Source organism: Rhodococcus sp. JG-3, assembly GCF_000482405.1.
Taxonomy (GTDB): Bacteria; Actinomycetota; Actinomycetes; order Mycobacteriales; family Mycobacteriaceae; genus Rhodococcoides; species Rhodococcoides fascians.
In genome coordinates this window covers 4,333,089-4,389,234 of sequence record NZ_KI519398.1, presented here as the reverse complement: position 1 = coordinate 4,389,234, position 56,146 = coordinate 4,333,089, and the positions used below count along the sequence as shown (strand labels likewise).

54 protein-coding genes and 4 pseudogenes (1 of these 58 running past the window's edge) are annotated in these 56,146 nt (G+C 64.3%); 40 read left to right on the top strand and 18 right to left on the bottom strand.

The genetic code is table 11. From position 1 onward, the window contains the following. Positions 1–81: 81 nt before the first annotated feature. On the top strand, positions 82–684 hold the full coding sequence (locus K414_RS27710) for a DUF6188 family protein (protein WP_051365240.1): 603 nt from the start codon (positions 82–84) through the stop codon (positions 682–684). On the opposite strand, the gene K414_RS0121990 is transcribed toward K414_RS27710, so the two are convergent. After that, the gene (locus K414_RS0121990) at positions 663–1,412 is read right to left on the bottom strand and encodes a DUF2071 domain-containing protein (RefSeq protein ID WP_230074967.1); all 750 of its coding nucleotides are present in this window, start codon (positions 1,410–1,412) and stop codon (positions 663–665) included. The two genes, K414_RS27710 and K414_RS0121990, sit on opposite strands and share 22 nt — an antisense overlap. A gap of 24 nt (positions 1,413–1,436) precedes the next feature. Further along, positions 1,437–2,105 carry an SIMPL domain-containing protein gene (locus K414_RS0121985; RefSeq protein WP_027497891.1) on the bottom strand — a complete coding sequence of 223 codons (669 nt, stop codon included), beginning with the start codon at positions 2,103–2,105 and terminating at the stop codon, positions 1,437–1,439. An 86-nt stretch (positions 2,106–2,191) separates the two neighbouring features. Between K414_RS0121985 and K414_RS0121980 the strand changes: the two genes are divergently transcribed. Next, positions 2,192–3,184 (top strand): 2-oxoglutarate and iron-dependent oxygenase domain-containing protein, encoded by a 993-nt coding sequence (locus K414_RS0121980; RefSeq protein ID WP_027497890.1) that lies wholly within the window; start codon positions 2,192–2,194, stop codon positions 3,182–3,184. Here the strand turns inward: K414_RS0121980 and K414_RS0121975 are convergent. Next, positions 3,178–3,606 (bottom strand): DoxX family membrane protein, encoded by a 429-nt coding sequence (locus tag K414_RS0121975; protein WP_228139261.1) that lies wholly within the window; start codon positions 3,604–3,606, stop codon positions 3,178–3,180. The genes K414_RS0121980 and K414_RS0121975 overlap by 7 nt on opposite strands. 34 nt (positions 3,607–3,640) lie before the next feature. On the opposite strand from K414_RS0121975, the gene K414_RS0121970 reads away from it, so the two are divergent. Next, positions 3,641–4,732, top strand: a complete 1,092-nt coding sequence (locus K414_RS0121970) for a DNA polymerase IV (protein WP_037220458.1) — start codon at positions 3,641–3,643, stop codon at positions 4,730–4,732. A gap of 1 nt (position 4,733) precedes the next feature. On the opposite strand, the gene K414_RS0121965 is transcribed toward K414_RS0121970, so the two are convergent. After that, positions 4,734–5,426: a Tellurium resistance gene (locus tag K414_RS0121965; protein ID WP_027497887.1), complete on the bottom strand. Its 693-nt coding sequence runs from the start codon at positions 5,424–5,426 to the stop codon at positions 4,734–4,736. Positions 5,427–5,566: 140 nt separating this feature from the next. Between K414_RS0121965 and K414_RS0121960 the strand changes: the two genes are divergently transcribed. Next, the gene (locus K414_RS0121960; RefSeq protein WP_027497886.1) at positions 5,567–7,045 is read left to right on the top strand and encodes a carboxylesterase/lipase family protein; all 1,479 of its coding nucleotides are present in this window, start codon (positions 5,567–5,569) and stop codon (positions 7,043–7,045) included. Between the two features lie 47 nt (positions 7,046–7,092). On the opposite strand, the gene K414_RS0121955 is transcribed toward K414_RS0121960, so the two are convergent. Further along, positions 7,093–8,844, bottom strand: coding sequence for a pyruvate dehydrogenase (locus K414_RS0121955; RefSeq protein WP_027497885.1), 1,752 nt, complete (start codon positions 8,842–8,844; stop codon positions 7,093–7,095). A gap of 283 nt (positions 8,845–9,127) precedes the next feature. Between K414_RS0121955 and K414_RS0121950 the strand changes: the two genes are divergently transcribed. The 4 genes from K414_RS0121950 to K414_RS0121935 are packed head-to-tail and all read left to right on the top strand — an operon-like array spanning position 9,128 to position 13,332. Further along, positions 9,128–9,865 (top strand): GntR family transcriptional regulator, encoded by a 738-nt coding sequence (locus K414_RS0121950; RefSeq protein ID WP_051365410.1) that lies wholly within the window; start codon positions 9,128–9,130, stop codon positions 9,863–9,865. A 33-nt stretch (positions 9,866–9,898) separates the two neighbouring features. Next, a complete protein-coding gene (locus K414_RS0121945) occupies positions 9,899–10,900 on the top strand; it encodes an ADP-ribosylglycohydrolase family protein (protein ID WP_027497883.1) in 1,002 nt (333 codons plus the stop codon). A gap of 30 nt (positions 10,901–10,930) precedes the next feature. Next, entirely contained in the window at positions 10,931–12,397 is a 1,467-nt protein-coding gene (locus K414_RS0121940) for a cytosine permease (protein WP_027497882.1), read from the top strand. After that, positions 12,394–13,332, top strand: a complete 939-nt coding sequence (locus K414_RS0121935) for a PfkB family carbohydrate kinase (protein WP_027497881.1) — start codon at positions 12,394–12,396, stop codon at positions 13,330–13,332. The genes K414_RS0121940 and K414_RS0121935 overlap by 4 nt, the downstream gene beginning before the upstream one ends. Here K414_RS0121935 and K414_RS27705 read toward each other — a convergent pair. Then, positions 13,288–14,358: a substrate-binding domain-containing protein gene (locus tag K414_RS27705; protein WP_051365239.1), complete on the bottom strand. Its 1,071-nt coding sequence runs from the start codon at positions 14,356–14,358 to the stop codon at positions 13,288–13,290. The two genes, K414_RS0121935 and K414_RS27705, sit on opposite strands and share 45 nt — an antisense overlap. 111 nt (positions 14,359–14,469) lie before the next feature. Between K414_RS27705 and K414_RS0121925 the strand changes: the two genes are divergently transcribed. The 11 genes from K414_RS0121925 to K414_RS27690 all read left to right on the top strand — a co-directional run bounded on the left by K414_RS0121925 (position 14,470) and on the right by K414_RS27690 (position 26,427). Further along, entirely contained in the window at positions 14,470–15,504 is a 1,035-nt protein-coding gene (locus tag K414_RS0121925; RefSeq protein WP_027497880.1) for a formamidase, read from the top strand. 159 nt (positions 15,505–15,663) lie between these two features. Then, complete coding sequence (locus K414_RS27700) at positions 15,664–16,296, top strand: flavin reductase family protein (RefSeq protein WP_081701649.1); 633 nt, start codon at positions 15,664–15,666, stop codon at positions 16,294–16,296. After that, the gene (locus tag K414_RS28355) at positions 16,293–17,186 is read left to right on the top strand and encodes a carbon-nitrogen hydrolase family protein (RefSeq protein WP_051365238.1); all 894 of its coding nucleotides are present in this window, start codon (positions 16,293–16,295) and stop codon (positions 17,184–17,186) included. Before K414_RS27700 ends, K414_RS28355 begins: the two co-directional genes overlap by 4 nt. Beyond that, positions 17,164–18,195 carry a hypothetical protein gene (locus K414_RS0121910; RefSeq protein ID WP_027497879.1) on the top strand — a complete coding sequence of 344 codons (1,032 nt, stop codon included), beginning with the start codon at positions 17,164–17,166 and terminating at the stop codon, positions 18,193–18,195. The genes K414_RS28355 and K414_RS0121910 overlap by 23 nt, the downstream gene beginning before the upstream one ends. Position 18,196: 1 nt before the next feature. Continuing rightward, positions 18,197–19,456 carry an FAD-dependent monooxygenase gene (locus K414_RS0121905; protein WP_027497878.1) on the top strand — a complete coding sequence of 420 codons (1,260 nt, stop codon included), beginning with the start codon at positions 18,197–18,199 and terminating at the stop codon, positions 19,454–19,456. Further along, positions 19,453–20,883, top strand: coding sequence for an MFS transporter (locus K414_RS0121900; protein WP_230591857.1), 1,431 nt, complete (start codon positions 19,453–19,455; stop codon positions 20,881–20,883). Before K414_RS0121905 ends, K414_RS0121900 begins: the two co-directional genes overlap by 4 nt. Continuing rightward, positions 20,883–21,734, top strand: coding sequence for an FAD binding domain-containing protein (locus tag K414_RS0121895; protein WP_027497876.1), 852 nt, complete (start codon positions 20,883–20,885; stop codon positions 21,732–21,734). Before K414_RS0121900 ends, K414_RS0121895 begins: the two co-directional genes overlap by 1 nt. Continuing rightward, positions 21,731–24,097, top strand: a complete 2,367-nt coding sequence (locus K414_RS0121890; protein ID WP_027497875.1) for a xanthine dehydrogenase family protein molybdopterin-binding subunit — start codon at positions 21,731–21,733, stop codon at positions 24,095–24,097. Before K414_RS0121895 ends, K414_RS0121890 begins: the two co-directional genes overlap by 4 nt. Further along, a complete protein-coding gene (locus K414_RS0121885) occupies positions 24,094–24,597 on the top strand; it encodes a (2Fe-2S)-binding protein (RefSeq protein ID WP_027497874.1) in 504 nt (167 codons plus the stop codon). Before K414_RS0121890 ends, K414_RS0121885 begins: the two co-directional genes overlap by 4 nt. Further along, the gene (locus K414_RS0121880; protein ID WP_027497873.1) at positions 24,594–25,220 is read left to right on the top strand and encodes an SRPBCC family protein; all 627 of its coding nucleotides are present in this window, start codon (positions 24,594–24,596) and stop codon (positions 25,218–25,220) included. Before K414_RS0121885 ends, K414_RS0121880 begins: the two co-directional genes overlap by 4 nt. 7 nt (positions 25,221–25,227) lie before the next feature. Beyond that, complete coding sequence (locus K414_RS27690) at positions 25,228–26,427, top strand: XdhC/CoxI family protein (RefSeq protein WP_081701647.1); 1,200 nt, start codon at positions 25,228–25,230, stop codon at positions 26,425–26,427. Here K414_RS27690 and K414_RS27685 read toward each other — a convergent pair. Continuing rightward, positions 26,337–27,362 (bottom strand): annotated as a pseudogene (locus K414_RS27685) (YbfB/YjiJ family MFS transporter). The gene K414_RS27690 and the pseudogene K414_RS27685 sit on opposite strands and share 91 nt — an antisense overlap. Positions 27,363–27,585: 223 nt before the next feature. Between K414_RS27685 and K414_RS0121865 the strand changes: the two are divergent. The 5 genes from K414_RS0121865 (at position 27,586) to K414_RS29210 (ending at position 31,291) form a co-directional block, all read left to right on the top strand. Continuing rightward, positions 27,586–28,449 carry a hypothetical protein gene (locus K414_RS0121865; protein ID WP_027497872.1) on the top strand — a complete coding sequence of 288 codons (864 nt, stop codon included), beginning with the start codon at positions 27,586–27,588 and terminating at the stop codon, positions 28,447–28,449. 91 nt (positions 28,450–28,540) lie between these two features. Then, positions 28,541–28,840 carry a hypothetical protein gene (locus K414_RS28350; RefSeq protein ID WP_051365237.1) on the top strand — a complete coding sequence of 100 codons (300 nt, stop codon included), beginning with the start codon at positions 28,541–28,543 and terminating at the stop codon, positions 28,838–28,840. Further along, the gene (locus K414_RS0121855) at positions 28,837–29,820 is read left to right on the top strand and encodes a hypothetical protein (RefSeq protein ID WP_027497871.1); all 984 of its coding nucleotides are present in this window, start codon (positions 28,837–28,839) and stop codon (positions 29,818–29,820) included. The genes K414_RS28350 and K414_RS0121855 overlap by 4 nt, the downstream gene beginning before the upstream one ends. Next, positions 29,817–30,764 (top strand): hypothetical protein, encoded by a 948-nt coding sequence (locus K414_RS29215; RefSeq protein WP_027497870.1) that lies wholly within the window; start codon positions 29,817–29,819, stop codon positions 30,762–30,764. Before K414_RS0121855 ends, K414_RS29215 begins: the two co-directional genes overlap by 4 nt. Positions 30,765–30,781: 17 nt before the next feature. After that, positions 30,782–31,291 (top strand): LpqN/LpqT family lipoprotein, encoded by a 510-nt coding sequence (locus tag K414_RS29210; RefSeq protein ID WP_161631821.1) that lies wholly within the window; start codon positions 30,782–30,784, stop codon positions 31,289–31,291. Here K414_RS29210 and K414_RS27670 read toward each other — a convergent pair. After that, on the bottom strand, positions 31,288–32,655 hold the full coding sequence (locus K414_RS27670; protein WP_051365235.1) for an MmgE/PrpD family protein: 1,368 nt from the start codon (positions 32,653–32,655) through the stop codon (positions 31,288–31,290). The genes K414_RS29210 and K414_RS27670 overlap by 4 nt on opposite strands. 177 nt (positions 32,656–32,832) lie before the next feature. Here K414_RS27670 and K414_RS0121835 point away from each other — a divergent pair, with 177 nt between their 5' ends. Together K414_RS0121835 and K414_RS0121830 are read left to right on the top strand one after the other, a co-directional pair. Continuing rightward, positions 32,833–33,645: a cyclase family protein gene (locus tag K414_RS0121835; protein ID WP_027497869.1), complete on the top strand. Its 813-nt coding sequence runs from the start codon at positions 32,833–32,835 to the stop codon at positions 33,643–33,645. After that, positions 33,642–35,060 (top strand): MmgE/PrpD family protein, encoded by a 1,419-nt coding sequence (locus tag K414_RS0121830; protein WP_027497868.1) that lies wholly within the window; start codon positions 33,642–33,644, stop codon positions 35,058–35,060. Before K414_RS0121835 ends, K414_RS0121830 begins: the two co-directional genes overlap by 4 nt. Before the next feature lie 50 nt (positions 35,061–35,110). Here the strand turns inward: K414_RS0121830 and K414_RS0121825 are convergent, their stop codons facing one another. Further along, positions 35,111–35,938, bottom strand: a complete 828-nt coding sequence (locus K414_RS0121825; RefSeq protein ID WP_037219486.1) for a CoA ester lyase — start codon at positions 35,936–35,938, stop codon at positions 35,111–35,113. Beyond that, positions 35,935–36,723, bottom strand: coding sequence for an IclR family transcriptional regulator (locus tag K414_RS27665; RefSeq protein WP_032384779.1), 789 nt, complete (start codon positions 36,721–36,723; stop codon positions 35,935–35,937). Before K414_RS27665 ends, K414_RS0121825 begins: the two co-directional genes overlap by 4 nt. A 211-nt stretch (positions 36,724–36,934) precedes the next feature. On the opposite strand from K414_RS27665, the gene K414_RS0121815 reads away from it, so the two are divergent. From K414_RS0121815 to K414_RS0121775, 9 genes are read left to right on the top strand one after another with little or no spacing between them, the layout of a single operon-like run. Next, complete coding sequence (locus K414_RS0121815) at positions 36,935–38,155, top strand: ABC transporter substrate-binding protein (RefSeq protein WP_027497866.1); 1,221 nt, start codon at positions 36,935–36,937, stop codon at positions 38,153–38,155. After that, complete coding sequence (locus K414_RS0121810; RefSeq protein ID WP_027497865.1) at positions 38,152–39,141, top strand: branched-chain amino acid ABC transporter permease; 990 nt, start codon at positions 38,152–38,154, stop codon at positions 39,139–39,141. Before K414_RS0121815 ends, K414_RS0121810 begins: the two co-directional genes overlap by 4 nt. Next, positions 39,138–40,181, top strand: coding sequence for a branched-chain amino acid ABC transporter permease (locus tag K414_RS0121805; protein ID WP_051365234.1), 1,044 nt, complete (start codon positions 39,138–39,140; stop codon positions 40,179–40,181). Before K414_RS0121810 ends, K414_RS0121805 begins: the two co-directional genes overlap by 4 nt. After that, on the top strand, positions 40,178–40,900 hold the full coding sequence (locus K414_RS0121800; protein ID WP_027497863.1) for an ABC transporter ATP-binding protein: 723 nt from the start codon (positions 40,178–40,180) through the stop codon (positions 40,898–40,900). The genes K414_RS0121805 and K414_RS0121800 overlap by 4 nt, the downstream gene beginning before the upstream one ends. After that, the gene (locus K414_RS0121795) at positions 40,897–41,601 is read left to right on the top strand and encodes an ABC transporter ATP-binding protein (protein WP_027497862.1); all 705 of its coding nucleotides are present in this window, start codon (positions 40,897–40,899) and stop codon (positions 41,599–41,601) included. The genes K414_RS0121800 and K414_RS0121795 overlap by 4 nt, the downstream gene beginning before the upstream one ends. Positions 41,602–41,614: 13 nt before the next feature. Next, positions 41,615–42,247, top strand: coding sequence for a hypothetical protein (locus K414_RS0121790; RefSeq protein WP_027497861.1), 633 nt, complete (start codon positions 41,615–41,617; stop codon positions 42,245–42,247). After that, positions 42,244–43,608, top strand: coding sequence for an FAD-binding protein (locus tag K414_RS0121785; RefSeq protein WP_027497860.1), 1,365 nt, complete (start codon positions 42,244–42,246; stop codon positions 43,606–43,608). Before K414_RS0121790 ends, K414_RS0121785 begins: the two co-directional genes overlap by 4 nt. Before the next feature lie 27 nt (positions 43,609–43,635). Continuing rightward, complete coding sequence (locus K414_RS0121780; protein ID WP_027497859.1) at positions 43,636–45,102, top strand: dihydroorotase family protein; 1,467 nt, start codon at positions 43,636–43,638, stop codon at positions 45,100–45,102. Beyond that, on the top strand, positions 45,099–46,289 hold the full coding sequence (locus tag K414_RS0121775; RefSeq protein WP_027497858.1) for a CoA transferase: 1,191 nt from the start codon (positions 45,099–45,101) through the stop codon (positions 46,287–46,289). Before K414_RS0121780 ends, K414_RS0121775 begins: the two co-directional genes overlap by 4 nt. A gap of 40 nt (positions 46,290–46,329) precedes the next feature. Here K414_RS0121775 and K414_RS0121770 read toward each other — a convergent pair whose 3' ends face one another. Together K414_RS0121770 and K414_RS0121765 are read right to left on the bottom strand one after the other, a co-directional pair. Beyond that, positions 46,330–47,256 carry an ABC transporter substrate-binding protein gene (locus K414_RS0121770; protein WP_051365408.1) on the bottom strand — a complete coding sequence of 309 codons (927 nt, stop codon included), beginning with the start codon at positions 47,254–47,256 and terminating at the stop codon, positions 46,330–46,332. A 76-nt stretch (positions 47,257–47,332) separates the two neighbouring features. After that, positions 47,333–49,630, bottom strand: a complete 2,298-nt coding sequence (locus K414_RS0121765; protein ID WP_051365233.1) for an excinuclease ABC subunit UvrA — start codon at positions 49,628–49,630, stop codon at positions 47,333–47,335. A gap of 396 nt (positions 49,631–50,026) precedes the next feature. Here K414_RS0121765 and K414_RS0121760 point away from each other — a divergent pair, with 396 nt between their 5' ends. Beyond that, positions 50,027–50,230, top strand: a complete 204-nt coding sequence (locus K414_RS0121760) for a PASTA domain-containing protein (protein WP_027497855.1) — start codon at positions 50,027–50,029, stop codon at positions 50,228–50,230. A gap of 7 nt (positions 50,231–50,237) precedes the next feature. Here the strand turns inward: K414_RS0121760 and K414_RS0121755 are convergent, their stop codons facing one another. Beyond that, the gene (locus tag K414_RS0121755) at positions 50,238–50,777 is read right to left on the bottom strand and encodes a DUF2231 domain-containing protein (protein ID WP_027497854.1); all 540 of its coding nucleotides are present in this window, start codon (positions 50,775–50,777) and stop codon (positions 50,238–50,240) included. 87 nt (positions 50,778–50,864) lie between these two features. Between K414_RS0121755 and K414_RS0121750 the strand changes: the two genes are divergently transcribed. After that, positions 50,865–52,361: an acyl-CoA synthetase gene (locus tag K414_RS0121750; protein ID WP_027497853.1), complete on the top strand. Its 1,497-nt coding sequence runs from the start codon at positions 50,865–50,867 to the stop codon at positions 52,359–52,361. 5 nt (positions 52,362–52,366) lie between these two features. On the opposite strand, the gene K414_RS29670 is transcribed toward K414_RS0121750, so the two are convergent. The 4 genes and pseudogenes from K414_RS29670 to K414_RS29660 all read right to left on the bottom strand — a co-directional run. Then, complete coding sequence (locus K414_RS29670; RefSeq protein WP_237606560.1) at positions 52,367–52,606, bottom strand: HNH endonuclease signature motif containing protein; 240 nt, start codon at positions 52,604–52,606, stop codon at positions 52,367–52,369. A gap of 449 nt (positions 52,607–53,055) precedes the next feature. After that, positions 53,056–53,994, bottom strand: a pseudogene (locus K414_RS28670) (DUF222 domain-containing protein); the annotation flags it as partial. Positions 53,995–54,049: 55 nt separating this feature from the next. Beyond that, a complete protein-coding gene (locus K414_RS29665; RefSeq protein WP_228139420.1) occupies positions 54,050–54,301 on the bottom strand; it encodes a DUF3253 domain-containing protein in 252 nt (83 codons plus the stop codon). 15 nt (positions 54,302–54,316) lie between these two features. Beyond that, positions 54,317–54,445 (bottom strand): annotated as a pseudogene (locus tag K414_RS29660) (DUF2256 domain-containing protein); the annotation flags it as partial. A 63-nt stretch (positions 54,446–54,508) separates the two neighbouring features. On the opposite strand from K414_RS29660, the pseudogene K414_RS27660 reads away from it, so the two are divergent. After that, positions 54,509–55,076 (top strand): annotated as a pseudogene (locus tag K414_RS27660) (peptide deformylase). Between the two features lie 24 nt (positions 55,077–55,100). Here the strand turns inward: K414_RS27660 and K414_RS0121730 are convergent. Beyond that, entirely contained in the window at positions 55,101–55,433 is a 333-nt protein-coding gene (locus tag K414_RS0121730; protein WP_027497850.1) for a hypothetical protein, read from the bottom strand. Positions 55,434–55,539: 106 nt separating this feature from the next. Between K414_RS0121730 and K414_RS0121725 the strand changes: the two genes are divergently transcribed. Beyond that, positions 55,540–55,953: a hypothetical protein gene (locus K414_RS0121725; RefSeq protein WP_027497849.1), complete on the top strand. Its 414-nt coding sequence runs from the start codon at positions 55,540–55,542 to the stop codon at positions 55,951–55,953. 142 nt (positions 55,954–56,095) lie between these two features. Beyond that, positions 56,096–56,146, top strand: partial view of a DUF4185 domain-containing protein gene (locus K414_RS0121720; protein ID WP_032388551.1) — the 5' end (the start) only. The gene runs 1,218 nt beyond the window's last position; 51 of the gene's 1,269 nt are visible here — the first part of the coding sequence; it begins with the start codon at positions 56,096–56,098; its stop codon lies off the right edge, out of view.

Genomic DNA, 56,146 nt, shown 5'->3' with positions numbered 1-56,146 from the left:
AACCACTACCCACACAGCACGATCGAAAGAACGCGTGCGCACTGTGTACCGCGCTGGATTCGTGTGGCACAGTCGTGTTCGATGAAACTTCCCGTCGACGGCCAGCGCGTCCACAAGGTTCTGCTCGATTTCGATCTGACCATCGAATTCGACAGCGGTGCCACTGTCGCGTTCAGTGAAGTCGTCGTAGATGATCTTGTCGTCGACGAAGACAATCAATTCGAGGGACTCAGGGCGTTCGCCGTGTTGCTCGGTCTCGTCTGCGATGATGCCGAGTTCGACGAATCCGGTGTTCTCCGTCTGACATTCGACGGACGGACGCGAGTTGTGGCCCATCCACGACCCGAGGTCGAGTCGTGGGAATTCTGTGCGGCCGACGGGTCGACCGTGCTGTGTGGTGCCGAGGGCACCGTCGAATCGTGGCCGGCACCGCCGCACCGAAGCGACGAAGTATCCACTCGGGAGGGTCTGCCCTCGATCGGTGCGACCGTCGTTCGGATATCTACCGGCGACGATGCTTCAGTAGAATTCTCCGACGGAACTTGCCTGAATTTCGATCTACCGCTCGACGCGGGTTACTTGGTGCTTCGGGAGAGCGTTACTGTCAGTTCCGACGCGGGCGGGGACTGGGTCGTCGAGTTGTCGTCCGGGCACGTCATCTTCTACCGACCACGCACCACATAGGGCTTGCCGAACTGAGTTGCGACCCCGTCCGAGTACAGCACCGAGTCGGGTGTTCGAGTACAGACCCCCGGTAGACCCGCAGCCTCAACCAACTGATCCGAGCAGTGGGTCAGTTCCGCGTCCACCAGGGCCCAATGTCGATGCACGTTCGGCACGTACAGCAGGCGTCCGCCCAGCGCGGTGTGCAGTCCCCAGCGTGCGGTGAGGAAGACCGCCAGCGGGTCGTCGGACATGTCGCGTGTGCCCCGGACGATGCCGAAGTCCGTCGTCGCACCGCGTTTCGGCGGTGCCAGCCGCCGGCTTCGGTAGGAAATTGCTCGCTTGTCGTCGTCGATATCGATCGATGCCCACCGGTAGGGGATACGTGCGGCATTGGTGCCCACGACGACTGCGAGTCGGGTCGCCTCGAGGGAGCGAAAGACGACACCGCGTCGGCCTTCTGCGTCGATCGAGTACAGCCGTACATTGATCTCGCCGAAGGTCCCGAAGTACGGCACCGGGTGCCGATATCCGAGACCAGCACCGACCATGTGGAACCCGATGAGACCGACCCACGACGAACCGTCGAACTCGTCCGGTACGCACCCGTCCGGTAACAGCGGCGCTACAACCGAACTCGGTACTCGCCAGTGTAGGAAGACGAGTCGTTCCCACCGCTGGTCCATCAGAATCGGACGAGGCAACAGCGGTGGCCGGGGCCAGAGGCGTCGGGCATCGTCGCGGTTCATGTATTCGAGGGTAGGCGCGCCACGTCAGGAGGCGGTGAATCTGGCGTGCACGCTGGCGGAGATCGTGATGTTCTCGGGCTTCAGGGCGAACGCGGCGGGCCCGGATTGTGCGGCAAGCATGCGGTGGGTCGGCTCGGTGACGCCGCGTTCGGCAGACCCCGTCAGCAGTCCGGGATCGGCAACGGCCACGGCCGTCACATTCACCCTTCCCAGGCTCGACGCATAGGCCTCTGCCTTGGACACAGCATCCTGCACTGCACGTTCGCGGACCTCATGGGTGTGGGCTTTCCTGCTCGGTTCGGTGAGGTCCCAGTCGAAGTGGTCGATCGAGACCCCGTCGAGAGCGGATGCCGCGTACACGAAGGCATCCACCAGGTCGAGTTGGCTGAACTTCACTTCGACGGACGCTTCGGCCTGATAGACGTACGGAAGTTGTTCGCCGTCCTGATTGAACGGGCGGTGACGGGAACGCCGAACCTGATCGATGGTCCATCGATCGATCGGCCCGTGTTCACTGTTGTAGAGGGGTTCGATGAGGCGAGTGAGCTCACGTACGAGTTGCCCCGCCGGCTCCGACGCGGACTCGGCGCTGCGGCCGTCGGTACGCACCGTCAGGGACAACGTGCATTGTTCGGGTGGGTAGGTCACCTCGCCGTGACCGACGACGGTGATGTCGAGTGCTTCCGGGCTCATGGCGTCCAGTCTGGCATCCGGGCACGGAGATTCATCGAATCTCAACACTGCTGGCCGACGCGTCAGGTGCGGAGGACAATCGGGTCATGCTCCCTGTTCTCGATCTCGAGTCGTCCGAACACGACCCACAGACCTTCCGACGAGCTCTGCGCGAGGCAGCCCACGACTCGGGGTTCTTCTACCTCGTCGGACACGGCATCGGCACCGACCGGATGGCCGACGTGTTGCGTTCGGCGCGGGCATTCTTCGCGGTGCCCGACGCCGTCAAGGACGAGATCAGTCAACTGAAGAGCCCACACTTTCGCGGCTACTCGCGAGTGGGCGGCGAGCTGACCAACGGTCGGGTCGATTGGCGCGAGCAGATCGACATCGGTCCCGAGCGGCCGGCGATCGAGCATGCGCAGGGCTACTGGAATCTGCAAGGACCGAACCTGTGGCCGTCCGAGCCCGAGGGCTTCCGCGAGACGTTCGAGCAGTGGGAGCGATCGGTGTCGCAGATCGGACTCGCGCTGCTCAGACATTGGGCGGCCTCTCTCGGCGCGGACGACCACGTGTTCGACGACGCGTTCGGCACGGCGCCGGCAACGTTGATGAAAGTCGTGCGCTACCCGGGGACGCCGGATCACTCACAGGGTGTGGGTGCGCACAAGGATTCTGGGGTGTTGACGCTGCTCCTGGTCGAACCCGACTCGGCCGGTTTGCAGGTGGAGACGACCGCGGATAGCTGGGTCGATGTGCCGCCTCTGGAGGGCGCATTCATCGTCAACATCGGTGAGCTGCTGGAAGTGGCGACGGGCGGCTACCTCCGCGCGACGCGGCATCGGGTGATCGCCCCCGGGCCGGGTACCGACCGGGTATCGGTGCCGTACTTCCTCAGTCCCGCACTCGATGCCGTCGTACCGATCATCACGCTGCCACCGGAACTGGCACGGCACTCACGTGGCGTCGAGGACGATCCCGCCAACCCCATCTACGACACCTACGGGGCGAACGCCTGGAAATCCCGTACGCGCGCACATCCCGACGTGGCTCTGTTACACCACGGCATCGTTCCCGCCGGGCACAGCTCCGCTCAGTGACGCTGGCTGCGACCCTCATTCGAGGCGCGCCATTGTGCCCAGGCACCGGTGCACCACAGCGCCCACACGATCAGAAGGGGTTGGAACAGCAGTCGGATGCCGCGTGCGGCATCCGAGTCGAGACCGAACGCGTCGGTGTGCGTGACGAATTGAGAGATGTTTCCTGGGAAGACGGCGACGAAGAAGGCGGCCACCACCCATCCCACGAGTGCTGAGCGAGCAGTCCAGAACAGGAGAGCAAGACCGAGAACGATCTCGACGACGCCCGAAGCCAGGACGACGAAGTCGGTGTCGACGGGCATCCATGTCGGTACCTGGGCCGCGAAGGTGCTGCGTGCCCAGAACAGATGGCTCAGACCGGCGAAGACGAGAAATGCTCCCAGCACGATCCGGCCGATGGTCCGAGATATCGATTTCGTCATTGCGCCATGAGACACCACGGGCACACTGGTGACCATGACCGGGACCACCACGACCGAGCATGCGTCGACCGATGCCACTCGGCGGCGCTGGGTACTGCACGTCGATCTCGACCAATTCATCGCAGCGGTCGAGGTGCTGAGGAACCCCGACCTCGTGGGCAAAGCCGTCGTGGTCGGCGGCAGGGGAGATCCGACCGAGCGTGGGGTGGTGTCGACGGCGTCCTACGAGGCGCGGGCGAAGGGCGTCGGATCCGGAATGCCGCTGCGGATCGCAGCGAAGAAGATTCCCGACGCCGTCTTTCTTCCCGTCGACAAGCCGGCATACGACGAGGCGTCGGCGACGGTGATGGACACGTTGCGTTCCCTCGGGGTGGTGGTGGAGGTGATCGGCTGGGACGAGGCCTTCCTGGGCGTCGAGACCGACGATCCGAGGACATTCGCCAGGACCGTGCACGACGCGGTGTTCGATGCGACCGGGCTGCATTGCTCGGTCGGGATCGGGGACAACAAGCTTCGAGCGAAGATCGCCACCGATTTCGACAAGCCTCAGGGTATCTACCAACTCACCCAGGACAATTGGTACGAGGTGATGGGAGAGCGCGGCACCGATGCGCTGTGGGGAATCGGCAAGAAGATCTCCACCCGGCTTGCTGCACTCGGTATCACCACCGTCCGTGAATTGGCCGATGCGGACGACGCAGACCTTGCCGCGGCGTTCGGGCCGAAGATCGGGCCGTGGCTCGGTACGAAGGGTAGGGGGATCGAGCTGTCCCCGGTGACATCCGAACCGTGGGTCGCGCGATCTCATAGTCGGGAAGTCACGTTCCAGACCAACGTCGCCGACTGGACCGTGATCAGGGACGAGGTCGCGAATTTGACGTCGAAGGTGCTCGCAGACATCGAAAGCGAGAACCGACCTGCGGTCCGCGCAGCATTGAAGATCCGGTATGCCCCGTTCGAGACGCATACCGTCAGCGCGCCGATCGCGGGCCCGCCAACCTTCGATGCAGCGACTCTCACGTCGGCCGCGGTGGCCCTGGTGGACCGGCTCGACCACAGTCGAGAGGTTCGCTTGATCGGTGTGCGACTGGAAATGGTTCCGCCGCAACCGAAACCAGCGTCCTAGGTCACTTTCGGCCGGCAGCCCACTTCATTCCCCAGCCGTACTTCTTGTCGAGATCGGCTTGGCTGCCCTGGATGTACTCCACCTCGCGCGTCACGGTGATCCCGGCGGACGTGTTCTGCAGCAACGCGATCGAGCAGATCCGTGCCGAGTTCTCGGCCGAGTCCAGGCGAACCTCCACCTGTGGACCGCTGGTGGGGTACAGGGTCACCACGCCGTCGACCGCAGCCCAGTTGGGCGCGCCGTCGTAAATCATCGCGAAGATCAGAATGCGTGTGAATTTGTCGGGGTCGGCGAGATTGATGTGCATGTTCTCTCCGCCGCTGACCGAGCCCGAGCGGTCGTCGCCGTCGAGCGCGATGAACGGCGGCTGCTGCAACGACCCGAAGCTGTTTCCCAGTGCCTGAATGACGCCCTTGGAACCGTCGCGCAGCTCGTAGAGGCAGCCGAGGTCGAGGTCGACCCCTCCGGTGCCGTACGACGCGGCGGCCAGCTTCGCCAGAAAGCCCTTCTTCTTCGGTTGCGCGGCAGGTGCCCCGCTCGACCAGTTGAGATTCACCCGCATCGACCCCTGCTTCTCACCGGACTTGGTCAAACTGATGGTGGGCGACGCCTTGGACAGCGTCACCTTGCTCAGGTTGACCGACGCGGCGGGCTGGGCGGGCTGGGAGGGCTTGCGGGTGTAGTCGATGGCCATCGTGGAGCCTTCCGAAACGGTCGAGTTCCGGATCGCGATGTCCGGTTTGGGCGGTCCGTCGAGAATAACCGCAACCGGGGTCGACGACGTGGGCCGGGAGTGCACTATGGAGTTCTCACGTTCGAAACCGAAAGGAACCGATGAACCCGGTCGTAGAGGTCGCGCAAGGGAAACTCAGTGGTCGCACAGTTGCGGGGGTGAGCGCCTTCAAGGGAATCCCGTACGCGGCACCGCCCTTCGGTGCACACCGCTTCCAGGCACCACAGCAACCCGAGTCGTGGGAGGGCGTCCGGCAGGCCACCGAATTCGGCCCGACGGCTCCCAAGCCCGGATTTCCCAGCCCGATCGACCAGATTCTGTCCGAGGTGGCGATCGACGGAGACGATTGCCTGAACGTGAATGTCTGGACGCCCGACGTCGAGGCTGCGGGGTTGCCGGTACTGGTATGGATTCACGGTGGGTCGTTCACCAACGGCAGCGGCGCGGTACCCACGTACGACGGCACCGCGTTCGCCCGCGACGGAATCGTGTGCGTCACCATCAACTACCGATTGGGCGTCGACGGATTCCTGGCGATCGACGGAGCGCCCGCCAACCGCGGTCTGCTGGATCAGGTTGCGGCGCTCGAATGGGTGGCCGCCAACATTGCGGCGTTCGGCGGCGACCCCGCCCAGGTGACGGTTGCGGGGGAGTCGGCGGGCGCGATGAGTGTGGGCACTCTGCTGTCGATGCCTCGCGCGAAGGGGCTGTTCCGCCGCGCCATCCTGCAGAGCGGCGGCGGGCACCATGTGCTGACGGAGGAGACCGCGAAAAAGGTGACCGCGGCGTTGGCGTCGGACCTCGGTGTGGAACCCACCGTCGACGGTTTCGGTTCGGTGCAGGTGGCGGACTTGACGGCCGCGCAGACCGCGCTGTCGAATCGTATTGCCAAGCAACCCGATCCGCGTCTGTGGGGCGAGCTGGTCCTCAACGTCATGGCGTACGAGCCGCACATCGACGGGGATGTGGTGCCGGCCCGGCCGATCGATGCGATCGCCGCCGGCTCCGCCGCAGACGTCGAGATCATGGTCGGATCCAACTCCGACGAACATGCGCTGTTCTTCGTACCCAGCGGGGTGTTCCGGCACATCGACGAGAATCTGCTGCGAATGGCCGTGGCGGGCATGGGCGCCGACGCAGACCGGGTGCTCGAGCTCTACCGCGCCGACACACCCGACGCCACCGCAGGTGAGGTCATGATGGCCGCGATGACCGACTGGTTCTTCCGAATTCCTGTCATCCGTATCGCCGAGGCTCGTTCGGGTTCCGCGACGTATATGTACGAATTCGCTTGGCCGTCACCGTCGTACGAGGGCAAGCTGGGTGCCTGCCATGCAATCGAGATCCCGTTCGTCTTCGACAACCTCGCCGAGGGCACCGGAGGGTTGCTCCTCGGGCCGAACCCTCCGCAGAAACTCGCCGACCGGACTCACCGCGCCTGGGTGGACTTTGTCACGGCAGGCGACCCGGGCTGGGCCCCGTACGGGGCGGAGCGAACGGTCATGACATTCGACGAGGTGTCGGCTTCGGTGCAGGATCCTCGTGCGGCGCAGCGGGAGCTGTGGGACAAGATCCGGTAGACGACAGCACCGGTGGTACATGCCGTACCACCGGTGCTGGGTCTCGATCAGGGACGCGGAACGTTACGCAGGTTCGACTTCGCCATCCGAACTGCTTCTCCTACACCGCCGTTGAGAACCACCTTGCTCATCGCGAGCGCGAAGCCCTTGAGCTGCTCGCCGGTGAGGGTCGGCGGCACCGACAGTGCCAGCGGATCGGTGATCAGTTGCACCAGGGCAGGCCCGTCCGTGGCGAACGCGGTTTCGAGTGCGCCGCGAATATCACCCGGCTGGTCTACGCGCTGCGCGTGAATGCCCGCAGCCTTGGCGATTCCGGTGTAGTCGACCTGTGGCACGTCTACACCGAAGTCGGGGAGGCCGTCGACGAGCATCTCGGCCTTGACCATGCCCAGGGTCGAGTTGTCGAACATGACGATCTTCACCGGCAACTTGTACATCGCCACGGTGAGGAGTTCGGAGAGCATCATCGAGAATCCACCGTCACCCGAGATGGAGACGACCTGACGGCCCGGGTGCGCGAACTGCGCCCCGATGGCGTGCGGTAGCGCGTTGGCCATCGAGCCGTGCAGCATCGACGCGACGAAAGCTCTTCTGCCGGTGGGGTTGATGTATCGGGCGGTCCACACGTTGCACATACCGGTGTCGGTGGTGAACACGGCATCGTCGTCGGCCAGATCGTCGAGCACGGACGCGGCGAACTCGGGATGGATCGGCACGAGCTTCTCGGCATTGCGGGTGTACGCGCCGACTGTCTTGCCCATCAGGTCGTTGTGCTTGTCCAACCACTTCTCTGCGTAGCGGCGATCGGTCTTGCGAGTGACCAACGGAGCCAACGCGTTCAGAGTTGCACTCACGTCTCCGTGGATGGGGTACTTCACCGAGGTACGGCGGCCCAACTTGGTCGGATCGATGTCGATCTGCGCGGTCGCGACATCCTCGGGAAGAAACTGTTGGTACGGAAAGTCGGTGCCGAGCAGGATCAACAGATCCGCGTCGTGGATACCGGCGTGCGCAGCTCCGTAGCCGAGCAGGCCGGTCATGCCGACGTCGTACGGGTTGTCGTACTGGATGAACTCCTTGCCGCGCAACGAATGTCCGACGGGAGCGCCGATGGTGTCGGCGAATGCGACGACCTCGTCATGGGCACCCTTGACGCCGTAGCCGGCGAAGATCGCGACCTTCTCGGCTTTGTTGATGGCGTCGGCCAGCTGTTGGATGTCGGCGGCGGGCGGAGTGACGACGGGAGTCGACGGAATGGCGATGGGATCCATTGCGCCGGCAGCGGACAGCTCGGCGATGTCACCGGGGAGCGTCACCACCGATACTCCGCCGCCGGTGATCGCTGCGTTGATCGCGGCGCGGAAGACGCGCGGTGCTTGCTCGGCGGTGGAGACGAACTCGTTGTACAGCGAGCATTCGACGAACAGGCGATCGGGATGCGTCTCCTGGAAGTACCCCGACCCGATCTCGCTGCTGGGAATGTGGGATGCGATCGCGAGAACCGGTGCGCCGGAACGGTGTGCGTCGAACAGCCCGTTGATCAGATGCAGGTTACCCGGTCCGCAGGAGCCGGCGCACACGGCGAGGGTGCCGGTGGTCTGCGCGTCCGCCGATGCCGCGAACGCCGCGGCTTCCTCGTGGCGAACATGGATCCAGTCGATGCCGCCCTTGGCCGACCCTCCGGTCCGACGCACCGCGTCGACCACCGGGTTGAGACTGTCGCCGACGATTCCGTAGATGCGCCGAACTCCGGCGTCGACGAGTCCGCGAACGAGTTGATCGGCCACTGTGGTGGACATAGTTTTTCTCCTCGGATGTAGTAGCGCGCCTCGGGGTCGATGTGCCCTGTGCGCATTCTCGACGCCTTCCCGGCGCCGAGGGTGTACGAAACATAGAAGTGCAGCGCGATCGCTACCGCAAGAGCAAAGCCCAGGTAGAGGCCCGACGCGATCTCCGTCACGTGGCGAAATTCCTGCCAGCACTCATCGAAGACTGGGGCTGTCCTGACGTGCTGTCTGCCGATGGCGACATTCAAATGAACAGGCTCTGTACAGGTTCATTCTTGGGATGTACGGTACTGACATGACCGAGCCCGCTATGACTCAGCGCACACCGGAACGCGCACGGCACAAGCGCCAACAGGTACTCGCCTCGCTCAAGAACACCATCGAGTCCGGCGACATCCCCTCAGGCTCGTTCTTGCCCGGAGAGAACGACCTTGCCCGCGAGTTCTCGGTCAGTCGCGGAACCATCCGATCGGCGCTCAGCGAATTGGAAGAACAGAACCTCATCCAAAAGCGAAGCGGCATAGGATCACTCGTCACCTTCGATGGTCATCAGATCGAGACTGCGGACGGATGGGCGCGGGCCCTGTCCTCCGCGGGCGTCGAGATGCACACCCGCACTCTCCGGGTCGAGCGCATCGTCGACCCCGAGTTGGCAGCCGAGGCCGGTACTTCCACGTTGAACTTCGTTGCCGTCGACCGAGTGCGGCACGTGGTCGACGGGCGACCGGTGTCGCTGGAGCGTAGCCGTGTTCCGGCGCTCGGTTCGCTTGCGGACCTGCCCGAGAACGGATTGGTAGAAGAATCGCTGACGGCAACCTTGAGGTCTGCGGGGCTCGTGGCTGCCAGCGGCGAGCAATGGGTCTCGGTGGTTCCCGTCGACGCGGCCGATGCAGCCGTTCTCGAAGTGCCGGTGGGCACCCCGTACCTGCACAGCATTCGTGTCAGTCGAGACGCGTCGGGTCGGTTCGTCGAGAAGGTCGTCAGCCTGCTCGCGCCCGACCGATTTCGGCTCCATCTCACTTTCAATTCCTGACCGATGACCCCACTCTCTGCGAGGACTGTTTCGATGTCTGCTTCACGCGATCGCGCCCTCGGGGCTTTCTATGGCCTGGCGCTGGGAGACGCGCTGGGAATGCCGACGCAATCGATGTGTCGCGGGGACATTGCTGAGGATTACGGCCAACTACGCGGATTCGTCGCCGCCGGTCCCCGTCAGCGGATCGCGCACGGCATGTCGGCGGGCTCGATCACCGACGACACCGAGCAGGCGATCATGTTGGCCCAGTTGATCATCGACGGTGACGGTAGGGTCGATCCCTCGGCTTTCGCCCGCGCCTTGATCGCGTGGGAGTCCGAGATGTCCGCGCGCGGATCTTTGGATCTGCTCGGGCCGTCCACCAAGCGAGCTGTGGAACGAATACTCGACGGCTCCGACCCGAACGAGGCGGGCAAGTTCGGCAGCACCAACGGTGCGGCCATGCGAATCACACCTGCGGCAATTGCGGCATCGTTGGACGGCGGTATCGCGCCGTTCGTCGACGCGATCTACAGTTGCAGTTTCGTCACCCACAACACGTCACTCGGAATAGCCTCCGCCGCAGCGGTTGCCGGAGCCATCAGCGCCGGGATCGCGGGTGCGGAATTGCACGAGGCGGTCGACATCGGTGTCGCCGCCGCCACCGAGGGGGCCACCCGGGGATATTGGGTCGCCGGTGGAAACATCGCAGCCCGTATTCGTTGGGCAGTCGAGCTGGTCGGCAAGTCCGCCGACCGGCCCATCACGGACACAGTGGCAGACGTCATCGGCACGTCCGTCGCGTCACAGGAATCAGTGGTAGCGGCCTTCGCTCTGGCCGTTGCGTACGACGACCCTTGGGACGTCGTACTGGCAGCCGCCACCATCGGCGGCGACACCGACACGATCGCAGCAATAGCCGGCGCAATTCGCGGTGCCGTCGGCGGCCTGGCAGCGTGGCCCGGCGAAGCGATACGAACGGTAACCGACGTGAACAAGCTCGATCTGGAGCCCATCGTCGACCGACTGCTTGCTCTCCGTAACACGAACTGACACAGTTCGACTCACCCTTGGAGCACAACCATGACCTCATCCGCTTCCACGTCTGCATCGGACACGACAGTCGACGTATTGTCCCTGGAAACTCGGGGGATCGAGCCAGTCCCGGACGACGAGCGCAACGGTAATCCGCTGCAGTTGTTCTGGGTGTGGTTCGCCGCGAACATTTCCATTCTCGGTCTACCGCTCGGGGCTACCCTGGTGGTCTTCACCGGTCTGAATATCTGGCAAGCATTGATTGTCGCCCTGGTGGGCGCGGCGGGTTCGTTCGCCATCGTTGGAATCGTGTCGATTGCCGGTAAACGTGGCGGGGCACCGAGTCTCACGTTGTCGCGAGCCACCTTCGGGGTTCGCGGAAACATCGGCCCCACACTGGTCTCGCTGATGTCGCGACTCGGCTGGGAAACCGTCAACACCACGACCGCGGCATTCGTGTTGCTGTCGATCTTCACACTGATCTTCGGTGGATCCGGCGTCGCGAAGGATCATGCCGTCGTCACGATCGTCTCCATCGTCGTCTTCATCGTGCTCACACTGGTGGTCAGCGGTCTGGGGCATGCGGCGATCCTCGTCATCCAACGCTGGTCCACGTGGATTTTCGGTGCGCTGAACATCTTCGTCGCAATCTTCCTGATCGCCACCGTCGACTGGACTGCAGTGACCAGTACCCCGGCCGGATCCATCAGTGCGATGGTCATCGGTGTCGGAACCATAGCTGCTGGAACAGGTATCGGTTGGGCGAATGCCGGAGCCGACATGTCGCGATATCAACGAAAGAGTGTGGGAGCCGGCTCGTTGGTGCTGTCCAGCGCGGCCGGAGCCGGAATTCCCCTCGTTCTGCTGATCGGACTCGGCGCGCTGCTGTCGGCAGGCGACAACAGCCTTGCGTCCGCATCGGATCCGGTTGCGGCAATCCGAGAAATTCTGCCGGCCTGGATGGCCGTTCCGTATCTGATCACCGCATTCGGCGGATTGCTGTTGTCCAACCATCTTTCGGTGTATTCGGCCAGTCTCACCACGTTGACCCTCGGTTTCCGGATCAAGCGGGTCTATGCGGTCGGAGTCGACGTCTTCGTCACGTTCGTCGGCGCCATCTATTTCATGCTGATCTCCGACGGCTTCTACGGACCGTTCATCACCTTCATCTCGGTTCTCGCCGTACCTCTGACGGCATGGCTCGGTGTGTTCATGACGGACATGATCAAACGGAAGACGTACGACGCGGCATCGATCATGAACGTGGGCAACACCAGTCGCTACTGGTACACCGGCGGAGTCAACTGGTACGCCTTCGCGAGCTGGGCGGCGGGAATCGTGGTGGGCTTCCTGTTCACTGCGATCACGGTGGACGGCGACGTGATCTACACCGGACCGCTGTCCGGCAGCTGGATCGGTGACAACGGACTCGGCTGGGTGGCGTCGTTCGTGATCGCCGCCGGGCTCTATCTCGTCACCGGTGGAGCGCGGCGGACCGAGACGGTCTCTCGGTGAGTCCGCGACTGATCCATACCGGTCAGGTGATCGTCGACGTGGTGATGGCCGTACCCGAAGTGCCGGTTCCGGGAGGTGACGTCGTAGCGACGTCACTGAACGAGACCGCGGGCGGTGGACTCAACGTGATGGTCGCCGCGATTCGTGATGATCTGCCGGTGATCTTCGCCGGCAGATACGGGTCCGGTCACTATGGTTCGATCGTCCGCGAAGCTCTGTCCGCCAGCGGTGCCCGCATAGTCAATACCGCACCGTCTGAACAGGACTCGGGGTTCTGTATCGCCCTCGTCGATGCGAACACCGAGCGCACGTTCGTGACCTACCCGGGGGCCGAGGCGGAACTTGGTGTCGGGGACCTCGAGGCGGCAGGGGTGCGGAGTGCAGACTTGGTGTACGTCACCGGCTACGGGCTGGCGCACGAGAGCAACGCCGCAGCATTGACCGCGTGGCTGCCGACGCTTCCCGCGGACGTCACGGTGCTGTTCGATCCGTCTCCATTGATCGCCACGCTGAACCGCGACGTGGTGGACGCCGTTCTCGCCCGTGCCGACGTCGTGAGCGTGAATCTACGCGAGGGCATGCTCATGACGGATGAGGTCGATATCGATTCCATCGCGGCCGAATTGGTGACGAGGGTGCGGCCCGATGCGGCGGTGGTACTCCGTACCGGTCCGGACGGTTGTCGAATCGCGGGCGGTAGACGGACGTCGCAATCGGTTCCGGGGTTCGAGGTGCAGGCGGTGGACTCGAACGGCGCGGGCGATGCTCACGCCGGGGTGTTGTTGGCAGGGCTGTCCCGTGGGCTCGGTCTGTACGACGCGGCGCTGCGGGCCAATGCTGCTGCAGCACTTGCGGTCACCGAGCGAGGACCGGCGACGGCTCCGCCTCGGTCACGTACCGACGCGTTGATCCGCGGTCGTCCTCTCGACGGGTGAGAGACGACTCCGTCCTGGAACCGTCGAGTCGCGCACGACGAGGGTCGGTGTCAACGCCATCGAGGACACCGGAAGTCCATGGGTGACCGCCAGCAGCATCTCTGCTGCGCGCGTGCCGATTTCGCGGTGTGGGCTGTGAATCGTCGTCAACGGAACGGTCAACTCGCTGCAGATCGAGATGTCGTTGTAGCCGACGACGGCTACGTCGCGTCCTGGCTGCAGACCCGACTGACGCAGCACGCCGAGCACTCCGATGGCGCTGAAATCGTTGGTCGCGAAGATCGCCGTCGGGGGAGTCGGCAGCGACAGAAGGGCGCTCGCCCCGCGCCTTCCGGCATCGGGATCGAACCCCTCTTCCCGTACGTACTCGTCCGGAACGTCGATGCCTGCGTCGCGGAGGGCAGCGCGGCAGCCCTCCAAGCGGTCGATTCCGGTGCTGGCCCACGCAGGGCCGGACACGATCCCCACTCGGGTGTGGCCCAGTCCGGCCAGGTGCTCACCGGCGAGGTAGCCGCCCCGATGGTCGTCGCACGTCACGGAGGTCATGCCCGGGTATCTGCGGCTGATGAGCACGAACTTGATCCCTCGGCGCTGGAGGTTTTCGAGGTTCTCGCTGTCGAGGCGAGCATCACCGAAGATGAGGCCGTCGACGTTGCGGCCGAGCAACAGGTCGATGCGTCGACGCTGCTGAATCGGATCGTCGTGGGTGTTGGCGACGAAGGTCTCGTACCCGGCACGATTCGCTGTTTCCTCGATGGCGTCGTACATCGCAGAGAGCACCACATCGGTCAATCGCGGGACGAGTACTCCGAACGCAGTGGATTTCTTGGTGGTCAAGCTCGCCGCGTTGGGGTTGGGGACGTAGTCCATATCGCGGGCCAGCTCGAACAATCGCAGATCTCCGGCGCTCGCACCTGCCGGGTCGAGCGCAACGCGTCGCAGAGCACGAGAGACGGTCGAAACATGCACTCCCGCAGCCGCTGCGACCGTTTTGAGCGTGACGCTCCCCGAACTGGTGCTGTCCACTGGCGGTTCCCCTCGATCCTCCGTCGGCGCTGCCCCGACCCCTGATGACCCCTAAGCTAGCACCGTGCGCAATCGTTTGCGCAACAAGTTGCCCCTAGGAACGGACAATAGATGACAGGTCTTGGTGGTCTCAATCCGTCGCCGACGTCACTCACGCTTGGCCTGGTTCAGCAGCAGGTTCCGCTGATCACGAGCTTGGACGATGTCGACGCGACGACCGATCGCGTGTGCAGGCAGCTGCGCGAGGCGAAGGCCGGGTTCGCGGCGCTCGACCTCGTGGTCTTCCCGGAGTACTCGCTGCACGGTCTACGCAAATCGTCGTGGGCGTCCGACGAGGTGATGTGCGACATGGACGGTCCGCAGGTGGAGCGATTGCGCGACGCGTGCCGTGAGTCGACGGTGTGGGGGTGCTTCAGCATCATGGAACGCAACCCCGGTGGAGCGCCGTTCAACTCAGGAATAATCGTCGACGATCAGGGTGAGATTGCCCTGTACGTCCGCAAACTTCACCCCTGGACGCCCAAGGAGCCTTGGGAGCCCGGCGACATCGGTCTGCCGGTCTGCCCGGGACCGAAGGGTTCGGTGCTGTCGCTGTTGATCTGTCACGACGGAATGTTCCCCGAAGTCGCCCGTGAAGCGAGCTACCGCGGTGCCAACGTGTTGCTGCGCACGGCCGGCTACAAGTTCCCTCTTCGGCAGTCCTGGCGTATCACCAACGAGGCCAATGCATTCCACAACCTGGCGTACACTGCCTCGGTCTGTTTGGCGGGGGAGGACGGCAACGGCATCCCGTCGATGGGGGAGGCGATGGTGTGCGACTACGAAGGAACGATCATCGAGCGCGGCGATTCCACACCCGATCGGGTGGTGACCGTGTCGATCGAGCCGGCCAGGGCCGACGCGGCACGTCGCGAGTGGGGAGTGGAGAACAACATCTATCAACTGGGGCATCGTGGGTACACCGCGCTCGATGGAGGGGCGCGTGACTGCCCGTACACCTACGTCCGCGATCTCGCCGACGGAACCTACCGAGTTCCGTGGGAGGACGAGGTTCGCATTGTCGACGGGTCTTCGGAGGGATACGGGCCGCCGCGTCGAGACGGTAGTCCGATCGATACGGCCAGGGCCGGGATGCGCGGCGAGTAAGGCGCAGGTTACGCAGCCGGTGCCCGTGTAACGGTGCCATTAATTGGTTTCGGATTTGTGGCCCAAAGCTCGACATCGACCGAGAAACCCCTCTATCGTCATGACAACGCAATCGGTTGCACGACCGGTTGCACAGCAAGCGAAAGAAGGCTCGTTTCGATGACTTCCCAGGTAGGCGACTCTCTGGAGCTCACGGATCGCACCCGCCACGACATCGAATCGATGTCGTCGGGGGATGTGTACAAACTGCTGTCCTGTGCGGTGCAGCCACGTCCTATCGCCTGGATCTCGACGGTCTCCGGCGACGGCGTCCTCAACCTGGCACCGTTCAGCTTCTTCAATGTCGCGTCGCGCAACCCGGCGACGCTGATGATCTCCATCGGTGAACGCATCGGATTCCCCGGAGAGTTCAAGGACACACTGGTCAACATTCGCGACACCGGCGAATTCGTCGTCAACATTCCGTCCGCGGACACCGTGGATGCGGTGACCGCAAGTTTCGCCACCGTCGATGCCGATGTCGACGAGTTCGAGCTCTCGCACATGACCGCAGTGCCGTCGGTGTCCGTCGCGGCCCCGTCGGTGCTCGAATCCCTGGTGTCTCTCGAATGTCGCACGATGCAGGAAATTGCGCTCGGCACGGACACTCTGGTGTTGGGGACCGTCACGGCGGTGACCAGCAGGCCTGGCCTGCTCACCGCCGACCTGCACGTCGATACTCTCGAACACCGTTTCCTCGGCAGACTGGCGGGCCCGTTCTACACCACCGACATGAACCGGGTGGCGCAGTGACTGCCTCGGCCCGTCTGCGCGGTGTCGACACCGAGGCGGTTGTCGACACCTTCGACATCGCTGTGGTGCAGACCGGTTCGCGGGTGGGAGCCTGGCAGCAGAACATCGACGCGGTGCGCTCGGAGGTGCAGGCTCTCGCCGCGGGCGGATCGAAGGTGATCGTTCTGCCCGAATTGTTCGCCAGCGGTTACGATCTCGACAGCATCGACACGATGGCCGAGTCCGTACCCGGTCGAACGTCGACCGCGCTCGGAGCGCTCGCCGCCGAAACCGACACCGTTCTGGTGACGGCCATCGCGTTTCGTGATGCCGACGGAATCGTCTTCGACAGCTCGCTCGTCGTGGGCCCGGGCGGCCTGATCGCTCTGGGACACAAGCGCTTTCTGTGGGACCGAGAGAAATCGGTGTTCACTCCTGGCGCTGAGAGCGGACTGCTGGTCAGCACTCCGTTCGGCACCATCGGCGTCGTGATCTGCTACGAGGCAGGGTTCCCCGAGACGGTCCGCGACCTCGTCCAGCGAGGAGCCGATGTGATCGCCGTACCGTCGGCATTCGGACACGTCCGTTTGCACGTGTGGAAGTTGCTCACCCGTTCCCGAGCACTCGAGAACGGCGTCGTCGTCGCGGCCGCCGGACTCACCGGACAGACCGGCGACGGCCCACGGTTCGCGGGCCACAGCGTCATCGTCGGACCGCAAGGACGCACCATCGTCGAGATGGACGAGAGCGTCGGATCGGTCTCGGCAACAGTGACTCGCCGTGAGTTGCTCGACGCACGCGACGAAATTCCTTATCTGAAAGACCTTGCCCGCCTGGGCGGAATCACCGAGAACGATTCAACCGAGAACCCTCACGAGAGGAACCGAGATGTTCGATCTGCGATCAGCTGATCTCCTGCGCGCGTTCACCCGTCAGCTCGAGCTGTGCAAAGTGCAGCCAGGAGAGCAGGTGGTGATTCTCGCGGAGCCTTCGAGCCGTGGGGATTACGTCTCGGCTGCCTTCGGAGCGGCTCAAAGTTTGGGGGCACAGGTACTTTCGGCCACCGTTCCCGGCGGCAGTCCGGCACCGATGCCGAGCACCCACACCGGTGCGGGCCCCGGTCTTGTGTCGGTCATGAACAGTTCGGTCGCACAGGACATGCTCAAGGGAGCTGATCTCGTGGTCGATCTGACCAGCGAGGGCTTCATTCACGCGCCTATCCAGCAAGAGATCCTGGCCGCCGGAACACGCATCATCTTCGTGTGCGACGCCCCGGACGTGCTTATCAGGAATATGCCGCAGGACGGCGACAAGGAGCGGGTCCAGGCAGGCGTCGATCTGATCCGCAACGGTTCGACCATGCGCATCACCAACGAAGCCGGTACCGATCTCACCGTGCAACTGAGCAATTCGCAGCCCGAGTTCCAGGTGGGCTTCGCCGACGACAAGGGCCGCTGGGATCACTGGCCGTCCACCATGGTGTTGTGTTGGCCGGAGATCTCGAACGGAAAGATCGTGCTGTCCGAGGGCGATATCTTGTTGCCGTTCAAGGAATACGTCCGGGACGAGACGACGCTGACGGTCACCAACGGCCACATCGACGAGGTGACCGGCGGCGGTGAAGCTGCACTGCTCAACATGTTCTTCGCCGACTCCAACGACAAGTGGGCGCGCTACCTGTCCCACATGGGCTGGGGCTTGATGAAGACCGGCGACTGGTTCGCGGCCGCGATGTACGGCAAGGACGACATCATGGGTATGGACGCGCGAGCGTTCGCCGGCAGCTTCCTGTGGTCCACCGGCCCGCACCCTGTACTCGGCCGAGACTCATACGCACACCTCGACATCGGAATGCGCGCCTGCACGGTATCCATCGACGGCATCGACGTCGTCACCGAAGGTCGATTGGTGGAGAACTGACATGGCTCCGATCGAAGTGGTCGTCGCCGGCGGCGGCCTGGGCGGGCTGACCGCAGCGCTTTCGCTGCGGCACAGAGGAATCAAGGTAACGGTACTCGAAGCCGCCGCCGAGCTCGGCGAGGTCGGAGCAGGCATCCAGACCGCACCGAACGCCAGCCGCATTCTCATCGCCCTCGGTATGCGAGAGAAACTCGAAGAGATCAAAACCGAGCCGATGGATCAGGTGCGCAGGCGCTGGGAGAACGGGAAGGTCATCGCGCTCACCGCGCTCGGCGAATACTGCAAGAAGACGTTCAACGCGCCGTACTGGCACTACCACCGCGCAGACCTGCACTCTGCCATTCATGCGCAGTGCCTCGACCCCGACGGCCCCGGCCCGGTTGTGGTGTTCGAGACCGACGCGAAGGTCGTCGAGGTCGACCGCACCGACCCGATGCGGCCCGTCGCAGTCACCGGAGCGGGACGACGGTACGAATCGGATCTGCTCATCGGAGCCGACGGAATCCGCTCGACGGTACGCGATCTCATCGGCCTGCCCGACACGCTGGTGTTCTCCGGCGAAATGGCGTATCGCGCACTCATTCCCGGCGACCGTATCGTCAAGGATCCGGCAACCCGCTGGCTCGTAGATCGCTACCAGAGCACCATCTGGTACGGACCCGACCGTCACCTGGTGCACTACATGATCCGCAACGGCGAGTACCTCAATGTCGTTGCGTTGGCACCGTGTACGGATGAAGTACGTGACGGCGGACCGCGGCTCGTCGGGCCCGAGGAACTGATGGCGACGTTCCCGGACTGGGACGACCGCGCCCACGCGATGCTGTCCAAGGCCGACGAGAACGTGCTGTGCCAGGCGCTCTACTACCGCAGACCCGACCCGCGTTGGACCGACGGCCGCGTCGCGCTGCTGGGCGATGCGTGCCACGCCATGCTGCCGTACCAGGCGCAGGGCGCATCGCAGGCAATGGAAGATGCGGCGGTGCTCGCCGAGGAACTCGCGAAGGTGACCTCGAGCGGAATCGACGACGCGTTGGCGCGCTACGTCTTTCGCCGGGCCCGGCACGCGCGGATGGTGCAGGACGCGAGCCTGCAGAACAAGACCTTCTACCACATACCCGATGGACCCGAGCAGCAGAAGCGGGACGCGACACTGGCGTCGTTCGATGGGGAGTCCGACATCTCGTACGACTGGCTGTGGAGCGGTACACCGCTCGACGACAGCGACGACGAGAAATTCCATTACTCGTTCGTCCGATGACGACCTCGGACCACAACACCGCGCCGGAGGCTGCGATGAAGACTGGTGATCAGGTAGTACAGGAGCTCCCCTGGAAATGGGGAGTGCAGGGCAAGATCTTCATCATCGGCGGGCTGGGTTACATGTTCGACGCCTGGGACGTGGCGCTGAACGGCTTCTTGACCCCCCTGCTCGGAAGTTACTGGGATCTGTCCCAGGCCGAGCGCGGTCTCGTCGCCACCGGCAACCTGATCGGTATGGCCGTCGGAGCCGTCGTGTGGGGAACGATCGCCGACCGCGTCGGGCGAAAACGCGCATTCTCGTTGACGCTGTTGATCTTTGCGCTGTTCTCGGTCCTCGGTGCTTTCGCCCCGAGCTTCGAGATCTTCATCGTTCTGCGGTTCCTCGCAGGATTCGGCCTCGGCGGCTGCATCCCGGTGGACTACGCGTTGGTCAGCGAATTCTCGCCCCGCCGCATTCGCGGCAAGATTCTGTCCGCGATGGACGTCTGGTGGCCGATCGGTGCCACCATCTGCGGCGTCGTGGCAACACTGCTCGTCCCGATCGACGGCGATGTTCGCTGGCGCTACATGCTGTTGTTCATGGTTCTGCCTGCGCTGCTGCTGTTCTGGGTCCGGCGCGGCATCCCGGAGTCGCCGATCTACCTCGCCAAGGTCGGCCGAGAAGCCGAGGCCCGCGCCGTCATCGACGACATGGTGACTCGTACCGGATCCGACGCCGTCGAGTACGTCATCGTCGCCGACACCGCTCCGAAGGGTCCGGGTGGAATGAAAGCTGCTCTGACGCAGCTGAAATCGGTGTGGCGCTACAGCCCACGTATCACTGCCGCAGCGTGGATGCTGTTCGTGTCGATCATGCTGCTGTACTACGCCGCGCTGAGTTGGATGCCGTCCATCCTGCGGGCCGAGGGCTACGGGGAATTCGCGGCCTTCGCCGGTACGACGCTCATGACCGGAGTCGGTATCGTCGGTGTGCTCACCTCCGCGTTCATCGTCGAGATCTTCGGACGCAAGTGGGTCATCGGACTGTCCGGACCGATCGCCGGCAGTGCGCTGGTCATGTTCGCCGTCATGCTCGACATTCAATCGGCAGCGCTGATCTGGCTCGGCATCTTCGGATTCGTCATCCAGCTGACCATCCCCGTGCTGTACTGCTACGTCTCGGAGTTGTACCCCACCAATATCCGCGCCTCGGGATTCGGGTACGCCTCCTCGGTCAGTCGGGTGGCGACCGGCTTTGCGCCTCTGCTCTTCGGCTCCGTCATGTGGCCGATCCTGGGTCTGCCGTTGACCTTCGGCATCGTCACCGCGTTCGTGTTGTTCGCGGTGATCTGGATGGCGTACTTCGCACCCGAGACCAAGGGCCGCGAACTCGACACCCTGGTCGACGAACCCACCGAGGTAGTCGCAGGCGAGGCTCGGGTCTGATGAAGCCCGCACAGTTCGACTACCACCGGGCGCGCGATGTCTCGGGTGCAGTGCGCCTGCTGGCCGAGCTGGGCGAGGACGCGAAGATCATCGCCGGAGGCCAGTCCCTGGTTGCCATGATGAACTTCCGCCTCGCCCGGCCCGGGCATCTGGTCGACGTGGGTGGGTTGAACACTCTGAGCTACATCCGCCGAGAATCCGACGGCCTGCACATCGGAGCGCTCACCACCCACCATGACGTCGAATCCGGCGACGTGGGAACAGACTTCGCTGTTCTACGCGATGCCATGCGGTGGGTGGGGCACTACCCGATCCGTACCCGCGGCACCGTCGGTGGCAGCATCGCCCATGCGGACGCCACCGCCGAATGGTGCTTGCTCGCCATCCTGCTGGACGCCCGCATCGTCGTCGAGAGTGTGCGGGGACGGCGCACCGTTGAGGCAGACTCGTTCTTCTTCGGGTACTACTCCACCGATCTTGCGTTCGACGAGATGATCGTCGAGATCGTGTTCCCGAACCCGGCACCGCATGCCGCAGTGACCGAATACGCCGAGCGGCAGGGAGATTTCGCGATCGTGGGCGCAGCAGTGTCCCTCGATCTCGACGGCGTGGCCGTGGTCGGCGGACGCGTCGCCCTTGCGGGGGTCGGCGCGACCCCGATGCGATCGCCCGCAGGAGAAGCCGCGCTCGCCGCCGGTGGAACGTTCGCCGACTGCGCGGACGCCGCAGCCGAAGCACTGGAACTGGAGGACGAGGGCATGTTCACCGCCGAGTACCGCCGCGCCCTGGTGCGCACGTTGGTTGTCGAAGCCTGCAGCGACGCGCTGGTGTCGCAGGGGGTGCCCACGTGAGCGTCGATCAGGTTCTCACGCCGAAATTCGTCGGTACCTCGGTCGCACGCCGGGAAGATCCACGGTTGCTCACCGGCCGTGGCAGATTCGTCGACGACATCGCGATGCCGGGCATGCTGCACGCGCAGTTCGTCCGCAGCACCGTCGCGGCCGGAGCCATCACCGGTCTCGACGTCGGTGATGTCGCCGGAGTCGAGGGAGTGCGCGGTGTGTTCACCGCGGCGGACCTGGACTTGAGGCCGATCCGAGCCGAATTGTCCCGTCCTCTGACCGAATTCGTGCCCACCGACATGCCCGTGCTGGCGCACGACGTCGTGCGCTACGTCGGTGAGCCGCTGGCCATCGTCGTCGCCGCCGACGCCTACAGCGTCGAGGACGGACTCGAAGCGGCACGAGTGTCGTACCGGACTGTCGCCGCTGTCACCTCCGCAGATCAGGCCATGTCCGAGGGCATGCCGCTGGTTCACGATTCGGTTCCGAACAACACCGTCGTGGACGTGCAGATGTTTGCCACCGACGGCATCGACGAGATATTCGACGACGCGCACACCGTGGTGTCCGTGCAGTCCAGAACCGGACGTCAGAACGCACTGCCTCTCGAGACCCGCGGATGCATCGCGTACTGGGACGACCGCGACGAGCAATTGATCGTCTACATCTGCACGCAGGTCCCACACCAGGTTCGCACCGTCACCGCGCTCTGCCTCGGACTCGACGAGCGCCAGGTGCGCGTCGTGGTACCCGACATGGGCGGCGGCTTCGGGCAGAAGTGCGTCGTCGGTCGCGAGGAAATTGCAGTCGCCGCGGCAGCGTTGAAGCTCCGTCGTCCCGTGAAATGGATCGAGGACCGCAAGGACGCACTGACGGCCTCGTTCCTGGCGCGCGAACAGCAGTACGACGTGCGGGCAGCGTTCGACTCCGAGGGACACATATTGGGCCTGGACGCGGATGTCGTGTGCGACATGGGCGCGTACTCCTGCTACCCGTTCACCGCGGGTATCGAGCCGCTCATGGCGTCGGCGGAAATGCCAGGGGTGTACCAGGTTCCGGCGTACCGGGTACGAGGGCGCTCGGTGTTCAGCAACAAGGCACCGACCGCGCCGTACCGCGGAGTGTCACGCCCGCAGTACGTGATGGTGATGGAGCGGCTGTTCGAGCGAGCGGCTCGCGAACTGGCGCTCGATGCGGTGGAGATCAGACGCCGCAACGTCATCACGGCCTTCCCGTACACCGGCGTCAACAACATCACCTACGACCCGGGCTCGTACCTCGAGGCCCTGAACCTGTGCGAGCAGACGCTGCGGGACGGCGGTTGGTACGACCTTCAGGAGCGGGCGACCGCAGATGGTCGACACGTCGGCATCGGATACTCCTGCTTCAGCGAGCGAACAGGTTACGGAAGTAGCGCGTTCGCCGCCCGCAAGATGAACGTGGTGCCGGGGTTCGACATCTCGGAGGTCAGGATGGATACTTCCGGCACCGTCGTCGTGACGACCGGAACGATGAGCCACGGGCAGAGTCACGAGACCACCATGGCGCAGATCGTCGCAGATCGTCTCGGCATCGGCGTCGAACAGGTGAAGATCGTGCAGGGCGACACCGACCGCATCACGTACGGCTTCGGGTCGTTCGCCTCCCGCTCGATCACCATCGGCGGCAGTGCGGTGGCGTTGGCGTCGAACAAGCTGGGAGACAAACTGTGTGAGATCGCAGCGCACCTGATGGAGACACGTGACGACAACGTCGAGCTGGCGTCGGGGCGTGTCCGTCAGCGCGACGACCACTCGAAGTACGTCACCTACCGGGACATCGCCGACGTCGCGTACCTCAAGGCGCAGCTGCTGCCCAAGGGGGTCGAGCCGGGGTTGTCCGCAACGGCGAGCTTCGACGTGTTCAACGACGGCACGTTCTCCAACGCCACACACGGCGTCGTCGTCGAATTACACGAGGGCACCGGGCAAGTGGAGATCCTGAAGTACGTGTGCATCGAGGACTGTGGCGTCGCCATCAACCCCAAGATCGTTGAGGGCCAGTGTCGCGGCGGGATCGCCCAGGGTATCGCGGGCGCGTTGTTCGAGCAGGTCTCGTACGACGACCACGGAAACCCACTGTGCGCGAGCTTCATCGACTACAAGGTGCCCACCGCGTGCGAGATTCCCGACATCGAGATCCACCACCTCGAAACTCCCTGCCTGTTCACCGAATCCGGGGCCAAAGGAGCCGGTGAGGGTGGAACTATCGGCGCACCGGCCGCGGTGCTCAACGCGGTCAACGATGGACTACGTTCCACCGGAGTCGAACTGAACGACACACCGATCACTCCCGTTGCTGTACATGCGGCGCTGGCGAAGGGAAGGCCATGAGCAACAAGCAACTGATCGAACTGACCGTCAACGGTACCGAGCACGAGGTGATCACCCAACCACGCCGCACCCTGGTCGACGTACTACGGCACGACCTGCAGTTGACCGGAACTCACGTGGGTTGCGAGCACGGCGTCTGCGGGGCCTGCACTGTCCTGATCGACGGCAAGCCGGCGCGCGCATGCTTGACGTTTGCCGCGCAGGTGGAGAACTCCGAGATTCGGACCGTCGAATCACTGAGCATCGACGGCGAATTGAATGATCTGCAACAAGCGTTCGCGGACCACCACGGACTGCAGTGCGGATTCTGTACGCCGGGATTCCTGATGCTGGCCGAGGGATATCTTGCCGACAATCCCGATGCCACCAAGGAAAAGATCCGCGAGGTGGTTGCCTCGAACTATTGCCGTTGCACCGGATACCAGACCATCGTCGAGGCCATCGACTCGTGCGCCGAACAGCGCCGCTGCGTCGGCTGCGCGAAAGGAGTTTCCCAGTGATACTGACCAACACCCTCGACATCGACGCGTCCGCGGACGACGTTTTCAGGCTGATCAACGACGTCGAGAAAGTGGCGACCTGTGTACCAGGGGCCGCAATCACCGGCAAGGACGGTGAGACGTTCCTCGGCGGAGTCAAGGTCAAGGTCGGGCCGATCAGCGCGTCGTACGCCGGCACGATTCGGTTCCTCGAAGTCGACGCCGAGACCCGCACGCTCACACTCGAAGCCAAGGGTGCGGACTCGCACGGAAACGGCGATGCCGAGGCTCAGGTCGATCTCGCGGTCGAGTCGATCGGTGACCGTTCGCGGTTGACCCTGAACACCGATCTGGTGATCAGCGGCAAGATCGTCTCGTTCGGCAAGGGCGCGATCGTGGCGGTGTCGAACAAGGTGTTGCAACAGTTCGCCGTCAATCTCGGTGCGTTGCTCAGTGGTTCGGCTACGGCCGATCCCACCGCGCCTGCAGCAGTGAAGACCGCTGTTCCGAGTCCGATGGGCGGCGAATTGAATGCGATGTCTCTGATGCCCGAACCGGTGCGCAAGTACGCACCGGTCGCGGGGATCTTTCTCGCCGGAATGGTCGAGGGCTGGTTGGTCTCCAGAGCCTTCGGACGTCGGTAGGTTCGCGATGCTCGACTTCGCCGGCACACTGCACGATTGGTTCGTAGACGGACGACCGTTCGGTGTGGCCACTGTCGTGGCGACCTCAGGCAGCGCGGTGCGGGACGTCGGTGCGGTCATGGCCGTCGACGCCGGTGGTACCGCTCTCGGCGGGGTGTCCGGCGGATGCGTCGAAGGTGCAGTGTTCGATGCGGCAGTGTCGGCGGCGACGGGTGGACTCGTCGACCGCCTGAGGTTCGGCGTCGCGGCCGACGACCCGTTCGCCATAGGCCTCACCTGCGGCGGAACGGTCGACGTTGTGGTCGACAGGGTCGATCGAGACAGTCGCCCGCACTACGCAGAACTGTTGGCGCGAATAACATCGCGATCGTCGGTTGCCGAGGTCACGGTCGCCTCCGGTGCTGCGGGCGGACACCTCGTGGTGACTGCCGACGGTTCGTCCGGCTCCATCGGACACCCGGTGCTCGATGAGCGAGCTGTATCGCTCGCTCGGGTGATGTTGTCGGACGGTGCAAGTGGACTGCGGGAAATCGACGTCGACGACGACATCGTCGAGGTCTTCGTGCGATCGTTTCGGGCCCCACCGCTCCTGATCGTCTTCGGCGCGCTCGATCTCGCCGACGCCGTCGCCCACGCAGCAACCATCGTGGGCTACCGCACCGTGGTGTGTGATGCCCGGCCGATATTCGCTACGGAGGAGCGCTTTCCGCACGCCGACGAGGTTGTCGTGGCGTGGCCGCACGAGTATCTGACGGCCCAGTGGGACAAGGGGGCGATCGACGACACCACCGCCCTGTGCGTGCTCACACACGATGCGAAGTTCGATGTCCCGTTGCTCGACGTCGCAGTGCGCACCCCTGCCGGTTACATCGGCGTGCTGGGCAGCCGTCGAACGCACGAGGACCGACGTGAACGTCTTGTCGACAGAGGTGTCGGAGAGGACTCGTTCGCGCGGTTGTCGTCGCCTGTCGGTCTCGACATCGGCGGACGCACCCCTGGGGAGACCGCACTGTCGATCGTCGCCGAAATGGTTGCGGTGTCCAACGGGCGATCGGGCGGGCGTTTGCGTGACGGCACCGGTCCGTTGCACGGCAGCGCCGACCGTGGCAGCGAGGCTCAGCGTGGCGCGGTCAACTGCGATACGCGCACTGCGCCGGCAGTTCCGAGCATCAGCACGCCGGTCGCGATGGTGAAGGCAATCGAATAGGAGCCGCCGATGGCAGGTGCGACGATCAGTGGGCCGAGTACCTGCCCGACGCCGTAGACCGCGGTCAGAGTCGCCGCGGTACGGCCGACGGGAAGCGTCTGCGCGGTGGTCATCGTCAGCATCGTGATGCCCATGAACGTTCCACCGAACAGCAGCGCCGAAAATACTGCGGCGACGGGGTTCGCCGTCAAGGCGGGAAGTACTGCGGCAACGGACTGTAAGGCGAACGCTGCTACCAGAGCTTCGCGCAGGCTGGTTCGGCGTGCCACCCCTTGCCACAGCACCGTCGCCGGCACCGCAGCCAATCCCACGACGATCCACACCGCTGGACCCACCGACGTGCTGCCGTGGCCACCGACCGCTGCCACGAGAAACGTGCCGACGACGATGTAACCGAGGCCCTCGAGGAAGTACGCGACGAGCAATGTCCGCCACACCGTGCGGGTTCCGGCGTTCACCTCGCCCGCCTCGGACCGCCCTGCAGGCTCGGGGTGTACCCGAAGCGTCCACGCCGGGGCGACTAGCACCGCGGTCAGTATCGCCGAGCACAACCACAGCGCCTCCCACTACAGATGTGGTCCGGCGAGCAACGTCAGAATGCCCGACGCTGCAATACCTGCACCGACGCCGCCGAATGCGATTCCTGGTGACGCACCGTCGGCTCTGTGCTCGGTGACGGTGCTCGCGCAGGCGATGAACACGGCGGCACTCGCCAGGCCGGCCAGGAACCGCAGCGCCGAAAACGTTGCGGTGGAATGCACTGCAGCCATCGCCAATTCGCTTGCGATGAGCACGAGCGTCCACAGCCTGAACGACGTCGTCGTATTGATCGACGGGCGCACCGACAACACGATCGCGCCGACGAGGTAGCCGGCATAGTTCGCGGTTGCGATGACGGCACCGCTGCTCGGGGTCACCTCCGCCGCGTCGACCATGATCGGTAGCAGCGGCGTGAACACGAATCGTCCGACGCCCATCGCGGCCGCGAGTCCGGCCGCGGCAGCGAACGATAATCGACAGCCGTTCATTGCGATCGCCCTCCTAAGTCGTTAGCCGCGCCAACGGTACGCGTTGGATCCCCGTCTCATCGAACCGAGCAGCAGGGAACCGATCGCACCACCGGTGCGTCCAATACCTGATACCGACTGTGGGGGACGCATGAGTGAGACGAAGTACACCGACGCAGAACGACCTATCTGGGTCCCGTACTGGCCGAACACGTTGGGCCGCCTGTGGCAGGCCGTCATCGCGATTGTCGCGGTGGTAGCCATTGCGATCTATCGCGGACGGCTCGAGGTGCACGGAAGCGACAATGGGCACACGATCGGATCGATCGCTCTACTTGCCCTCATGGCTTGCGTTTGGATCGGGCTCAACGACAACGTGATTCGATGGGGAATCCCCGTCCGATTCGTTCGGCGCGTCGAGGACCACGCGCTCGGTAGCGGCGTCTGCATTCCGCCTCGGACCGCCAAGCTCTGGTTGATCACGGTCGCGTCCCTCTTGGTGTCAGGAATGGGGGTCGCCCTGTCGAAGAGTGACGTGTTCGGCGCGGCCGGTATGCCGATTGCTGGAATTGCCATCGTTGTACTGGTGGCGACGCTCGGCTTCCGCAGCAGCGTCGAACTGCGCTTGTTCGCGGACGGATTTGTCAGACGCAGACGGTCGTGCATGTTCTTCTTTCCGCGCACCCACGACATCCTCGTGCGCTGGGACGATGTGGAGCAGTACGAGGCCTCGACGTACCGAACGTCAGAGAAGCGGGGGAGTGGGTTCACCGAGCCCGTACTGTACGTCCGAGCGACTGGGCTCGATATCGAGCGTCCCCGCGACCGGCTGGATCAACCGGACCGGATGGCGATTCGCATCCATTTGCTCGCAGCCGAGCCGAATGCCGTTCTGGCATTGATGAAGTGGTGCACCGACGGCCCGGTCAACCGGATTCGCATGACCGGCTACGACTCACCCGACCTGCTGGTGCCACCACCGCTTCGTGAGCGACTGGAACTGTCGCGGTCCTAGCTTCGGCACGGAACCGATAACGGGCTCGCTGCGTCAAACCCGATGACGCCGATTCACCGGGCGTCGATACGGTGCGACTCGGGGGAGCGTCATGACAGTGAATGTGGATCGAGTGATCCTGCGGCAGTTCTCGAATGTGCTGTCGGGAACGGGGGAGGTGATCGCCGAGTTGGACACCCTCGCCCCGTTCCGAGCATCCGAGAATGCGCTGCAGGGTACCGACTTTCGCGCAGCGTGTGCGGCAGCGTCCGCAGCGGCTGCGGGAGCTGTTGCCGCTCTGGCAGGCCGAGCCGAATGCGTTGCGGACATCGCCCGTGGTGTCGCGCAGAACTACGAGATCACCGACGACGACCTTGCCCGCCGCCTCGCTGCGATGGACCAGCCGAAATGACCCCGACCGTGCCGCACGTCGCCGGCTGGGAGCCGCAGTCGATGCGCAAGACGATGATCGAACTGGCCGAGATAGTCGAACGCGTCAACGGCCAACGAACCGGGGTCTTGGAAGAGCAGGACACACTGGCCGAGACGTGGACCGGCGAGGCGGCACGCGCCGCAGCCGATCGCGTGGTGGCCGAATGCTCCCGGATGAGCTCCGTCTGCAGTGAAATCGACTCGCTCGGAGCTGCATTCGAAGGTGCGGCCGACATCGTCGAGGCCGCCCAAGCGCACGTGCGGGCTCAGGTGTCGGCGGCTACGACGAGCGGGTTCGCGGTACGGGCCGACGGTGTGGTGAATCCCGAAGGGATGATCGCGCTGATTCCCGACAGCCTGGGTGACGAGAAGACGCGTCGAGCCGACGAACTGCGTTCTGCAGCAAATCAATTGACCGAGGACATCCAGAGTGCTCTGCGCCAGGCCGAGAGTGTCGCTCTCGACGCTGCGCAGCAGCTGGCCGAGCCCACCGAGGTGCTGACGGCGCTCGCCCTCGACAATCCCACCGGAAAGTTCGTCGAGAACCCGGACGGGTCGTTCTCCTGGATGCCGGACTGGCCGCCGACCATCGCGGCGTCGGTCGTCGGAGGCATGGCCGCCGTGACAAGGCGGGCGCTGGAAATACCCGGTGTCGAATCCGTCGACGACGTTGCCAAGAACATCGGACGCGGGCTCGGGGTCTTCGGAGTCGTTGCCGGTGCGATTCCCGGAATTGCGGGAAAAATCGACGAGGGCGTGAACCCGGCCGAGGCCGTGATCGTCGAGGCGACGCCGATAGTCGCGGGAGCAATTACGACCTGGGCGTTCGGAGCCGTGGGTGGCATGGCGGGTTCCATTTTTCCGGGGCCCGGCACGGTGGCCGGCGCTGCTGCCGGGATCGCACTGGGCCAAGTCGTCAGCTACGGCGTGGAGAAGTTGTTCGAGGCGGCAGGAAAATGAGCGAGATCAGAGACGATCGCACGCCACAGACCGAGGACGTGCTGCGTAAGAGCCTGGTAGCACAGAAGTATCCATTGTGGGTGCGGACGTGGCGCAGTGTTCACCTGGGTTGGCTGGTAGCTCTCGGGGCTTCGTCTGCATTCCTTGCCGCGACGATCGTGGCTCCGGTTCTCCTGTTCGAGACGCTTTCTGGGGAGACCGTTCTCCTCGTGTCGCCGCTGGTGCTCGCGGTGCTGATGCCGCTCACAGCGGCCGTGGCGTTGTCCGGCATCGGGTCTGCGCGGCTGTCGCTGTTCGTGCGACCGGTGACTGTCGCCGGAGTCGGCCGAGGCGTGGCAGTGCCGGGGCGGGGGACTGTGTTGTATCGCAGCGGAATACTCGCATTCGCGTTGGTGTCCGGCCTGTCCTACATCCACTGGGGAGGAGACGCACGGGTAAGTACGACGCGTCACGACCTGAGCGTCGTAATCATGTCGCACTTCGGCGCTCCGATATGTCTGCTGTTTTTCGCACTGAGTGTGCTCGTCGTCAATCGGACCCGAATTTCACTGCATCCCGATGGCCTCGTGGAGGAGATCTATCGGCGCCGCGGATGGAAGGCCACCACTGCAATCACGGTTGTCCCGTGGGACGGGATCGTCGAGCTGCAGCCGCGGACGCATCCGAATCCTGCGGTGTCGCATTCACATTGGTACCCCACCATCCGAGTCGTGTATCGCGACCCTGCCGGTGGAACGGATCAGGTGCTGGTCCTGATGGCGTGCGAGAAGAAGGTCGAGCCCAACGCACTGCTGTCCGTACTGCAGTGGTGTCGGGCCAATCCCTGGGGCCGTGCGCAGCTTGCCCACGACGACGCGCGAGAGCTACTGCGACCGCCTCGATTCCTCGATCGCATCGAAGCAGACCGAGCGGCGTCGATGTCGGGTCGACGGGACGTCCGGTGACAACTCAGGAGCAATCGATGCAGAGCGTTCTGCAACAGCAGGATGTCGAGCTCGTGCCCGTACATCTCGACGAATGCGCAAGGTTCGGTCTGGAGCTCCCCGCGCTGCCGGGGTGGGATCTCGTTCCTGCGCATCTGTTTCCGCACGCCACCGCGGTGCTGTGTTCTCCGACAGATGCGGTCGACGGATTCGTTCCCAACGCGGCAGTCTTGACCGGAAAGTTGACGCGGTCACTCGATCCGCAGACCCTGCTGGCATGTGGGTTCGGCGACTCTCGGGCACTTCCGGAATGGATCGACGTCAGCTACGACCGTGAACCGTTCTGCGGTCTACCGTCCGTTTCGATTGCGGGTCGGTACGACTGGGACGGTCGGACGCTGTTCGCTCGGACTAGGTATGTCGTGGTCCACCACATCGTCGATCAGTACCTCGTCCAATTGACGGTCACCTTGCCGGAACGGGTCAGGTCTCGATTGGCTTGGGCAGCAGACGAATTCGTGGACGAGGTTCGTATCGGGAGAAACTAGGTCGTAGGCAGCCTGCGCAGTTCCTCAGCAACGTCATCCGTCGTGCAGATGGATTCGACGATGCCTTCGAGCTCTGCTGCATCCTCTTCTCCCACCAGGCGGGCAATTTTGGCTCTGATCCCGCCGTAATTCATCGGGAAGTGGTCGACATCTCCGACGGGATTCGGGGTCGAGGCAGACATGGCAGTTCCATCTCGGAATTCGATCGTCACCTCGGCAGCCCGGCGCTCGGGTAGAAGCTCATCGAACTCGCCGGCCGAGGAGATATCGACCCGGGCGCTGAATTGTTGCGCGCGAGAGAAAGTGGGACCATCCGGATCGAGCGCGTCGACGTCGATCGCGTCGGACAAGAACGCAGCAGCGACGACGAACGGTAGCGAGAACATCGCGCCGAGGCGAGTGCTCGGATTGCGTTGGAACAGCGGCTCCGCCAGTGAATGTGTACGCACGACGACCCTTGCGATGTCGTCGGCTGACCAGTCGGCATGGCTGCGCAGACTCCGCACGGTGTCGATGGCGGCATGTGTGTAGGAGCAACTCGCATGCTGCTTGGAATAACCTTCGAGAGTCAGCCATCGCTCACCGAGATTCTCGGTGAGCTTCGCCAGATCCAGCGTGCCGATGATCGAGCCCAGTGAATGCTCGATCGCACCGGTGTTGCCCACCACACCCGCACTGGCCAGTCGTGCGGCGTTCGTACCGGCCCGCGCCGCACCGCCGATCCAGAGGTTGCGTGCAAAGTTACCGTCGAGCACCACAGCCCACGGCGCTACCTGCACCAACGCCGCGGACGAATCGATCGCTGCAGCAATGGCATCGCGGTCGCATCCGTGAACGACGGCGGCCGCAGTCGCCGCACCGGTCGCACCCCAATGCCCGTGGGTGTGCCATGCACTGTTCCGCGTCAGCGCATAGCCGAACCTGGCCGCCACTTCGTATCCGGCGACAACGGCGGTGAGGAAGGTGGGACCGGAGATCCGCTGGGGTGCACGTCGCGCTGCTGCAATCGCTGCAGGCACCACGTGCGCGGCGGGGTGTCCAGAGGCGTACTTGTTGCCTTCGTCGAGTTCGAGGCAGCACGAGGCAATAGCGTCGAGTTCGGCAGCCGATTCGACCGTGGTGCCGTGGGGTCCGCCGAGCGGGTGCGTCGAGCCGGGCTCGGCGTTCCAGTGGGCGCGTACTCGTGTCATCTCTGTGGTGCGCGCCCCGGCGAGTGTCACGCCCAGCAGGTCCAACAGAACGAGCCGTGCGCGCTCGACGAGGTTGTCCGGCAGGGGCCGGCCGCGAAGTATGTCGACTGCTTGGGCGAGCCGCGCGACGGAGGCGACGTGTTCCGTTGAGCGAAACGACAATGAACCGTCCATCGGTGAAGGTTAGAAGCAGATGGCTCTGATCGTCAATGACACAACTGATATTGCCTGGACTGTTACTCTGACTACATCGCTTAGCCGTGAACTGGGTCGCTCCACAATGTTCCGCTTGGCGAAACGAATGCATTGCTGACGTGATCGGCGCGCTCAGCGAGTAGAAGGAGACAATCAATGTCCGATCAACTCCTCGATGCCGTCCAGCAGGGCGTGCACACGGTGGATCTCGGGAGACAATTGCGAGTGGGAATGCCGCAGTCGCCCAATCACCCGCAGTTCTGGCACACGCTGCCGCGCAGACACGGGGACATGACACGGTCGGACGGCGGTAGTGCAGCCAACGACATGATCACGACGGGTACCCACGTCGGAACCCACATCGACGCGCTTGCGCACGTGAGTCACAACGGGAAACTGCACGGCGGTGCCGACGCGGGCCAGTCCTGCCTCGGTGGAAAGTACGTGGAGCACGGCGTGCACACCATCGCACCGATGATCCGGCGCGGTGTACTGCTGGACATCCCCAGGCTTCTCGGTGTCGGTCGCTGCGACGGAGGTTACGAGATCACGGTCGACGATCTCGAATCTGCCTGCGCTGCACAGTCGGTCGAGATCGGTACCGGCGACGTAGTGCTGATTCGCAGCGGCTGGGGTCAGCTCTTCGACGAAGGCCTGCCCTACGTCGGAGGCCCTTCCGGCGTGCCGGGGGTCAGCGAAGCCGGGGCTCAGTGGCTCGCTGCCCTGCAGGTGCACGCGGCTGGTGCCGACACCATCGCGTTCGAACGACTCGCCCCCGGCGGAGGTCACGCTCTCCTGCCCGCACACCGAGTGCTGTTGGTGGAGAGCGGAATCTACATCATCGAAGCGTTGGACCTCGAAGAATTGTCGCGTCAGGAGATCTTCGAGTTCACGTTCCTGCTGGTGCCGCTGAACATCTTCGGTGCAACCGGCTCGCCGGTTCGCCCTCTGGCGGTGACGTCCGCATGAGTGAACTCACCCTCGCGCAGCAGGTGGCGCGGTTCGCTGTGAACACGCGATACGAGGATCTGCCGGAAGATGTGGTGGCCTCGGTCGGTATGCGCGTTCTCGATACCCTCGGAATCGCGGTCGCGGCCACGGACCTCGATACCAGCCGCGCCGCCATCGCATGGGCGTGCGAACAGGGTGGCACTGCGACGGCGACAGCCATCGGAGTCGACGTCGCGCTACCGCCCATGCTCGCCGCATTCGTCAACGGGGTGCTCGCGCACTCCTTGGACTTCGACGACACACATCTGCCCTCTATCCTGCATCCGAGCGCCAGCGTGGTTCCCGCTGCCTTGGCTGCTGCCCAGGAACACGGTGCCGACGGCCGCGCCCTGGTGCGCGGCATCGCAATCGGCCTCGAGGTCTGCGTTCGGCTCGGCATGGCAGGCTTCGACCCGGACGCCAAGAACTCGGTGTTCTTCGAGCACGGCCAACACGCAACCTCCATTTGCGGCGCGATGGGTGGTGCCGTAGCGGCTGCCGTCATCGGGGGTGCTTCCGAGACCGGGATCGTCGACACCATGGGCATTGCGGCGTCGATGGCATCGGGCATCATCGAAGCCAACCGCACCGGCGGAACCGTCAAGCGCATGCACTGCGGGTGGGCCGCGCATTCCGCACTGTCGGCCGCGGGACTGTCCAGGCACGGGATCACCGGCCCGCCGACGGTCCTCGAAGGCCGGTTCGGGTTCTTCCAAGCCTGGTTGCACGAACCGGGCCGGGCAAACGAAATAGTCGCCGGACTCGGTACCGAGTGGGCGGTTCCGGGCATATTCTTCAAACCGTATCCCGCCAACCACTTCACCCATGCCGCCATCGACGCAGGGGTTGCGCTACGCAAGCGCGGAATCGTGTTGGAGGACATCGGCACATTGGAGCTGGGTGTCCCGGCCGCAAACCTGCGCACGATCGGTGAACCGATCGAGGTCAAGCGCACTCCTGCGACCGGTTACATGGCTCAGTTCAGCGGCCCGTACGCCGTGGTCGTCGGACTGCTGGGCGGTGGGGGACTCGGTGCCGCTCTCGAGGACTACTCCGACGAGTTGGCCAACGATCCGCAGCGGCGGGAGTTGATGGCAAAGGTCTCGGTGGTGCCGGATTCGCGGTGCGACGCCATTTTCCCCCATCAGTTCCCGGCGGTCCTGACGGCCACGATGACCGACGGTTCCGTACTCGTCGAAGAAGTCCTGACGACTCGCGGTGGTCCGGAAAGACCACTGTCGTTCGAGGAGGTGTCGGCCAAGTTCACCAGCAACGCGCAACAGTTCCTGAGCGAGACCGAGCTCGGTGCGTTGGCCGGTCGTTGCCATGCACTCGGCGACTTGTCGAACATCACCGAACTGCTTGCGCCCCTGACGGTATCGAAGAACCAGTAGAGGCGCTGCACCGCCCAGTTCTCGGCTGGGCGGTGCAGTAGTTCGGCTGATTACGCGCGAGCCAGGACTTCCCGAGCTCCACGAACCACGGCTTCGTCGACGAATCGGCCGGAGTCGTCGACCGTCGGTCCTCCGTGAGCTGCGTCGTACAGCTTGAGCAACCTCCGAGCGGCGTTCACATCTTCGTGGGTGGGTGTGAGTGCGGCGTTGATGATGGGCACCTGGCTGGGGTGCAGTGCTGTTCGGGCTCGAAAGCCCATCTCGACAAACCGTGCGGTGGTGGTCTCGAAGCCGGCGAGGTCTCGGAAGTCCGTCGAGGTGGGTGCGATCGGGGCTGCGATACCAGCTGCAGCGCAGTCGATCACGATGCTCGTGCGGATTCCGTCGATCACCGTCGCCGTGTCCTCGGAGCGGGTGATGCGCAGGTCTGCCAAGAGGTCGACCTCGCCTATCCCGAACGTGCGAATTCGGTTGCAGCGGGTCATCTCCGGCAAGGCACGCAGTGCGTGGGCGGTTTCGACGAGACCGATCAATTCGACATCGGGGAGCCCTCTCTCGGAGAGGATTCGGTCGGCATGGGTGAGCGAATCCACCGAACATTTTGCAACCATGATGCCGGTGATCCCCACCCTGCCTACCGCGTCGAGATCCTCCTCGAGGAATTCGGGGGTGACGCGAACCCACACTTCGGTGGCGGTCGGCTCTGTGATGTCGAGCCACTGCGCGACGTCGTGGCGAGCTCGTTCCTTGTACGGCAACGGAACTGCGTCTTCGAGGTCGATGATAACGGCGTCGGCCGCGCCTCGTACTGCCTTGTCGAACAGCTTGGGCTTGACCGCAGGAACATAGAGAAACGACCGGGCGGAGGACAGTGTCATCGGCTTGTACGAGCTTCCAGGATCTGGGTGATCGATGTCGCGGCGGCGACCACCTGGCGGGCATGAATCATGTGTTCGTCGTCCGCCGAGGACGAGTAGCGGAAGGCCGGACCGGACGAACTGACAGAGCCGAGTACATGTGCGGCCCCGTCGAAGAACGGTGCCGCAATGGAGGCAGCTCCGGTGTTCCGCTCGTTCGTGGAGGTAGCGTACCCATTGGTTCGGATGTCCTGAAGTCCTGCGTGGAAGCGACTTTCGTCGGCATCGGGGGAGTGTGCCCGCAGCTCTTGGAAGGCTTCCACCGCAAAGCGTTCGGGCAGGAAGGCCAATATCGCGCGGCTCGATGCTCCTGAGTGCAAAGCGTACTGGGGCCCGATCTCGACCACCATCTTCACCTCTTGCGGGCTCTCGTACTGGTCGAGGTACACGCGTCGATGTCCGACGAGGACCGACAGAGTTGCGGTCTCACGGGTTTGAGCGCGCAGGGAACGCAGGACCGGGGCAGCGACGGACCTGACGTCCAGCTGGCTCCACGCCTTGGTTCCGAGGCCGATAGCCGCAGGACCGAGGGCGTATGTCGACTCTCCCACGACCGGCTGCACGATCGAGCGTGACGCCAGCGATTGCAGGATTCGGTGAACGACAGCTTTGCTCAGTTCGAGTCTGCGCGCGATCTCCGAAACCCCCAGGGCCCGATCGGATTGTGCGAAAGCAATGAGCACATCGGCGACGCGATCTGCCGACTCCGTGCCTGTCGATGTTTCCAGTACCGGCTTGCTGACCATATGTGTCACCTTTCGGATGTGCCTGCGTTCCGCTGGGCGAACCATACCCGTAACAAGAATTTGACGAAAGGTCCTGTTCTGAGCGCGTGATGCATGACATACTCGGTTCCAGCGAGAAAAGTCATCAATCTGATGGTGCGCTCAGCGGAACGATTGAGTTCCGCCCTCTTGTTCGACTCGGCGCCGGTGGGTGCGGAAGGCAGACACAACAATGAAGAAGCTCGTAGGTGTGCTGACAGCGGTTGCGGTCGTGGGTGCGGCAGCGTGTGGATCCTCATCGGGTTCGGACGATTCGGGGCCGATCAAGATCGGCTCGGTGCACCCCACCACCGGTGCGCTCGCCGGTGTGGGTGGTCTGATGAACGACGGTGCAGCGCTGGCAGTTTCCGACATCAATGCGGCAGGCGGCATCGCAGCCCTCGACGGGCGGTCACTCGAACTGGTGTCCGGTGACAGCCAGGGCAAGGCCGAAGTCGGCCAGAGCGAGGCGCAACGCTTGATCGACGACGGTGCCGTGTCCCTCGTCGGTACGTACCAGAGCGACGTGACGCAGAACGTCGCGTCGGTCGCCGAACGGTCTCGTGTGCCCCTGGTAATCGACGTCGCGGTGGACGACAAGATTCTCGAACAGGGTTACCAGTATTCGTTCCGTATGCAGCCGAATGCCTCGAGCATGGGCACCGACGGTGCCAAGGCGCTCGCCGCGATCGAGGAGCAGACCGGCCAGGCCATCGACAGAGTGTCGTATCTGCACATCGAAGGCTCGTTCGGCGACAGCGTCTTCGACGCCTTCGAGGCCGAAGCAGCAAATCAGGGAATCTCCTCCGTGCAGGAAATCACCTATCCGGCAACGAACTTCTCGGACGCGACCACCCAGGTTCGGGAGGCAGCCGTGTCCAATCCCGATGTCATCGTCGCCACCGGTTACTACCCGGACGGGTTGTTGATCGCTCGCGCGGTCGAGCAGTTGAACCTGAACGTCAAGGGCGTGTACGGAATTGCCAACGGCGCGTTCGACGACAGCTCCTTCCCGAGCGATGCCGGTGCTGCCGGCGCAGGCGTTCTCAGTGCCAATTACCACTTCGATGCCACCAGCGACCGCGTCACCGACATCCGTGCACGCTTCGAGGCTCAGTACGGGCGACCCATGGAAACGGCAGCGATGTTGTCCTACCAGGCAGTCGAGGTCATCGCGGCCGGCTTGGAAGGCGGCGCTTCGACCGACCCCGAGGATCTGCGGGACGCGATTGCGGGCGTCTCGATCGAGGATCCGTTGCTCGCGTTCAGTGGGCCGATCGAGTTCGACGAAACCGGTGAGAACAAGAACGCGACCGTCATCGTCACCCAGGTACGCGACGGTGCGATCGCCCAGGTCTTCCCCGAAGAATTCGCAACGGACGCAATCGAGTTCCCGGTAGGGGCGGGACAATGACGTCCACGGCCCCAACCGTCGACAAGGCGGGAAAGCGCGGACTCTCGGGTCTCGGCCCCGGTGCTCCCGTGCTGGCCGCGATCGTCGTCGTCATGGCGGTCATCTATTTCGTCGGTGGTAAGGACCAGGGACTGGTCACCCAGGCGGTCGTCTCCGGTCTGCTGCTCGGCGGCGTCTACGCATTGATCTCGGTCGGGTTGACGCTCATCTTCGGTGTTCTCGGCATCGTCAACTTCGCCCAGGGAGCGATGCTGACGATGGCCATGTACATCGTCTACGCCTTGTCCACGGCAGGCCTTCCGGTCTACGTTGCGACACTCGTGGCGGTTCCGCTGATGTTCGTCTTCGGCATGATCGTGCAGGCGACGTTGCTGACCAAGCTGACGATCAGCGGGAGCCACGACGGCCCGCTGCTGGTCACTCTCGGTCTGTCGCTGTTGATCATCAACGTGCTGTTGATGATCTTCGGCGGACGTCCACAGTCGGTGCAGGCACCGATCGACGGTTCGCTGAACGTGCTCGGGGCCGTCGCATCATGGCCACGTGTGGTGGCGTTCATCGGTGCTGCGCTCGTCGCCGTTGCGTTGACCGCCGTGTTGAAGCGGACGCCGCTCGGCTTGTCGATCAGGGCAGTTGCGTCGAACTCGGAGGGGGCCAAGCTCGTCGGCGTCGACATCGGCCGGGTCTACGCTCTCACCTTCGGAATCGGCGCGGCCTGTGTGGCCGTGGCCGGCGGATTGATGACGCCGTTCACCAGCCTCACACCGTCGGTCGGCGAGCAGTTCACGATTCTGGCGTTCGTCATCGTCGTTCTCGGCGGACTCGGCAGCGTCGTCGGTGCCGTAGTCGGCGGGCTGATCATCGGGCTCGTGCAGACGGTCGGCGCGCTCTACCTACCCGGAACGGGGTCGCTGATCCTCGTGTTCGCGGTGTTCGTCCTCGTCCTGTTTCTCAAGCCCGAAGGATTGTACGGAGCTCGCCGATGACAACGACCGGTACCGCACCCACCCCGGTGCAGGACGATTCACGACTGAAGGACACGTGGCTTCGTCGCCAACTGATCACGCTGGCAATAGGATTCGTCGTCGTCGCGGCATTGCCGTTGATGCTGGGCGAGCAGGCGCAGACGGTGGCCGTCCGCACGTTGATCTTCGCGATCATGGCAGTGGCCTGGAACATCATGAGCGGCTTCGGCGGCATGTTCAGCTTCGGCCACGCCGCGTTCTTCGGCATCGGTGCGTACACCGGTGCGTTCCTGCTCGTCGAACACGATGTGTCGCCGTGGATCTCGATGATCGTGGCCGCGTGTATCGCCGCTGTGGTGGGCACACTGATCGCCTATTTGTGCCTGCGTTACCGGCTTGCCGGTTCGTACTTCGCGCTGGCCACGTTCGCCTTCGCTCAGATGTTCCTGCTGTTGGTACAGAACCTGGAGGTCTTCAACAAGACCGAGGGCTTCAATGTGCCGATCCTGCCTCGTGATTCGTGGTGGATGCTGCAATTCGAGAAGGGCAGCGCCAACTACCTATGGATCCCGTTGGTGATACTTGCTCTCGCAGTTCTCGGCACCATCTTCTACACGCGTTCTCGTGCAGGCCAGTTCGTCCAGGCCACCCGCGACGACGAGACAGCCGCAGCATCGCTCGGTATCGACACGATGAAGTATCGGCTGGTCGCCGTCGCGGCGAGTTGTGCGCTGACCGCCGTCGCCGGCGTCTATTACACGCAGTACTACTTCTTCGTCGGACCCGAGCAGGCCTTCGGCTCGGCGGTATCGGTCGAAGCCATCGTGCCGGCCGTCATCGGCGGAATCGGAACGATCTGGGGCCCGGTGATCGGTGCAGCCGTCATCGGGCCGCTGTCCGAGTTGATCAATCAGTTGCTCAGAAATCCGCCGCAATTCCTCGAATTCCTGCAAGGAACAATCGGTTTGGACGTCGCCGCCTATTCGGTGATCCTCATTCTGATCGTGATCTTCCTGCCCAAGGGAATCTTCGGGACGATCCGTGAGAGGTGGAACCGATGAGCCTGTTGAGCATCGAGAACCTGAGCAAGTCCTTCTCGGGAATCCACGCGGTACGCGAGGTCAGCCTCGACGTGCCCGAGCACGAATTCCTCGGCATCATCGGCCCCAACGGGGCAGGTAAGACGACCCTGTTCTCCCTGCTGTCGGGTGAGCAGCCCCCGACAGCAGGCCGAGTGATCTTCGACGGAACGGATATCACCGGATGGCCGGCGAGCAAGATCGCGCGGGCCGGTCTGGTTCGTACGTTCCAGCTGATGCGGCCGTTCGAGTCGATGTCGGTACTCGAGAACGTCACCATTGCCGCACTGTCGAAGCGTAAGTCCCGCAAAGATGCTCGACGCCACGCACTCGAAGTGCTCGACCGGGTCCAACTGTCGGATCAGGTCGGCGGCAAGGTCTCGACCATGTCCACGGCGGGGTTGAAGCGACTCGAACTCGCGCGGGCTCTCGCGATGGAGCCGCGGGTCGTCCTCCTCGACGAAGTACTGGCCGGGCTCGTACCCGCCGAGCGCGCACCCATGATCGAGCTGTTGCGCAGCGTGCATCAGCAAGGTCAGACGGTGATGTTCGTAGAGCACATCATGGCAGCGGTGATGGCGTTGTCCGAGCGTTTGGTCGTCATGCACGAGGGCGCTGTGTTGACCTCGGGCGACCCGCGCACTGTCGTCGCCGACGAACGAGTCGTCGAGGCCTACCTCGGTGAGGAGAAGACCGCATGATGCTCGAAATCGACGACCTCCACGCCGGCTACCGCAGGCTGGAGATTCTGCACGGACTGACGCTGGGGGTCGACAAGAACGAGATCGTCTCGCTCATCGGTGCCAACGGTGCGGGTAAGACGACGACGCTACGTGCGTTGTCCGGCCTCGTCACCACGTCGGGTGGCCGAATCATGTTGGACGGAAACCCCATTCACGGCATGCGTGCCGATCGAATCGTCAAGGCGGGTCTGGTCCACGTGGCGCAGGACCGCGCGCTGTTCGGTAGCCTCTCCGTAGCCGAGAACCTCGAGATGGGTGCCTACTCGCAGAAGCACGGAACCGTACGCTCGTCGTTGGATTCGGTCTTCGAGTTGTTCCCCATCCTCGCCGAACGCCGGGAACAACGCGCCGACACCATGTCCGGTGGGCAACAACAGATGTTGGCCATCGGACGAGCCATGATGGCCCGTCCCCGGGTGCTGACGCTGGACGAACCGTCCGTCGGACTGGCACCGAAACTCGCCGCGGAGGTTCTCGACGCTATCGTGCGCATCCGCGACTCCGGCGTGACGGTGCTGATAGTCGAACAGAACGCCGCGCAGGCACTGGCGATCTCCGATCGCGCCTACGTGATCGAGAGCGGCTCGATCGTGTTGACCGGCAGCGGTTCCGAACTGGCAGACGACGAACGCGTCAAAGCGGCGTACCTCGGCATTTAGGAGCCCCACGCACATGCACCTCTTGGCTTTCACCCCGATCGACGTCGACTCGGCCGAACTGGCTCGTCGGCAGCGTCGGTACGACCAGTTGGCCCCGTCCGGCGTCACTGTCGAACTCCGCAACATCGGACCCGACGCGCCCGATGCGCTCGACACGGAATTGGACATCAGACGTTCCGAGGATGTCCTGTCTGCGGCCTTTCATGCTCTACGCGACACCGAAGCAGACGGCTTCCTGCCCGACTGCGTGCTGGATCCGTGCGCAGAGGAAGCGGACTCGTTTGCTGTACCCCTGTACGGATTGACTCGACTGACCGCGTCGTTCCACGCATCCCAAGGAAGCCGCATCGGCGCTCTGGCCCGAAACGAGGCCATCGCCGCCGAACTGGACCGCAGGCTCGGCTTCTATGGACTCGTCGCCGAGGCCACTGTTGTTCTGGGACTGGGTGTTCACGACATCGCCGATACTCGGGCGTGGGGACGAGCAGTGTCCGAGCACGCGCGCGAGTTGCACTGCGACGTCGCCATCAACGCCTGTTCGGCAGTCGACCTGACGGATCCTCCGGTGTCTCCGTGGGTAGTGGACCCGACAGCAACGGCGCTACGACTGCTGGGACTTCGCAGCGAATTGAAGGTCCTCGCATGAGCGCGGAGGGCCCCGATCTCGTCGTTGCAGGTGCGGGCGGCGGACTCGTTGCGGCGCTCAGGGCTGCCCAGCTCGGTCTCGACGTATTGGTGGTCGAGGCGAGCGAACACTTCCGGCGCGGCAACAACACGGCGATGTCCACCGCGATGATCCCGGGCGCGGGCTCGCGGTGGCAACGCGACGCGGGAATCGACGACTCACCGCAGCAGTTCGTCGACGACGTGATGCGCAAGACCAAGGGCACAGCCGACGCTCGGTTGGCCACGGCGCTTGCCGACGTCAGCGCTCCCTTGGTGGAATGGTTGGCAGATCATCTGGATCTTCCGCTGGCGTTGGTGACCGACTTCGCGTACCCGGGGCACTCCCGATTACGTTGTCACACAGTCGAAGGCCGACACGGTAGCGCGATGCTCGATCACCTCGCCCGCGCTGTGGCGGCCGAGCCTCGGATCGACATGCTGGTTCCGGCGCGCCTCACCGATGTGTCGGTCGACCTCGACGGTGGAGTGGACGCGGTGACTGTCACGCTGCCCGACGGCAGCACCGAGGTCATCCCTACTCGCGCAGTCCTGTTGGCCACCAACGGATACGGCGCGAACGAGGCTCTCGTGGAGCAGTACGCTCCGGAAATATCGTCGGCGCGGTACCACGGTAGCGAGCACTCCACCGGAGACGCTCTCGCCATCGGGCGCAAGCTGGGAGCGGATGCGGCGTACCTCGACGCCTACCAGGGGCACGCGGCACTGTCGAAGAAGGCGACGACGCTCGTCGGCTGGGCGACTGTGATGCACGGCGGAATCGTGCTCGACGCAACGGGCCGCCGATTCGGTGACGAAACCACCGGCTACTCCGAATATGCCGCCGCTCTCGCGGCTCGGCCCGGATCCGAGGGCTGGGTCGTCATCGACAGGGAGGTCTACGACAAGTGCCTGTCGTTCAAGGACTTCGAGCAGACGGTGGCCTCCGGTGCGGCAGTGTGGGCCGATGACGCTGCAACTCTGGGCGACGCGACCGGCCTGCCGGCCGAGGCGGTGGCAGAAGAACTCGCGGCTGTGGCAGGGTATGCACAGGGCGACGTGCCGGATCCATTCGGCCGCAGCTCTTTCGAGCACAACCTGAGCGAACCGTACGCGGCCATCAAAATCGTCCCCGCGTTGTTTCACACGCAGGGCGGCCTCGTCGTCGACGAGAACGCGCGAGTACTGCGGCCCGACGGGTCTGCAATCGACGGCCTGTTCGCCTCCGGCGGCGCGGCAATGGGCATCTCGGGCCACGGGGCCGCCGGTTATCTGGCGGGCAACGGGTTGTTGCCCGCGCTCGGGCTTGCGTACCTCGCGGCCAGTTCTCTCACAACTTCCTAACTAGTGAAAAATCTCGAAAGGACAATCATGTCAACGTTGTTGATCACCAACGCCCGAGTCGTGCGACCGGGATCGGCCGCTCCCGACGAGGGGGAGTTCCTCGACCTTCTCATCGAAGACGGCAAGTTCACCCGCATCGAAGCGGGAATCGATGCTGCCGGAGTCGATACGGTCATCGACGCCGCAGGCAAGGTTGCGTTCCCCGGTGTGGTCGACGCGCATCAGCACTGGGGTATCTACAACTCACTCGGTGAGGACGCCGAAATCGAGTCGCGGGCCTGCGTGCAGGGCGGCGTCACCACCTCGCTGTCCTACATGCGTACCGGGCAGTACTACATGAACACCGGCGGCTCCTACGCCGACGTCTTCCCGACCGTGCTCGAGGCCACCGAGGGCCGACCGTACGTGGACTACGCCTACCACCTGGCACCGATGTCCAAGGGTCACATCGACGAAATCCCGGCACTTATCGCCGAGCACGGCGTCACCTCGTTCAAGATCTTCATGTTCTACGGCAGCCACGGCCTGCACGGCCGCTCGACCGACCAGAGCGAGTTCCTGATGACGCCCAAGGGTGAGCGTTACGATCTCGCGCACTTCGAGTTCGTCATGCGCGGAATTCAGGCTGCGCGAGAACAGTTCCCGGACAAGGCCGATCACATCTCGCTGTCGCTGCACTGCGAGACCGCCGAAATCATGAGTGCGTACACCAAGATCGTCGAAGAAGAAGGCACATTGCAAGGCCTGGCCGCCTACAGCGCGTCACGGCCACCGCACTCCGAGGGCCTCGCCGTCACGATCGCGTCGTTCCTGGCCGACGAGACGCAGCTGCCGAACATCAACCTGCTGCACCTGTCCTCGCGCAAGGCGCTGACGGCGGCAATGCGGATGGCGAAGGCCTTCCCGCACGTGAACTTCCGTCGTGAGGTGACCATCGGGCACCTGTTGGCAGATATCGACACCGCCTACGGGCTCGGCGGCAAGGTCAACCCGCCGTTGCGTCCGCGAGACGACGTCGAAGCGTTGTGGGAGCACCTGCTGGCCGGCGATATCGACTGGGTTGTCAGCGATCATGCGTGCTGCAAGGACGAGAAGAAGTTCGCCGAGGACCGCGGCGACATCTTCGCCGCTAAGTCCGGCTTCGGCGGGGCCGAGTACCTGCTCCCCGGTTTGGTCAGCGAAGGCCGCAAGCGCGGGCTGAGCTGGCGCCGGATCGCCGAGCTCACGTCCCTCAACCCGGCGTTGCGCTACGGCCTGCCGGGCAAGGGCGACATCGCCGTCGGGATGGATGCAGACCTCGCGCTGGTCGACCCCGATCACACCTGGACCGTGAGCCCCGAAGACTCCGAGTCGGCCCAGGAATACACGCCGTTCCAGGGCTTCGAACTCGGTGCCAAGGTGACCGACACGTTCGTCCGCGGACAGCGTGTGCTTGCTGACGGTGCCGTCTCCGGCGCGCCCGCCGGTCGCTACCTGCACCGCCCGTACCTGTGACGGGGCCGCTCGAGGGCGTCAAGGTACTCGATATCTCGACGATCCTCGCCGGGCCGCTCGTCGCGCAGATCCTGGGTGATTTCGGTGCCGAGGTTGTCAAGATCGAGCACCCGACGAAGCCCGACGGGATGCGGGGACACGGTCTGGACAAGGACGGACACCCGCTGTGGTGGACGATGATCAGCCGCAACAAGCGGACGATGACGTTGAATCTCGGCAACGAGCGCGGAGCGGAGATCTTTCGGCGTCTCGCGGCAGAGGCCGATGTGGTGGTCGAAAACTTCCGGCCGGGCACACTCGAGCGCTGGGGGCTGGGATACGACGTCCTGTCCGAAGTGAACCCCGGCCTGATTCTGTTGCGTGTCACCGGTTTCGGGCAGACCGGGCCGTATTCCACCAGGCCCGCATTCGGAACACTCGTCGAGTCGATGAGCGGCTTCGCCCACCTGACCGGTGAAGCCGACGGCCCGCCGACGCTCCCCGCATTCGGGCTCGCCGATTCCCTCGCCGGAATAGCGGGCTCGTCGGCGGTGTCCATGGCATTGCTGCATCGCACCAACAACGGCGGCAAGGGGCAGGTCATCGACCTCGACCTGTTGAGCCCGATCATGGCCGCGGTGGGCCCGGGCGTCATCTACGCCGACCAGTTGGGTATCGACCAGGAGCGCACCGGAAACAGGTCCAGCAACAACGCACCACGCAACCTGTACAAGACGGCGGACGGCCATTGGCTGGCGATCTCCACGAGCGCCAATTCGATAGCCGAACGCGTCCTGGTGCTGGTGGGTCACCCCGAGGTGCTCGACGAACCCTGGTTCGCGACCGGCCGGCAGCGCGCCGCGCACGCGGATTTGTTGGACGATTACGTCGGGGGCTGGATCGCCGAGCGGACGCGGGACGTCGTCATCGACGAGTTCGAGAAGGCAGGTGCTGCAGTCGCTCCCGTGTACAAACCCAGCGAACTGCTGTCGGATCCGCAGGTCAATGCAATCGAGATGGTGACGACCGTGGAAGACGACGATCTGGGGCCGGTCCGTATGCAGAATGTCATGTGGCGGATGGGCGGTAGCCCCGGCCGAATTCGGCACACCGGTCGACGGCACGGGGCCGATACCGACGTCGTACTGTCCGAACTCGGCTGTACGGCGGACGAGATCGAGGCCATGCGACGCGACAGCGTGGTGTAGATCGATCCCGCGGTAGCGGGTGTCGGAACGCCGCGGCGGGTCAGGCGGGGAGCTGTCGAATCACCGAAGCGACGGCCTCTGCCTGGTCTGCGATACGAGGGCCCCATCGACTCGACAGGTCCTCGTCCATCGGGAAGATCCGGCCGTCGCGGACGGCGGTCATCGACCCCCAACCCGGTCGCGACGAGACGGAAGCGGCTGTGACGCCACAGCATTGGGCGTCGGCAAGAAACACCACATCCGGGTTCGACGTGATCACGGCCTCGGCGGCGAGCTGCGGGTAGTCGCCGGCGTCGGAACCGTCGGCGATGCTGGTGAGTCCGAACAGACCGTAGATCTGCCCGACGAAGCTCGCACTCGTCACCGTGTACAACGTGTCATCGAGTTCGTGGAAGTACGTCAGCGGCGCCTCGCGGGTCGGGACGCTCGCGACGGCTGCATCGATCCGGTCACGAGTCCGGGATACGACGGCATCGCCGTCGGCGTCGTGGCCGGTGGCGTCCGCGACGCGCTCGATCTGCGAGTAGGCATCGTCGATGCTCGTCGCGGCAGGCAGCACCAGCGTCGGAACGCCTGCCTCGGCCAGTGTCGACGTCACGAGGCCCAGGTCGGTGGAGGCGATCACCAGATCGGGGTCGTACGCCACGATCGCTTCGAGGCTCGGGGTGAACGCCGACAACCCTGTCTTCGGAGCATCGGCGGGGAAGTCCGATTGATCGTCCACGGCCACCACCTGGTCGCCCGCCCCGACGGCGTACAGCGTCTCCGTCGCGGTCGGGCTCAGCGACACGATCTTCTGTGGAGCAGCTTCGATGGTGACCGAGCCGCCGTCCGAGCCGGACGTGATCGTCCTCGGAAACTCGCCAGTCGCCGCGGGTGCCGGATCGGCGGCGGGTGGCGCGTCCGTTTCCGTGGTGCTGCATCCCGCCGCTACGAGCGCGACGACCGCGAACCCGGCTGAGATCATTCGTGCCGATCGACGCTGCACTGCCACTCCTGTGTTGTCCGGTGTCTCTTCGAACGCCAACACTATCGGGGAGCGGTCAACGCCCCAGGCTCCGTGCCAAGTACCTACCGGTGTGAGTGGCCGAGGCCACCAACTCGTCGACCGTCCCGGTGAACGTGATCAGACCGCCGTTGTGGCCGCCGTCGGGACCGAGGTCGATGACGTGATCCGCCGCGGCGACGACGTCGAGATTGTGTTCGATGACGATCACCGACCTGCCCTCGTCGACCATCCCGGACAGCAACGCGATCAAGTTCGACACATCCGACGGGTGCAGTCCCGTCGTCGGTTCGTCGAGCACCAGCACCGAAGACGACCCGATCAGCTCGGTGGCGAGTTTGAGACGTTGCCGTTCGCCGCCGGACAGTGACGACAGGTTCTGTCCGAGCGAGAGGTAGCCGAGTCCGACGTCCCGGCAGCGGAGCAGAATGTCGCGAATCTTCTTGACCTCGAAAAAGTCCTGCGCATCCTCGACGGACATCTCGAAGATGTCCGCGATGCTGACGCCGTCGACGGTGTGCCGGATTGCCCCGGAGCGAAAGCGCCTGCCCTGGCACGTCTCGCAGGTGCTCGTCACGGGATCGGTGAATCCGAGTTCGGTGAAAATGACGCCGCTGCCCTGGCAATCGGGGCACGCGCCGTCCGAGTTGGGGGAGAACAGCGACGGCGGCTGGCCCGTCTTCTTGGCAAAGTACGCGCGGATCGGATCGAGCAGACCGGTGTAGGTCGCGGGGGACGAACGGCGTGAGCCCCGGATCGGTGCCTGGTCGATGACGACGGCGTCGGGCGCGGCCTCGCGCAGGTGTCCGTGGATGAGGCTCGACTTTCCGGAACCGGCGACTCCGGTGACGGCGGTCAGAACCTCGAGCGGGATGTCGACGCTGACGTCGCGCAGGTTGTGGGTTGTGGCACCGGAGATGCTCAGCCAGCCCGAAGGTGCACGGGAAGTGCGTAACTCGGCGTCGTCACGCCGGAGCGCGGAGCCGGTCCTGGTGTCGGCTCGGCGGAGCTCGTCGAAGGTTCCCTCGAAGACCACTGTGCCACCGGACTTTCCGGCGCCCGGTCCGATCTCGACGATGCGGTCGGCGATGGCCATCACCTCGGGGTCGTGCTCGACGACGAGGACGGTGTTGCCCTTGTCGCGCAGCGCGAGCAGCATGTCGTTCAGGCGGTGGACGTCGCGAGGATGCAAACCGGTCGTCGGTTCGTCGAAGACGTAGAGCATGTCGTTCAGCGTGGCTCCGAGGTGACGAACCATCTTGATGCGCTGGGATTCACCACCCGAGAGCGAGGACGTCGCACGGTCCAGGCTCAGGTAGCCCAGGCCGAGATCGACGAGCCTGGTCAACTGCGTGACGATTTCGGCGGTGACGGAGTGCAGGCCCTTGATGTCCCATTGTTCGATACGGTCGGCGAGTTCGGAAACCTGCATGGCGAACGCGTCGGGCAGGGACAGTCCTTCGAGAGCGGCACCGCGGATGGTGTCGTTGTAGCGGGAACCGCCGCAGGCCTCGCAGACGCCGCGCGTGACGATGCGCTCGAACGCGGCTTTCGCCTTGCCCTTGAGCGCATCTGCGTCCTTGGCGAGGTAGCTTCGGCGGAACCTCGACACGATGCCCTCGTAGCTCTTCATGACGGCGTCGGGATTGGTCACCTCGACCTCACCGGGCTTGGCGTCGAAGAAGAGGTGACGCTCCCGCGCCGAGTACTGCTCGATCGGGACGTCGAGATCGAACAGGCCCGAGTCGGCGAACACCCGGTACGGCCATTTGCCGACCTCGAAGTCGGGATGCTTGAACGGGCCCTCGCGCAACGACTTCGACTCGTCCACCAGTTCGCCGAGGTCGACGACCTTCGCCTCGCCGAGCCCCTCGCATTCGAGACACATCCCGGCGGGGTCGTTGAACGAGAACGCATTGGCGTACCCGATGCTCGGCGTGACGGCGCGGGACCACAGCATGCGCAGCCAGTCTCCGATGTCGGTGATGGTGCCGACCGTCGACCTCGGACCACCGAACAGTCGCTTCTGATCGACGATGACGACGGCCGACAGGTTCGCGATCAGATCTGCATCCGGTCGGCCGTAGGACGGTAGGAACGTCTGCGCGAACGCGGTGAACGTGGAGTTGATCTGCCGCTGTGCTTCGGCGGCGATGGTGTCGAACACCAGTGACGATTTGCCCGACCCGGAGACGCCGGCGAACACGACCAGCGAGCGTTTCGGCAGATCGAGGTCGACGTCGCGCAGGTTGTTCTCTCGGGCTCCACGCACGACGATCGTGGACAGTGCATCGGTAGGTGGCTGGTTTTGTGCTACTAGCTGGGGCTCGGTCATCGCGTTGTCGATTGCCTTTCGCCGCGCCCCGAAGGGCGTACACCCACGTTGGTTCGCGCAGTGCCGCCGCAGCCTACCGTACGGTGTACGGAAACGCCACAGGTAACGGATCGACGCAAGGAGCGATCCATCAAAGACGGCTGCTGTGGTGGGGGTTTGTCGTAACGAAAGGTCTCGATGTCGACGAGAAGGCATGTGTTCGCAGCCTGCATTGTCGTGTTGCCGATGCTGGCGGGGTGCAGCACGCCGCGCGCAGACGTCGGCACGGAGGTCGAGGCGGTGCCAGGGGGAGGCCTCACGCGCTCTACCGTTGTGCCGAGGATCGTCATCCCCGATACCCCGACGGTCGAGAGGCCCGCACCCGCAGCCCCCGCCTACATGCCTCCGGTTGTGTGTATGAATCTGCAGTCAGCGCAGAACGCGATCCAGGCGGCCGGTGTCTTCTACTCCCGCAGCGCAGACGCGTCAGGGGAGGGCCGTATGCAGGTCAACGATTCGAACTGGATTGTCGTCGAACAGGATCCGGCTCCCGGCGTCCTCATCCGCGAGGGCGATGCGGTGCTGTCGGTGGTCAAGACCAGGGAACCGAACAACTGTTGATGGGTGGTCAGCTCGGTAGGCGGTGTCGAGCTTCGGACTCGGCCTCGCTGCCGGGGGTGCTGTAGGCAAGGTGCCCGCCGATGAGTCCGCCGAGTCCTGCGGCTGCGAGGCCGGCCGCCGCCAGAGCTTTGGCGACTCCGTCGGTCTGCTTCCGGCGACGGAGGTAGGAGCCCAGAAAGAGGAACACCCCGGTTGCGTTCGAGGCCGCGTGGATGATGCCGACCCGACGCTGAACAGTGTTCATCGTCGACCAGTCGGCCCATCCGGTCGCTATCGCCGGCGGCGCGGACGCGAGACCCAGCGCGACGACAATTTTGGCCGCCCTGGACTGGTTCTTGACGAGGTCGAGCGCGACGGCGCTGGTCCAGCTGCCGATGGTCACCGTCACCAGCGCGGGGTGGATGGGGTGCCCGATCCACCGGCCGTGCAGCGCTGATCCGATGGCACTGTCCGCTACCGCAGGTGCAAGTACGCCATGGATCGCGTCGCTGGGTCCGTCGAGAAACGAGGCAGTCTCGAGACTGTCGAGTGCTTGTTTGATTGTCATGCAACACCGAATGCCCCGTGATCGGCGAGCGAACCATCGACGTCGAAGTCGAGGCAAGAAGCTTGGACGTCCTATAACGTCGTTGTCATGACGAACGGCACCCGAGTCAGCACCGTCGACGGCGTTCTGCGCAGGTCGGCGGCGAAATTTCCCGACCGTCCGGCTGTGACATTCGAAGGCCGCAGCCATAGCTACCGCGAACTCGACACCGCCGTGACGCGGGTCGCCCGTCGGCTGGTTGCTATGGGCTTGGACAAGGGTGACCGGGTAGCGGCGTACGGTGTCAACTCCGACGCGTATGTGGTGGCATTTCTTGCCTGTGCGCGAGCAGGATTGGTGCACGTGCCCATCAACTACGCACTCGTGGGCGACGAGCTGCTGTATCTGCTCGATCAGTCGGGCGCTCGGGCTGTGCTCGTCGACCCGGAGTTGTCGAACACTCTCGATTCCGTTCGGAGTGGCACCGCCGTCGAGTTCGTGGTGTCGCTTCCGGATCTGCTCGACCCTGCCGGGGATGATTCGGTCCTCGAGCCGGCCGCGGACTCCGCGGACCTGGCGCAGTTGCTCTACACCTCCGGCACGACGTCGAAACCGAAGGGCGCGATGATGTCTCACGGCGCGCTCGTTGCCGAGTACGTCTCGTGTGTGATCGCTCTGGGGTTCGCCGAAGACGACGACCCGCTGTTGGTGATGCCGATGTACCACTCGGCCGGGATGCACGTGTTCATGCTGCCGTATCTGTCGGTCGGGGCGACCGTGCGACTGATGCGCAAGCCCGACGTCGCGGAGATTCTGCGGCGGATCGAGGACGAGAAGATCAAGTCGTTGTTCCTGGCACCGACGGTGTGGGTTCCGCTCGCCAATCACCCCGACCTCGATTCTCGTGATCTGTCGTCGTTGAAGAAGGCGCAGTACGGGTCGTCGATCATGCCCGTCACGGTGTTGACCCGGCTGCGTGAGCGATACCCGGACATCGAGTTCTACAACTGCTTCGGGCAATCCGAAATCGGTCCGCTGGCAACGGTTCTGCAGCCGTCCGAGCACGAGGCCAGACCGGCGTCGTGTGGTCGTGCGGTGTTCTTCGTCGAGACCCGCGTCGTCGACGCGGACGGTAACGATGTGCCGGACGGTGAGCCCGGTGAGATTCTCTACCGCTCGCCTCAATTGTGCGACGGTTACTGGGACAAGCCGGAGGCGACGGCGGAAGCGTTCTCGGGTGGGTGGTTCCATTCGGGTGATCTGGTGACTCGGGACGCCGAGGGGTTCATCACGGTCGTCGACCGAATCAAGGACGTCATCAACACGGGCGGAATTCTGGTTGCTTCTCGTGAGGTCGAGGACGTGATCTACACCCACCCCGCCGTTGCCGAGGTGGCGGTCATCGGGACTCCGGACGACAAGTGGATCGAGGCGGTGACTGCTGTCGTCGTGCTCAAGGACGGAAGTCAGGTGTCGGCGCAGGAGTTGATCGACCACGTGAAGGGCAGGATCGCGCCGTTCAAGGTGCCGAAGACCGTCACCTTCCTGGACGAGTTGCCCCGCAACCAGAGCGGAAAGTTGCTCAAGCGCGCGTTGCGCGCCTGAGTTGTTCACGCGGCTCGCCGTTTTCGTCGGTGGTAGCTGGGGAGGGGTTGCTGCCTGGGGTCGACGGATTCGGGTGGGATGGCGTAGGGGTGTCCGTCGTCGCCCATGATGAGCTGCCAGTCGCCGTGGTGGACGAGGCGGTGGCATTCTCCGCAGACGAGCGCGAGGTTGTCGATGTCGGTGGGGCCGCCGTGTTCCCAGAATCTGATGTGGTGGGCTTGGCACCACTGGGGGGGCGGCCGCACATGACGCAGCAGGTGTCGCGGATGGTCAGGGCGATGCGTTGGTCGTCGCTGGCGAGTCGGGTGGTTCGTCCGAGCGCGAGTGGTACGCCGTGGTGGTCGACGATGACGGGGGTCAGGTCGGCGTCGCAGGTGACGAGTTCGGCGAGGAAGCGGCTGATGGGGCCGGTCCAGTCGAGGTGGAACGGCCAGTCCGCGTCGCCCGGCTTGGGGACAGATTTCTGCCCGCCGTTACTGTCACCGCCACGACCGGCCGCGGCATCGCCGCGAGGACCAGCGTCGCCCGGCTCGGGCACAGATTCTTGCCCGGCACCACCACATCCGGATGTCGCATCGCCGCGAGCAGCGATATCCCCTCGGGCCACTCCATCCGGATGCGAGCCGTTGCTGTCGCCGCCGTTCGAGGAGCTCTTCGCGACCGAACCCGTGTCGACCGAATCCGCTGCAGTGCTACCCGCTTGCTTGTTGCCGCCGTGGGCGAGCAAGTCCCGCAGGGGGACGATCAGGTGTACCGACGCCCGCGACCCGCCCGCCGACCCACGAGTGCCGCCGCGGAGGTGTCGGTCGAGGATCTGATCGAGTGCATCGGCCCGGCGCTTCGACGGGCTACGTGGATCGCGCTCCCCGCCGGGACGTGGTCGCGGTGCCGTCAACGGCGACAGAGCGGTGAGAAGCTTCTCGGCGAGCAACCGGTCGATGTCGCCACCGAACTGGAAGCGGCCGTTGGCCAGAGCATGCAGGTCGAACCGGTTCAGTGCCGAGTTCTCCGACACCGGTCGCGGTGCAGGTGTCGGCGGAACAGGCTCGGGCGCAGGCGGTTCCGGATCTGGCAGCCTGCCGGTAGAGGTCGCTGCATCATCGCTGCGCCGCTCCTGATCGTGACGCTCTCGTTCCCGCTGTTCTTTCTCTCGGCGTTGCTTCTCGGCTTTCGCGTGTCGCGCTCGGGCGTCGTCGGCGGCCGCATGCGCCAAAGCCTGCGCGCGGGAGGTCACCTGGCCGGCGGTGCTGCGCATCGCGGTGTCGAGCAATTCGTCGACAATTCCTTCGCGGCGGACCTGATCCAACGTCGGGTCGGCCACCACCACGACGTCGTATCCCTCGGCGATGGCGGCGGCGTGCGCGGCATGGATGCGACCGTCGGCGAGGGCGTCGAGCACGGTGGGGTGATCGAACAGCCAGTACCCCAGTGCGTTCTGGCGGGCGGCGGATCCGTCGGTGATCCGTATCGATCGGGCGTACCAGCGGGTGACGGACGAGTGCCCGAGTTTCATCGCCAAGCCACGTCGGTCGATCTCGGCGAGCAACGTCAATCTCTGTGCTGCGAGAGCGTTTTCGAGGGAAGCCACGTCAGCAAGCTCGGAGACCAACTCCTGGTCCCCGAGCCCGAACACATCCCCCCATGTCTTCACACCACGAAAGCTATACCCACCCACCGACAGGTTTCCGTCAACGCTTCCAGCGGATCCGGATCGGCCCTTTTGCGGTCGAGGGATCTATGACCGACCCCTTCTGGGTGATCTCGACTTCGCCGGCGTCGACCATACGTCGGGCCGCGCGGCGAACGGGCTCCATCAAGTCGCGCCAGGCGTCGTCGGACAGGGCTCGTGCGACGTCCGAGGGGCAGATCGTCGCGTCGCGTGATCGGGCGTCGAGCAAGGATCGGATTTTGTCTTCGAGTTCCTTGTCGGTTGCACTCACTTTGCGCCGCCGGCAGGTGTCGCTGCAGTACTTGACGTCATCCCAGTTCTTCTCCCATTTCTTGCGCCACTCGATCCGCCGACCGCACGACGCGCAGACCTTGTCTGCGGGGTGCGCGGTGGAGGTACGACGGGAGTGGGCCACAGATCGACAGTAACCTCGTTGCCCAGGGCTCCGCCGTTCTCGGAGCGAAACTATCCTTATGGCATGGCGATTCGACCGATCCTGGTTGCCGGTGATCTCCGGCTGACAACTCCGGCCGCACGCGTGACGGTGTTCGACGACGAGCTCGCAGCGCTGGTCGAGGACATGTTCGAGACCAATACGGCTGCACCAGGTGCGGGCCTCGCGGCCAACCAAATAGGCGACCCGCGTTCGGTCTTCGTCTACGACCTACGGGACGGCGGGGTCCGTCACCACGGACACGTGATCAACCCGGTGCTCGAGACCTCTGGAATTCCGGAGACGATGCCCGACCCGGAAGACACCGAGGGATGCCTGTCCTTGCCGGGGGAGCTGTTTCCGACCGGGCGTGCTCAGTGGGCCTCGTGTCACAGGTGTCGATGTGGAGAACAACCCGGTGACGGTGGAAGGCACGGGTTATCTGGCGCGGTGTTTGCAGCACGAGTCCGACCATCTGGCCGGGCTCCTCTACCTCGACCGCCTGCTCGGCCGTCATCGACGTGCGGCGAAGAAGATGATCAAGGAGAGGGGGTGGGTCGGGCCGGGCAACAGTTGGTTGCCTGGGGCCGACGCGCATCCGCTCGGACTGTGATTGCGGCCGTGCCCTATTCGACTGTCAGAACGGGTTGTAGACGTAGAGCATCCGGTAATCCCATTCCGACGATCCCGCGGGGATTCGGATCTCGGCCAGCACATGCCCGTTCTGGGAGCACGATCCGCGGGCGTGGAACGACCAACAGTCGATTTGCCGGCCGGTACCGAAGGGGCTGATGATCAGCGACTTCTCGCTCGCGCTGCCGTAAGCTGCGGGGTCGAATGCGCTGACGAAATTCGCGGTGGAGTCCTTGGGGCCGAACGGGTTGTCGTCGGGTGCAGCGGATGCCGTCGGCGCGGCGAGCACTGCTACGCCGATCGTCAGTGCAGCGCCTGCGAGGATCTTCTTCAGCATGGTGACTCCGTTCGTTTCGAGCACGAATACCCGGTGCTCGATGATCGGCAGCAACGGACCGCGCGTTACGGATCGCCTTCGGGTTCGAGCCCGGCACACTGGAGCGATGACTCGTATGGAAGCTCCCGCCGTAGCCCAACTACTCGGTCGGCGTCTCGCCGTGTGGGGCGGTGTGAGTGTGCTTGCCGGAACGGCGTTGGCGGTGCGCGGTTCGTCGCCTGCCCGTCGTGCATTCGGCCAGCAGACGGCGGGTTGGGGTGCGATCGATGTGGCGATCGCCGGGGCGGGAGCGCTCAACTCCTCGGTCCCGACGTCGAAGAGTTTGAGCAAGCTGCTGTGGATCAATGCCGGGCTCGACGTGCTCTACGTCGCGGCCGGTGCGCATATCGCCGTCCGGAAGCCCAGCTTCGGCCGTCGAATCACCGCTGACCAGGCGATCGGTCACGGAACGGCGGTCGTCGTGCAGGGAGCGGCGCTGTTCTTGCTCGACACCGCGCACGCCCGCCTGATCGCGCATTAATCACATCGGTGTCATTCTCATCGCGTTCGATTTGTCAAGCATCGACACGAACTAATTGTTGCGGCCTAAGTGTATTTGCGTAACACTCGTCCCATCAGTCACATCCGTATCGTGCTTCACAAGGGGAACGGTGGGTTCGTTCATGCGCTTACGTAGTCGGCATATTGCTGTCGGGGCTGTCCTGGCAATGGCA

What these genes read in the sequence shown, in the direction of transcription:
- K414_RS0121725 (WP_027497849.1), top strand. Translation starts at nt 55,540, where the DNA reads ATGACTCGTATGGAAGCTCCCGCCGTAGCCCAACTACTCGGTCGGCGT.
- K414_RS29215 (WP_027497870.1), top strand. Translation starts at nt 29,817, where the DNA reads ATGAGCGAGATCAGAGACGATCGCACGCCACAGACCGAGGACGTGCTG.
- K414_RS0121785 (WP_027497860.1), top strand. Translation starts at nt 42,244, where the DNA reads ATGAGCGCGGAGGGCCCCGATCTCGTCGTTGCAGGTGCGGGCGGCGGA.
- K414_RS0121910 (WP_027497879.1), top strand. Translation starts at nt 17,164, where the DNA reads ATGTTCGATCTGCGATCAGCTGATCTCCTGCGCGCGTTCACCCGTCAG.
- K414_RS0121835 (WP_027497869.1), top strand. Translation starts at nt 32,833, where the DNA reads ATGTCCGATCAACTCCTCGATGCCGTCCAGCAGGGCGTGCACACGGTG.
- K414_RS0121755 (WP_027497854.1), bottom strand. Translation starts at nt 50,777, where the DNA reads ATGACAATCAAACAAGCACTCGACAGTCTCGAGACTGCCTCGTTTCTC.
- K414_RS0121900 (WP_230591857.1), top strand. Translation starts at nt 19,453, where the DNA reads ATGACGACCTCGGACCACAACACCGCGCCGGAGGCTGCGATGAAGACT.
- K414_RS0121810 (WP_027497865.1), top strand. Translation starts at nt 38,152, where the DNA reads ATGACGTCCACGGCCCCAACCGTCGACAAGGCGGGAAAGCGCGGACTC.
- K414_RS0121760 (WP_027497855.1), top strand. Translation starts at nt 50,027, where the DNA reads ATGAATCTGCAGTCAGCGCAGAACGCGATCCAGGCGGCCGGTGTCTTC.
- K414_RS29210 (WP_161631821.1), top strand. Translation starts at nt 30,782, where the DNA reads ATGCAGAGCGTTCTGCAACAGCAGGATGTCGAGCTCGTGCCCGTACAT.
- K414_RS0121815 (WP_027497866.1), top strand. Translation starts at nt 36,935, where the DNA reads ATGAAGAAGCTCGTAGGTGTGCTGACAGCGGTTGCGGTCGTGGGTGCG.
- K414_RS0121865 (WP_027497872.1), top strand. Translation starts at nt 27,586, where the DNA reads ATGAGTGAGACGAAGTACACCGACGCAGAACGACCTATCTGGGTCCCG.
- K414_RS0121980 (WP_027497890.1), top strand. Translation starts at nt 2,192, where the DNA reads ATGCTCCCTGTTCTCGATCTCGAGTCGTCCGAACACGACCCACAGACC.
- K414_RS0121750 (WP_027497853.1), top strand. Translation starts at nt 50,865, where the DNA reads ATGACGAACGGCACCCGAGTCAGCACCGTCGACGGCGTTCTGCGCAGG.
- K414_RS0121960 (WP_027497886.1), top strand. Translation starts at nt 5,567, where the DNA reads ATGAACCCGGTCGTAGAGGTCGCGCAAGGGAAACTCAGTGGTCGCACA.
- K414_RS0121985 (WP_027497891.1), bottom strand. Translation starts at nt 2,105, where the DNA reads ATGAGCCCGGAAGCACTCGACATCACCGTCGTCGGTCACGGCGAGGTG.
- K414_RS0121765 (WP_051365233.1), bottom strand. Translation starts at nt 49,630, where the DNA reads ATGACCGAGCCCCAGCTAGTAGCACAAAACCAGCCACCTACCGATGCA.
- K414_RS0121925 (WP_027497880.1), top strand. Translation starts at nt 14,470, where the DNA reads ATGACAGGTCTTGGTGGTCTCAATCCGTCGCCGACGTCACTCACGCTT.
- K414_RS0121955 (WP_027497885.1), bottom strand. Translation starts at nt 8,844, where the DNA reads ATGTCCACCACAGTGGCCGATCAACTCGTTCGCGGACTCGTCGACGCC.
- K414_RS0121885 (WP_027497874.1), top strand. Translation starts at nt 24,094, where the DNA reads ATGAGCAACAAGCAACTGATCGAACTGACCGTCAACGGTACCGAGCAC.
- K414_RS0121825 (WP_037219486.1), bottom strand. Translation starts at nt 35,938, where the DNA reads ATGACACTGTCCTCCGCCCGGTCGTTTCTCTATGTTCCTGCGGTCAAG.
- K414_RS0121855 (WP_027497871.1), top strand. Translation starts at nt 28,837, where the DNA reads ATGACCCCGACCGTGCCGCACGTCGCCGGCTGGGAGCCGCAGTCGATG.
- K414_RS28350 (WP_051365237.1), top strand. Translation starts at nt 28,541, where the DNA reads ATGACAGTGAATGTGGATCGAGTGATCCTGCGGCAGTTCTCGAATGTG.
- K414_RS27700 (WP_081701649.1), top strand. Translation starts at nt 15,664, where the DNA reads ATGACTTCCCAGGTAGGCGACTCTCTGGAGCTCACGGATCGCACCCGC.
- K414_RS0121800 (WP_027497863.1), top strand. Translation starts at nt 40,178, where the DNA reads ATGAGCCTGTTGAGCATCGAGAACCTGAGCAAGTCCTTCTCGGGAATC.
- K414_RS0121895 (WP_027497876.1), top strand. Translation starts at nt 20,883, where the DNA reads ATGAAGCCCGCACAGTTCGACTACCACCGGGCGCGCGATGTCTCGGGT.
- K414_RS0121965 (WP_027497887.1), bottom strand. Translation starts at nt 5,426, where the DNA reads ATGGCCATCGACTACACCCGCAAGCCCTCCCAGCCCGCCCAGCCCGCC.
- K414_RS27710 (WP_051365240.1), top strand. Translation starts at nt 82, where the DNA reads ATGAAACTTCCCGTCGACGGCCAGCGCGTCCACAAGGTTCTGCTCGAT.
- K414_RS0121905 (WP_027497878.1), top strand. Translation starts at nt 18,197, where the DNA reads ATGGCTCCGATCGAAGTGGTCGTCGCCGGCGGCGGCCTGGGCGGGCTG.
- K414_RS0121795 (WP_027497862.1), top strand. Translation starts at nt 40,897, where the DNA reads ATGATGCTCGAAATCGACGACCTCCACGCCGGCTACCGCAGGCTGGAG.
- K414_RS0121780 (WP_027497859.1), top strand. Translation starts at nt 43,636, where the DNA reads ATGTCAACGTTGTTGATCACCAACGCCCGAGTCGTGCGACCGGGATCG.
- K414_RS0121730 (WP_027497850.1), bottom strand. Translation starts at nt 55,433, where the DNA reads ATGCTGAAGAAGATCCTCGCAGGCGCTGCACTGACGATCGGCGTAGCA.
- K414_RS0121770 (WP_051365408.1), bottom strand. Translation starts at nt 47,256, where the DNA reads ATGATCTCAGCCGGGTTCGCGGTCGTCGCGCTCGTAGCGGCGGGATGC.
- K414_RS0121975 (WP_228139261.1), bottom strand. Translation starts at nt 3,606, where the DNA reads ATGACGAAATCGATATCTCGGACCATCGGCCGGATCGTGCTGGGAGCA.
- K414_RS0121790 (WP_027497861.1), top strand. Translation starts at nt 41,615, where the DNA reads ATGCACCTCTTGGCTTTCACCCCGATCGACGTCGACTCGGCCGAACTG.
- K414_RS27665 (WP_032384779.1), bottom strand. Translation starts at nt 36,723, where the DNA reads ATGGTCAGCAAGCCGGTACTGGAAACATCGACAGGCACGGAGTCGGCA.
- K414_RS0121950 (WP_051365410.1), top strand. Translation starts at nt 9,128, where the DNA reads ATGACCGAGCCCGCTATGACTCAGCGCACACCGGAACGCGCACGGCAC.
- K414_RS0121805 (WP_051365234.1), top strand. Translation starts at nt 39,138, where the DNA reads ATGACAACGACCGGTACCGCACCCACCCCGGTGCAGGACGATTCACGA.
- K414_RS0121940 (WP_027497882.1), top strand. Translation starts at nt 10,931, where the DNA reads ATGACCTCATCCGCTTCCACGTCTGCATCGGACACGACAGTCGACGTA.
- K414_RS0121945 (WP_027497883.1), top strand. Translation starts at nt 9,899, where the DNA reads ATGTCTGCTTCACGCGATCGCGCCCTCGGGGCTTTCTATGGCCTGGCG.
- K414_RS27670 (WP_051365235.1), bottom strand. Translation starts at nt 32,655, where the DNA reads ATGGACGGTTCATTGTCGTTTCGCTCAACGGAACACGTCGCCTCCGTC.
- K414_RS0121970 (WP_037220458.1), top strand. Translation starts at nt 3,641, where the DNA reads ATGACCGGGACCACCACGACCGAGCATGCGTCGACCGATGCCACTCGG.
- K414_RS0121990 (WP_230074967.1), bottom strand. Translation starts at nt 1,412, where the DNA reads ATGAACCGCGACGATGCCCGACGCCTCTGGCCCCGGCCACCGCTGTTG.
- K414_RS27690 (WP_081701647.1), top strand. Translation starts at nt 25,228, where the DNA reads ATGCTCGACTTCGCCGGCACACTGCACGATTGGTTCGTAGACGGACGA.
- K414_RS0121830 (WP_027497868.1), top strand. Translation starts at nt 33,642, where the DNA reads ATGAGTGAACTCACCCTCGCGCAGCAGGTGGCGCGGTTCGCTGTGAAC.